Origin of the sequence: Cereibacter azotoformans, from assembly GCF_021391315.1 — a bacterium.
GTDB lineage: Bacteria > Pseudomonadota > Alphaproteobacteria > Rhodobacterales > Rhodobacteraceae > Cereibacter_A > Cereibacter_A azotoformans.
Window position 1 is genome coordinate 1 of sequence record NZ_CP090023.1, and the last position, 56912, is coordinate 56912.

Annotated in this window: 50 protein-coding genes (1 of these 50 running past the window's edge); 32 read left to right on the forward strand and 18 right to left on the reverse strand. The window is 71.4% G+C overall.

Annotation, left to right across the window (positions count from 1 at the left end; genetic code table 11):
* Together LV780_RS19400 and LV780_RS19405 are read left to right on the forward strand one after the other, a co-directional pair.
* Complete coding sequence (locus LV780_RS19400; protein ID WP_117345276.1) at positions 1-1455, forward strand: AAA family ATPase; 1455 nt, start codon at positions 1-3, stop codon at positions 1453-1455.
* A 228-nt stretch (positions 1456-1683) separates the two neighbouring features.
* Positions 1684-2742, forward strand: coding sequence for a ParB/RepB/Spo0J family partition protein (locus LV780_RS19405; RefSeq protein WP_117345277.1), 1059 nt, complete (start codon positions 1684-1686; stop codon positions 2740-2742).
* A gap of 238 nt (positions 2743-2980) precedes the next feature.
* On the opposite strand, the gene LV780_RS19410 is transcribed toward LV780_RS19405, so the two are convergent.
* From LV780_RS19410 to LV780_RS19470, 13 genes are all read right to left on the reverse strand, one after another.
* Complete coding sequence (locus LV780_RS19410) at positions 2981-3166, reverse strand: hypothetical protein (protein WP_117345124.1); 186 nt, start codon at positions 3164-3166, stop codon at positions 2981-2983.
* Positions 3167-3266: 100 nt separating this feature from the next.
* Entirely contained in the window at positions 3267-3413 is a 147-nt protein-coding gene (locus tag LV780_RS19415) for a hypothetical protein (protein WP_181969658.1), read from the reverse strand.
* Positions 3410-3958 carry an MATE family efflux transporter gene (locus tag LV780_RS19420; protein ID WP_117345125.1) on the reverse strand — a complete coding sequence of 183 codons (549 nt, stop codon included), beginning with the start codon at positions 3956-3958 and terminating at the stop codon, positions 3410-3412. Before LV780_RS19420 ends, LV780_RS19415 begins: the two co-directional genes overlap by 4 nt.
* Before the next feature lie 517 nt (positions 3959-4475).
* Positions 4476-5990, reverse strand: a complete 1515-nt coding sequence (locus tag LV780_RS19425) for a hypothetical protein (RefSeq protein WP_233864272.1) — start codon at positions 5988-5990, stop codon at positions 4476-4478.
* A 74-nt stretch (positions 5991-6064) separates the two neighbouring features.
* Positions 6065-6802 carry an SDR family oxidoreductase gene (locus tag LV780_RS19430; RefSeq protein WP_117345128.1) on the reverse strand — a complete coding sequence of 246 codons (738 nt, stop codon included), beginning with the start codon at positions 6800-6802 and terminating at the stop codon, positions 6065-6067.
* Positions 6799-8133 (reverse strand): FAD-binding oxidoreductase, encoded by a 1335-nt coding sequence (locus tag LV780_RS19435; protein ID WP_117345129.1) that lies wholly within the window; start codon positions 8131-8133, stop codon positions 6799-6801. Before LV780_RS19435 ends, LV780_RS19430 begins: the two co-directional genes overlap by 4 nt.
* Positions 8118-9281 carry a hypothetical protein gene (locus LV780_RS19440; RefSeq protein WP_117345130.1) on the reverse strand — a complete coding sequence of 388 codons (1164 nt, stop codon included), beginning with the start codon at positions 9279-9281 and terminating at the stop codon, positions 8118-8120. Before LV780_RS19440 ends, LV780_RS19435 begins: the two co-directional genes overlap by 16 nt.
* A complete protein-coding gene (locus tag LV780_RS19445; RefSeq protein ID WP_101341588.1) occupies positions 9259-9666 on the reverse strand; it encodes a GtrA family protein in 408 nt (135 codons plus the stop codon). The genes LV780_RS19440 and LV780_RS19445 overlap by 23 nt, the downstream gene beginning before the upstream one ends.
* Entirely contained in the window at positions 9663-11159 is a 1497-nt protein-coding gene (locus LV780_RS19450) for a UbiA family prenyltransferase (protein ID WP_117345131.1), read from the reverse strand. The genes LV780_RS19445 and LV780_RS19450 overlap by 4 nt, the downstream gene beginning before the upstream one ends.
* A gap of 242 nt (positions 11160-11401) precedes the next feature.
* Positions 11402-11800: a hypothetical protein gene (locus tag LV780_RS19455; RefSeq protein ID WP_011911105.1), complete on the reverse strand. Its 399-nt coding sequence runs from the start codon at positions 11798-11800 to the stop codon at positions 11402-11404.
* A gap of 149 nt (positions 11801-11949) precedes the next feature.
* Positions 11950-12351, reverse strand: a complete 402-nt coding sequence (locus LV780_RS19460) for a hypothetical protein (RefSeq protein ID WP_117345132.1) — start codon at positions 12349-12351, stop codon at positions 11950-11952.
* 183 nt (positions 12352-12534) lie between these two features.
* Positions 12535-13155: a class I SAM-dependent methyltransferase gene (locus LV780_RS19465; protein WP_011911103.1), complete on the reverse strand. Its 621-nt coding sequence runs from the start codon at positions 13153-13155 to the stop codon at positions 12535-12537.
* A gap of 123 nt (positions 13156-13278) precedes the next feature.
* A complete protein-coding gene (locus tag LV780_RS19470; protein WP_011911102.1) occupies positions 13279-14082 on the reverse strand; it encodes a hypothetical protein in 804 nt (267 codons plus the stop codon).
* A 280-nt stretch (positions 14083-14362) separates the two neighbouring features.
* Between LV780_RS19470 and LV780_RS19475 the strand changes: the two genes are divergently transcribed.
* The 9 genes from LV780_RS19475 (at position 14363) to LV780_RS19515 (ending at position 21591) form a co-directional block, all read left to right on the forward strand.
* Positions 14363-15304: a Stealth CR1 domain-containing protein gene (locus tag LV780_RS19475; RefSeq protein WP_117345133.1), complete on the forward strand. Its 942-nt coding sequence runs from the start codon at positions 14363-14365 to the stop codon at positions 15302-15304.
* Positions 15305-15672: 368 nt separating this feature from the next.
* The gene (locus tag LV780_RS19480) at positions 15673-15855 is read left to right on the forward strand and encodes a hypothetical protein (RefSeq protein WP_044249652.1); all 183 of its coding nucleotides are present in this window, start codon (positions 15673-15675) and stop codon (positions 15853-15855) included.
* Between the two features lie 8 nt (positions 15856-15863).
* A complete protein-coding gene (napE, locus tag LV780_RS19485) occupies positions 15864-16046 on the forward strand; it encodes a periplasmic nitrate reductase, NapE protein (RefSeq protein WP_011911099.1) in 183 nt (60 codons plus the stop codon).
* 7 nt (positions 16047-16053) lie between these two features.
* The gene (gene napF, locus LV780_RS19490) at positions 16054-16536 is read left to right on the forward strand and encodes a ferredoxin-type protein NapF (RefSeq protein WP_011911098.1); all 483 of its coding nucleotides are present in this window, start codon (positions 16054-16056) and stop codon (positions 16534-16536) included.
* Positions 16529-16795: a chaperone NapD gene (locus tag LV780_RS19495; protein WP_117345134.1), complete on the forward strand. Its 267-nt coding sequence runs from the start codon at positions 16529-16531 to the stop codon at positions 16793-16795. The genes napF and LV780_RS19495 overlap by 8 nt, the downstream gene beginning before the upstream one ends.
* On the forward strand, positions 16792-19287 hold the full coding sequence (gene napA, locus LV780_RS19500; RefSeq protein ID WP_117345135.1) for a periplasmic nitrate reductase subunit alpha: 2496 nt from the start codon (positions 16792-16794) through the stop codon (positions 19285-19287). Before LV780_RS19495 ends, napA begins: the two co-directional genes overlap by 4 nt.
* The gene (locus LV780_RS19505) at positions 19260-19769 is read left to right on the forward strand and encodes a nitrate reductase cytochrome c-type subunit (protein WP_407647928.1); all 510 of its coding nucleotides are present in this window, start codon (positions 19260-19262) and stop codon (positions 19767-19769) included. Before napA ends, LV780_RS19505 begins: the two co-directional genes overlap by 28 nt.
* A gap of 1 nt (position 19770) precedes the next feature.
* A complete protein-coding gene (locus tag LV780_RS19510) occupies positions 19771-20439 on the forward strand; it encodes a cytochrome c3 family protein (protein ID WP_117345136.1) in 669 nt (222 codons plus the stop codon).
* Between the two features lie 81 nt (positions 20440-20520).
* Positions 20521-21591, forward strand: coding sequence for an FUSC family protein (locus LV780_RS19515; protein WP_117345137.1), 1071 nt, complete (start codon positions 20521-20523; stop codon positions 21589-21591).
* 4 nt (positions 21592-21595) lie between these two features.
* On the opposite strand, the gene LV780_RS19520 is transcribed toward LV780_RS19515, so the two are convergent.
* The 3 genes from LV780_RS19520 to dut all read right to left on the reverse strand — a co-directional run bounded on the left by LV780_RS19520 (position 21596) and on the right by dut (position 25173).
* Positions 21596-23974, reverse strand: coding sequence for a mechanosensitive ion channel domain-containing protein (locus LV780_RS19520; protein WP_117345138.1), 2379 nt, complete (start codon positions 23972-23974; stop codon positions 21596-21598).
* A gap of 276 nt (positions 23975-24250) precedes the next feature.
* Positions 24251-24526 (reverse strand): hypothetical protein, encoded by a 276-nt coding sequence (locus tag LV780_RS19525; protein ID WP_117345139.1) that lies wholly within the window; start codon positions 24524-24526, stop codon positions 24251-24253.
* A 179-nt stretch (positions 24527-24705) separates the two neighbouring features.
* Entirely contained in the window at positions 24706-25173 is a 468-nt protein-coding gene (gene dut, locus LV780_RS19530; RefSeq protein ID WP_117345140.1) for a dUTP diphosphatase, read from the reverse strand.
* A 665-nt stretch (positions 25174-25838) separates the two neighbouring features.
* Here dut and LV780_RS19535 point away from each other — a divergent pair.
* From LV780_RS19535 to LV780_RS19625, 19 genes are all read left to right on the forward strand, one after another.
* Positions 25839-27398, forward strand: a complete 1560-nt coding sequence (locus tag LV780_RS19535; protein ID WP_117345141.1) for a hypothetical protein — start codon at positions 25839-25841, stop codon at positions 27396-27398.
* 55 nt (positions 27399-27453) lie between these two features.
* Positions 27454-28407: a hypothetical protein gene (locus LV780_RS19540; RefSeq protein WP_117345142.1), complete on the forward strand. Its 954-nt coding sequence runs from the start codon at positions 27454-27456 to the stop codon at positions 28405-28407.
* Positions 28404-29258 (forward strand): sugar phosphate isomerase/epimerase family protein, encoded by an 855-nt coding sequence (locus LV780_RS19545; protein WP_117345143.1) that lies wholly within the window; start codon positions 28404-28406, stop codon positions 29256-29258. The genes LV780_RS19540 and LV780_RS19545 overlap by 4 nt, the downstream gene beginning before the upstream one ends.
* Positions 29255-30277 (forward strand): hypothetical protein, encoded by a 1023-nt coding sequence (locus tag LV780_RS19550; RefSeq protein ID WP_117345144.1) that lies wholly within the window; start codon positions 29255-29257, stop codon positions 30275-30277. The genes LV780_RS19545 and LV780_RS19550 overlap by 4 nt, the downstream gene beginning before the upstream one ends.
* A complete protein-coding gene (locus LV780_RS19555) occupies positions 30274-31443 on the forward strand; it encodes an FAD-dependent oxidoreductase (RefSeq protein WP_117345145.1) in 1170 nt (389 codons plus the stop codon). Before LV780_RS19550 ends, LV780_RS19555 begins: the two co-directional genes overlap by 4 nt.
* Positions 31443-31907, forward strand: a complete 465-nt coding sequence (locus tag LV780_RS19560) for a GtrA family protein (RefSeq protein ID WP_117345146.1) — start codon at positions 31443-31445, stop codon at positions 31905-31907. Before LV780_RS19555 ends, LV780_RS19560 begins: the two co-directional genes overlap by 1 nt.
* A gap of 61 nt (positions 31908-31968) precedes the next feature.
* Positions 31969-34440 carry a glycosyltransferase family 2 protein gene (locus LV780_RS19565; RefSeq protein WP_233864274.1) on the forward strand — a complete coding sequence of 824 codons (2472 nt, stop codon included), beginning with the start codon at positions 31969-31971 and terminating at the stop codon, positions 34438-34440.
* A gap of 247 nt (positions 34441-34687) precedes the next feature.
* Positions 34688-36127: a peptidoglycan-binding domain-containing protein gene (locus LV780_RS19570; protein WP_117345147.1), complete on the forward strand. Its 1440-nt coding sequence runs from the start codon at positions 34688-34690 to the stop codon at positions 36125-36127.
* Positions 36128-36342: 215 nt separating this feature from the next.
* Positions 36343-37044, forward strand: a complete 702-nt coding sequence (locus tag LV780_RS19575; RefSeq protein ID WP_101341195.1) for a hypothetical protein — start codon at positions 36343-36345, stop codon at positions 37042-37044.
* A gap of 1 nt (position 37045) precedes the next feature.
* Positions 37046-38932 carry a S1 family peptidase gene (locus LV780_RS19580; protein WP_233864276.1) on the forward strand — a complete coding sequence of 629 codons (1887 nt, stop codon included), beginning with the start codon at positions 37046-37048 and terminating at the stop codon, positions 38930-38932.
* Between the two features lie 9 nt (positions 38933-38941).
* The gene (locus tag LV780_RS19585; RefSeq protein WP_117345150.1) at positions 38942-40204 is read left to right on the forward strand and encodes a hypothetical protein; all 1263 of its coding nucleotides are present in this window, start codon (positions 38942-38944) and stop codon (positions 40202-40204) included.
* Positions 40201-43269, forward strand: a complete 3069-nt coding sequence (locus LV780_RS19590) for a virulence factor SrfB (RefSeq protein ID WP_117345151.1) — start codon at positions 40201-40203, stop codon at positions 43267-43269. The genes LV780_RS19585 and LV780_RS19590 overlap by 4 nt, the downstream gene beginning before the upstream one ends.
* 13 nt (positions 43270-43282) lie before the next feature.
* Positions 43283-45955: a virulence factor SrfC family protein gene (locus LV780_RS19595; protein WP_117345152.1), complete on the forward strand. Its 2673-nt coding sequence runs from the start codon at positions 43283-43285 to the stop codon at positions 45953-45955.
* The gene (locus LV780_RS19600; protein WP_117345153.1) at positions 45952-47013 is read left to right on the forward strand and encodes a hypothetical protein; all 1062 of its coding nucleotides are present in this window, start codon (positions 45952-45954) and stop codon (positions 47011-47013) included. The genes LV780_RS19595 and LV780_RS19600 overlap by 4 nt, the downstream gene beginning before the upstream one ends.
* The gene (locus LV780_RS19605) at positions 47010-48914 is read left to right on the forward strand and encodes a vWA domain-containing protein (protein ID WP_117345154.1); all 1905 of its coding nucleotides are present in this window, start codon (positions 47010-47012) and stop codon (positions 48912-48914) included. Before LV780_RS19600 ends, LV780_RS19605 begins: the two co-directional genes overlap by 4 nt.
* 4 nt (positions 48915-48918) lie before the next feature.
* On the forward strand, positions 48919-49653 hold the full coding sequence (locus LV780_RS19610; RefSeq protein ID WP_101340342.1) for an ATP-binding cassette domain-containing protein: 735 nt from the start codon (positions 48919-48921) through the stop codon (positions 49651-49653).
* Complete coding sequence (locus tag LV780_RS19615; protein WP_117345155.1) at positions 49650-50849, forward strand: ABC transporter permease; 1200 nt, start codon at positions 49650-49652, stop codon at positions 50847-50849. The genes LV780_RS19610 and LV780_RS19615 overlap by 4 nt, the downstream gene beginning before the upstream one ends.
* Positions 50846-52486 (forward strand): formylglycine-generating enzyme family protein, encoded by a 1641-nt coding sequence (locus tag LV780_RS19620; protein WP_117345156.1) that lies wholly within the window; start codon positions 50846-50848, stop codon positions 52484-52486. Before LV780_RS19615 ends, LV780_RS19620 begins: the two co-directional genes overlap by 4 nt.
* Before the next feature lie 221 nt (positions 52487-52707).
* Positions 52708-53181 carry a GNAT family N-acetyltransferase gene (locus LV780_RS19625; RefSeq protein WP_117345157.1) on the forward strand — a complete coding sequence of 158 codons (474 nt, stop codon included), beginning with the start codon at positions 52708-52710 and terminating at the stop codon, positions 53179-53181.
* Between the two features lie 35 nt (positions 53182-53216).
* Here the strand turns inward: LV780_RS19625 and LV780_RS19630 are convergent, their stop codons facing one another.
* Positions 53217-54146 (reverse strand): hydrogen peroxide-inducible genes activator, encoded by a 930-nt coding sequence (locus tag LV780_RS19630; protein ID WP_233864278.1) that lies wholly within the window; start codon positions 54144-54146, stop codon positions 53217-53219.
* Positions 54147-54242: 96 nt separating this feature from the next.
* Between LV780_RS19630 and LV780_RS19635 the strand changes: the two genes are divergently transcribed.
* A complete protein-coding gene (locus LV780_RS19635) occupies positions 54243-55205 on the forward strand; it encodes a sodium-dependent bicarbonate transport family permease (RefSeq protein ID WP_117345158.1) in 963 nt (320 codons plus the stop codon).
* Here LV780_RS19635 and LV780_RS19640 read toward each other — a convergent pair.
* Positions 55184-56092, reverse strand: coding sequence for a LysR family transcriptional regulator (locus tag LV780_RS19640; RefSeq protein ID WP_117345159.1), 909 nt, complete (start codon positions 56090-56092; stop codon positions 55184-55186). The genes LV780_RS19635 and LV780_RS19640 overlap by 22 nt on opposite strands.
* Before the next feature lie 100 nt (positions 56093-56192).
* On the opposite strand from LV780_RS19640, the gene LV780_RS19645 reads away from it, so the two are divergent.
* Positions 56193-56912, forward strand: the 5' portion of a protein-coding gene (locus LV780_RS19645; protein ID WP_117345160.1) for a form I ribulose bisphosphate carboxylase large subunit. The gene runs 702 nt beyond the window's last position; only the first 720 of its 1422 coding nucleotides appear in the window; the start codon lies at positions 56193-56195; the stop codon falls past the right edge of the window.

Here is a 56912-nt window from a genome sequence, read left to right on the forward strand (position 1 = left end):
ATGGCCGAGGCCAAGGGACGGAAGACCGCCGCACGCGGCCGGGTGGAACTGCGCAAGGGGCCGCCCGCGCGCGAACCGCAGGTGCCGCTGCCGCCTTATTTCAACATAGCGCCCGACGCGGCGCTGGCCGAGCTCGAGGCGCCGCTGACCACCGCGGGCTTTGCCGAGATCGCCCGCTCCTGCGCCCAAGGGCGCGAGGATCTCGCGGCGCGCGGGCTCGACGAGGAGGGCCGCAAGAGCCTGCGGCTCTTCTCGACCTGGGAGATCACCCGCTACCTGATCCCCGTCGCCACCGCCCATTTCCGCCGGGTGCTGAAGGCCAATCCCGACCTGCCGCAGGGCATCTCGGAGACCGAGGGCGGGGCCAAGTGGTTCGCCCTCGACGAGGTGCTGCGGCTGCGCGCCCATTTCGCGGCGGAAGGGTCGAAGGCGAAGGAATACCGCCCCTACCGCCCCGCCGGATTGCCCGCCAAGATGGTGGCCGTCGCGAACTTCAAGGGCGGGGTCGGCAAGACCTCGACGGCCGCGCATCTGGCCATGTCGGCCGCGCTCGACGGCTACCGGGTGCTGGTGATCGACCTGGATTCCCAAGGCTCGATGACCTCGATCTTCGGTGGCCGGGTGGCCGACGAATGGGGCACCGTCTTCCCCCTCCTCGCCCGCCACTACGCCGGCCACCTACAGTCCGAGAACCGGCTGCGCGTCGCGCGCGGCGACCCGCCGGTGCCGCTCGACGAGACGCTGAACGAGGCGCTGAAGATCCGCGCGGGCGACCTCATCGCGAAGACCCACTGGCCCAACATCGACCTGATCGGCGCGCAGCTGAACCTCTACTGGGCCGAGTTCCAAATCCCGGTCTGGCGGATGCAGGGGCGCAGCTGGAAGCTCTGGGACGCGCTGACCGATGTGCTGGCCGAGGATGGCGTGCTCGACGGCTATGACGTGATCTTCATCGATACCCCCCCAGCGCTCGGCTACCTGACGATCAATGGGCTCGCGGCCGCCGACATCCTGCTGGTACCGCTCGGGGCCTCGTTTCTCGAGTTCGACTCGACGGGGCGCTTCTTCGACATGCTCCATTCGACCTTCCGCTCGATCGAGGAGGGCGAGAACATCGCCGCGCGCGCGCTGGGGCGCGAGGAGTTGTCCTTCGAATGGGATGCGGTGCGGGCGGTTCTGACGCGCTACGACGGGGCGCAGCAGGGCGAGATGGCGGCCTTGATGCAGGCCTACATGGGCCGCACCATGGCGCCCGAGCGCCAGGATTTCACCGCGCTGATCGGCCAGGCGGGCGAGCAGGTGAACGGCATCTACGAGGCCGATTACCGCGACTTCAACCGCGACACCTACATCCGCGGCCGCGAGACCTTCGACGCCACCTACGCCGCCTTCAAGCGGCTGCTGGTCGGCATCTGGCGGCGCGAGGAACTGGCGGCGGCCGAGGCGGCGGAGTGAGCCCCCTGCCCTGCCCGTTTCACGCAGGAAACTAGGGATGAATGTTTCGCGCGCGAAACAAATGACGCCCGCTCCCTGCGGTAAGCAGGGGATGATGATCTTGCGCGAGAAACGGACGACAGGCCTTTCGCGCGCGGAACAAATGGCGGCGACGAGCGGCGACAGGGCCAGCGATTTGTTTCGCGCGCGAAACAAATCCGCCGCCCGAGGGACAGGAGAGACCGGCCCATGGCCAAGCGCAAGCGACTGACAGTGCCGCCCCTCGGCGGTTCCGCCCCCACGGCGGCCCCCGAGACCAAGTCGATGATCGGCCCCGGCCTCGCGCCCGCGCCGATCAGCCGGGTCACCGGCGAGGCGGCGGCGACCGCCGCGCTGCGCGAGGTGGCCGAGGAACTGACCTCGGCCCGCAGCGAGGGCCGGCTGATGCTGCGGCTGGAGCTGGACCGGATCGAGGAGGGCTGGCTGGTCCGCGACCGGCTGGGTATCGAGACCGAAGAGCTGGCAAGTCTGATGACCAGCCTCGCGACCCATGGCCAGCGCAGCCCGATCGAGGTGGCCGACATGGGCGAGGGCCGCTTTGGCCTGATCTCGGGCTGGCGCCGGGTTACCGCGCTGCGCCGCCTGCTGGCCGAGACGGGCGAGGAGCGCTTTGCCACCGTCCTCGCCATCCTGCGCCGCCCCGACACGGCGGCCGCGGCCTATGTGGCGATGGTCGAGGAGAACGAGATCCGCCTCGGGCTCTCCTATTTCGAGCGGGCGCGGATTGCGGCCAAGGCGGTCGATGCCGGGGTCTTCGCGACCGAGAAGCTGGCGCTCCAGCAGCTCTATGCCTCGGCAAGCCGGGCCAAGCGGTCCAAGATCGGCTCGTTCCTCGGGATCTACCATGTGCTGGACGGCGCGCTGCGCTTTCCCTCGGCCTTGCCCGAGCGGCTGGGGCTGGCGCTGGCGCGGCGGCTTGAGGAGGAGGCGGGCTTTGCCGCGCGGCTCGTGGCGGCGCTGGCCGCGGGCGCACCGGATACGGCCGAGGCCGAACTGCAGCTGATCGCCGATCAGGTGGCGGCGGAGCCGGCGACCGAGACGCCCGCGGCCGAGGCGGGGCAGGGCGCGGACAGGCCTGTGCCGGACGCGGCCCGGGCCCCGCGGCCGAGGTCGGCCGCTCCGGCGTCCGAGGTGCGGCCGGGGCTTTTCCTGAAGGGCGCCGCGCGTGGAGAACTGGTGCTTTATGGTCCGGCGGTGGACGAGGCCTTCTGCGAACGGCTGCGCGACTGGCTGACCGCCCAGGCTTGAGCCGCCCGGACCGGCGACCCGAGGACGGCCGCGGTGCGCGCCGCGAGACCCGGACGGGTATGGATCCTCGGGGTGCCGCTCCGGTGCTGGTGGGGGCTCGCCTGCCGAGGGCCACGCCAGAAGCAGGCCCGAGCCGATCTCGCGCCCCATGCCCGCCAGATCGCTGCGGAAGCGCATCGGCCGGCCCTGTGTAACCAGTCCATCAGGTAGGCGCGCGCGGGTCGGGCAGTCCCGCGAATTACGCATAATAGGCGCCGCGGCAACGGTTGTAGGCCGCCATCAGCCGGGGCAGTTCGGCCATGATCGTGCCGGACAGTGCGGCGCGGGCGGGTCGAAGAAGGCGGCTCGGCCGCTCCAGCGCCGTGCGCCGGACCGAGAGGTTGGCGCCGTGGAAGATGCCGGTTCGACGAGGGCCTGCGGGCACGACCGCCAGCGCCTCGCGCTCGTCAATGGTGACATGCGCGTGAGAGGGATCGTGCGGCAGGATGCGCCCGCCCCCTCCTCGGGATGGTCGGCAAAGGCCGTTAGCGCCCCTCGAGCCTCGCGCCAGACGAAGTCGCGCGCTGCGCCGAGGCCGATCCGATCGTGACGCAGCATCCGCAGTTGCCGCCAAGAGTGCCGAAGGCGCGGATCGCCGTGGGCGTCATGTCGCTCGGGGCATTGCCGATCACCAGCACCTTCCAAGGCCACCGCTTCGGATCGCGGCCAGTGCTGCGAGCATGAGCCGGTGGTCACGGTTGCGGGCGCAGATGACGATCGAGAGGGCGGGCGCCAGCACCGACTGGCCGATCAGCTCGATCAGCCGCCAGGCGACGCGGTAGGTGCCCACCGCCTCGGCCCCGTGCCAGCGGGCGAGGAACAGGTCCTGCACCCGGACGAGCAGCATCCACAGAAGCTGCGTTGTCACCATGCTGGCGCTGAAGCGGAGGATGCCCCTGAGCCGGACCAGCGGAAGCCAGAGCCCGGCCGCCAGCGCAGGCTCTTCCAGGTGAGCGAGACCGTCACCGCCGAGGAAACGGCCGACTGCACCACCAGCGCTCAGATGCCCCAGCCGGCCTAGGCCGCGGCGATGGCGGCGCTGCCCGAGCAAGGCTCGCGGCATGGACTGCAGCGCGAGGCTCTTCTGGCGGAAGTCGCACGCGAGGCGGGCGGCGTGGATCGTGCCGAGCGCCGAGAAGGGTAGGAGGACCGCCAGCCAGCGGACGACGGCCGTCACCTCCTCCTGGCCCACGAGCTGCGCATAAAGGGGGGGGCCGCGAAGGCCGCGGCCCCGGCCAGCGCCGACAGCCCGATCGTCGCCCAGAAGGCCGTGTCGGCCAGCGTCTCGTCAAGCTCCTGCTCGCGGATCACCGCATCGGGCAGGCCCGCGCTCGCCAGGATCCGGGTCCCCTCGCCAAGACGAAGATGCCGAACTCGGCCGGTCCGAGCAGCCGGGCCAGCAGGATGAAGAGGAGGAAGGTGGCCAGATTGGCCAGGCCGACCGCAGGACCGACCAGAGCATGGCTAGGGCCGTCTTGCGTTTCAGCCCGTCCGGCACCGACAGGCCCGTCTCAGCCACGCGCGGACTCCGGGCCGGAAAGGGCGGGGAGGGGGGCCCGAAGGGGCGAACGGCAATCGGATATTGAAAACACAGGCTCCGGCAATGGATCGGCGCGACCATGCCTCATCCGCGGGCGCCTGTATAGGTTGGGCAAGGGCCCCCGGCCGCGGCCGGGGGGGCGCCGGGGGTGGGGTCAGTCGCCCATCCTCTGCAGGACATGGCGGACCGCGGCATCATAGCGCGACGAGCGCGCGCGCGCCTCCGCCAAGGGGCCGCCGGCCTCGCCTGCGGCCAGTTCGGACCTGAGTTGGCGATGCATCCAGACCTCGGTCAGCGCCGCATTGGCGGCAAAGATCGCGGTATTGAGCGCGCAGACGCCCAGGAAGACCGCGCGCAGCGCCGCCGGCACCCGCCCGGACAGGGCCAGGAACAGCAGCAGGAGCGCCGGCGCCAGCATGGGCACCAGCCGCGCCCACCAGGGCTCGGGGAACAGGACGACGGCCGCCGTGCAGATCGCGGCCACGACGAGGAGATCCTTCTGCAGCCGCGAGAGGGGCCCCGGCCGGTAGATCGCCAGGAAGACCGCGGCCAGCACGAGGGTGCCGCTGAAGAACGGGCCGAAGCCGCCGGTGCGGGGGTCGGTATCGGCGCTGTCCAGCTCCTGCCAGGTGAAGGTGAAGGGGATCTTCAGCTGTGCCGGCAGGTCGCAGCAGGAGATCGGGCCGGTGACGCCGAACACCAGATGGGCGAGGTCCGACAGATGAGAGCCGTTCTCGATGTTCTTCGGCATCAGGTTGCCGAGGATCATGCCGGAATCCGGCAGCAGCGTCCCGTATTCGAAGACATGGGTCGCGTAGGGGCGGATGTTCACGAAGAGCACCAGCGCCGCCGCCACGAGGCCCGTCACCAGCGTCGCGCGCGCTTGGCGCCGCTCGGACCGGGCCAGCTCGCAGGCCAGCGCCCCGCAGAAGAAGACGGTCAGGAAGAAGAGCGAGGAACTCTTGACCGAGCCCAGAAGCACCGCCAGCGCCACGATGGCCAGGGTCGTGATCCGGGGGCCGAAGAGATGGTGCGGCCGGCGGATCAGCAGCAGCGCCAGCATCAGGAAGAGCGTGCAGACCAGCCCGTCCACCATCCCGCTCAGGAACTGGCCCACCATGACCGGCGAACAGGCGATCAGCGCCGCCTGGATCGGGATCTCGCGCGGCAGTGGCCGCCCGGCCTGCAGCCGGTCCTCGGACAGCAGCGTGAGCGCCAGCAGGAAGAGGCTCGTGACCGCCAGCCCGTTCAGGATGACGCCGGGGTTGATCGGCTCGAAGGCTGCCAGCGCATAGGCCATGAGGCGCCAGCTGCCGGAGGGATAGATGTTCGACCAGAGCGAGCTGCCCTGGTCGAAGATCACGTTGCGCCCCTCGCGGATCTCGAGCGCGGCGGGAAGGTGGTAGCGCATCCCGTCGTGCGAGACATCGACCGAGACGAGGGCGATCAGGCCGAAGAGCAGCAGCCCGCCCGCCAGGGCCGCCAGCGCCACCGCACCGAAGCGGTGCAGGAGGAGCGGCAGGGCCGCGAGGCCCAGGCCAGCGGCGGCAAGAAGCTGCGCGCCGTAGGGGATCCGCAGCAGGTCGCTCGAGGTGCCGAGGACCAGCAGGGCGGCCGCAAGGATCATGAGGGCCAGATGCGCCCCGGTGATCCGGGCCAGCCCGGTCATCAGCGCCTCGGGCGAGCGGAGGGGCCGGCCTGTCGCCGCCGGTGTGGACGGCCGGGATCGGGCAGGAGTGTCCGTCACAGTTTCAGCCTCTTGAACAGCGCCTCGGGCAGGGCGCGGATGATGGCCATGATGAGGCGCCAGACCGGGCGGACATAGATCACGTCCTGGCGGCGCCCGATCGCGCGGGCGACGGCTTCGGCGACCTCCTCGGGCCGGGCGGTCAGCCGGGCGGGCAGGTTCATGCCCTCGGTCATCCGGGTCGCCACGAAGCCCGGAAGGACGGTGATCACCTGCACGCCCTTGCGGGCGAGCCGGTTGCGCAGGCCCGACAGGAAGGCGGTGTAGCCCGCCTTGGCCGCGCCGTAGATGTAGTTCGTGGCGCGTCCCCGGTCGCCGGCGACCGAGGAGATGCCCACCAGCGTGCCCCGCCCCTGCGCCTCCATCCGGTTGGCCAGTTCGGCGAAGACCATGGCGGGGCCCTCGAAATTCGTCCGCAGGACCGCCAGCGCCGCCGCCGGATCGCGTTCCGAGGCCGCCTGCGCGCCCAGAAGGCCCACGGCCGAGACGGCGATGCCCGGAAGGGCGGGCAGCCCGTCGAGGAAGGCGGGGATGGCGGCGATGTCGCAGGCGTCGAACTCGTGCAGCGTGACCGCCACGGCGTGGCGCAGCTCGAGATCGCGGCGGTCCGCCTCCAGCCGGGCCGCGTCCCGCGCCGCCAGTTGCAGCGGATGGCCGTCGGCGGCCAGGCGGCGGGCGATGGCCCGGGCGATGTCCGAGCCCGCGCCGAGGATGAGAACCGGGTCTTTCGTCACAGATCGAGCCTTTCGGATTGCGCGCTGCGGAAGGCGGCGGCCAGCCCCGCCCCTGCCCGCATCGCGGTGAAGTGCGCCACCCGGGGGTCCGAGGCGGCCAGTGTCGCGGCGCCCATCCGGGCGTCCTTGGCCAGATAGAAGCGGCCGCCGTGATCGAGCACGATCCGGTCGAGCCGCTCCATCAGCGCGAGGCTGCGGCGGCCGACGGGAAAGTCGAGCGCCAGCGTGTAGCCCTCCATCGGGAAGGAGAAGCGGCTCTCCTGCGCGCCGAGCCGCTTGAGCACCGACAGGAACGAGCCCGCGCCCGCCGCGCCGATCGCCTCGATCAGCCGGCGCAGGCCGCGCGCGCTCTCGGCCAGGGGCAGCACGCATTGATATTGCGCGAATCCCCGCGGCCCGTAGATCCGGTTCCAGCCGAGGATCGCGTCGAGCGGGTAGAAGTAGCTCTCCCAGTCCACGAGGCGCGTGCCCTGCGCGCGCAGCCCGTTGCGCCAGTAGAGCGCGTTGAAGGCGCCGACCGTCCAGCCGTTCAGAAGTCCCGGCGGCGCGTCGAAGGGCACGGTGCGGCTGCGGCGCGCCGGGCCCCAGGGATGGGGCCGCTCGCGCGGGGTGAGCTCGGCGCCCGTGGCATGTTCGCCGATCAGCACCAGCGAGCGGCCGAGCGCCGCCCCCTGGCTCAGGCAGTCGATCCAGGCGACGGAATAGGTCGCGGGCCTGGCCTCTTCCATGAGGGCGATGGCCGCGTCGAGATCGGCCGCCGGCCGCGTCTCCTGCCGGATCCAGCCGGTCTCCACCGGCCGCAGCCGGATGGCCGCGCGCAGGATGATCCCGGTCAGCCCCATCCCGCCCAGCGTCCAGCCGAAGAGATCGGCGTTCTCGCCGCGCGAGCAACGGCGGACGGTGCCGTCAGGGCCCATCAGGTCGAGCCAGTCCACGAAGGCGCCGAAGCTGCCGTCGCGGTGGTGGTTCTTGCCATGGACATCGGCGGCGATCGCCCCGCCGAGCGTGACGAAGCGGGTGCCCGGCGTGACCGAGGGAAACCAGCCGCGCGGCAGGAAGGCCGCGATCACCTCGGCCAGCGTCACTCCCGCCTCGGCCACCAGCTGTCCCGTGGCCGGGTCGAAGGCGATCATCCGGTCGAGATGGCGGGTGGCGGAGGTCACCGGGCGGCCCACCGCGGCGTCGCCGTAAGCCCGCCCGTTGCCCCGCGCGATCAGCCCCTCGCCGGCCGCCAGAAGCCGGGCAAAGCCCTCGTCCCCCCGCGGCGCCACGAGCCGCGTCGGCTGCCGGGGAAAGCGCCCCCAGCCGGACAGCGTCACGGGCGCGGGCATGGGATCACCTCCAACGAGGCGCCGGCCGGCAGGGTCGGGGCGAAACGGGCCAGCGCCCCGGCCATCGCAGGTGCCTCGGCCGGGTCGATCAGGTAGAACGAGACCTCGTCGGAGCCGGCGGTGACGAGGCTCGTCCGAAGGACCGCCATGCGGCACCAGGAGGGGGGAACCCGCCCCTTGAACCAGCGGTCGTAGATCATCGCGTAGACGGCGCCCTTCCGGTCCGCAAGCTCTGCGATGAGTTCGGGGGTGAGGCCGCCGGCGCTGCGCGTGGCGCGCCGCACCTCCTCCGAGCCGAGCCCCCAGAGATCCAGCACATGGCCGTCGTTCCGGTAGGCGACCCAGCCGAGAGCGTTCACCGCCACCGTCCGGGGAAAGAATTCGGTCGTGAACCGGTGCATCTGGTATTGCTGTTCGAAAATGTTGCGGGACGCGGCGGGCGTGTCCTTCGCCGGCGTAAGGAAGGGAACCGCCACCACGCCCAGAACCGCAAGGGACACCGTGGGCCCGGCCCAGACGGGCCGAAGCGTGGACAGGGCCCGCCCGCCGGCCGCCGTCAGCGCAACGAGCGCAAGGGCCACGGCATAGGGCTCATAGCGGCCGAGCCAACCGAACTTCCCGAAAATGAGGTGCGCCCCGGTGGCGGCAGTCGCCACCGCCGCCACCGGTCGACCGGGCCGGGACACCGCCGGAGAGACGGCCAGAAGGCCCGTCAGCAGGGCGGCGCCCAACCCGGCGGGAAGGCGCAGACCTTCGGGCAGGGCCTCGAGCAGATGATCCCAGATCAGCCGCGCGACGAGCCAGACGGCCGCCCCCTGCGCGGTCAGCGACAGGCCGAGCGCCCCCGCCGCTCCGGCCCCGAGGGCGACGAACGGCGCCAGAAGAAGCGTGTAGAGGATCGAGGAGGAGGGCGAGGACGTCTGGGGGAAGTTCACCCCATAGCCACCCTGCAGCAGGGTCTCGGCCACGGCCAGATGGAGGTAGGGATCATCGAGCGTGAAGATCAGATGTCCGTCGGCCGCCTGCCACGCCTTCCACACCACGAAGGCGCTGAGGAAGAGGAAGATCGCAAGGCAGAGGGTGGCGAACGTCCTTCCGGTGAGGGCTCCGCGTTCGCGGGAAAGTTCATTCGAGCTGACGGAAAACATACTGCTTGTCCAAGTTGTACTTGACCACATAACCGACGGCGAGACCCAGCACCGCGCCCGTCTCGCGCGCGGCATGGGTTCCGCCGATCCACCAGAAAAGCGTCTCGGTGCCCCAGAAGAGCGCCGTCGTCGCCACACCCATCAGCGTGTAGAGTGAGAACTTGCGCCCATGCGCGCCGAGGCCCGCCGCGCGATCGAAGAAGATCCACTGCTTGTCGAGCAGATATTTCACCACCAGCCCGACCAGCGTGCCCATCGCCAGCGCCGGCAGGAAGAGGCGCGCCTCGCCGCCGCCCAGCAGCACCAGTCGCTGGGTGCCCAGATTGGCCAGCGTCGCCAGCACCGCAAAGAAGCCGTAGCGCAGGACGAGAGTGCCGAGGCTCACACGAGCCTCCCCGACGCCACCAGCGCGAAGCTGAGGATCACCAACCCACAGATCCGGCTCACCCGGTCGCGTGCGGCGAAGATCACCGGATCGTCGTGCATCTCGCCGCGGTGGGTGATGAGCGCCGTGCGCGACAGCCAGTAGAGCAGCACCGCGCAGATGCCCCAGAGCGCGGCCGGATGGGGATAGAGCTCGACCACCTCCGCGGCGTTGACATAGAGCGCCATGACCAGCACCGATACATAGCCCGCCGCCACCGACATGGCGCCCACCAGCGGCAGATCCTCGACCCGGTAGCCGCGCCCGCGCGCGATCTCCTGCCCGCGGCGCAGCGTGTCGATGAGTTCCGCCTGCCGCTTCACCGCCGCCAGCGACAGGAAGAAGAACATCGAGAAGGCCAGAAGCCAGACCGAGAGCTCGATCCCCGTCGCCGCCCCTCCGGCGATGATGCGGATCGTGTAAAGGCCCGCCAGCACGCAGATATCGATGATCGCGCGGCGCTTGAGCACGAAGGAATAGGCGAAGGTGACCACGAGATAGCCCAGCATCACCGCGGCGAAGGTCGGCCCCAGCGCCAGCGCCGCCAGCGCCCCCGCCGCGATCAGCCCAAGGCCGAGCGCGCCCCCCCGCGCAATGGGCACCGCGCCCGAGGCGAAGGGCCGGCGGCGTTTCCTCGGATGCGCGCGGTCGGCGTCGAGATCGATCAGGTCGTTGATCACATAGACGCTCGAGGCGATCAGCGAGAAGCCGAGGAAGGCCAGGAGGCTCGCCGCCACCGTTCCCGCCGAGAGGTCATGGGCGGCCAGCATCGGCATGAAGACCAGCAGGTTCTTCAGCCACTGGTGCGGGCGGAGCGCCCGGAGATAGGGGCCGGGGGTCCGGGGCCGGGTCACGAGATGGGCGGTCTCGACCCCGAGGGCCTCGGCCCTGCGGCGCAGGTCGGCCGGCGCATTCACCGTGATCGCGCGCGCCGCATGGCGCCAGACCTCGAGATCGGCCGCGCTGTCGCCCATGTAGGCATAGCAGCCCGCCCCGAAGCGCGCGTTCAGGAAGGCGGCCTTGACCGGCCCCTTGAGGTTTTGCGCCCCGTCCGAGCCATGGGTCTCGTCGAACAGGCCCAGATGGGCGGCGATCGCCTCGGCCAGCGCCTGATCCGAGGCCGTCACCAGCACCACCCGTCCCCCGCCGTCCCGCCAGGCCGCGATCTCGGCGATCACGCCCGGGTCGTAGGGCAGCAGGGTCACGTCCACCGCGGCCGCGGCGGCCAGCACCCGCTTCAGCGCGGCCTTGCCGCGCAGCAGCGCCAGCCCGGCCCGGACGGGGATCGTCCAGTCGCGCCCGACCGCCGACCAGAAGGTCTCGTGCAGCATGTCGGAGGCGAGGAGGGTTCCGTCGAGATCGACGACGAGAACCGGAGAGATCGCGGCCGCCACGGGCAGCGGGGCGGGATCGGGAAAGCTCCGCGAATGAGCGGACAGGGTATCGGACTCCATGCCGATTTCCTCGTAAAGAACATCATTGAATAAATCCGGCGGGGTCGCCGTGCAGAAAAAGCAGAGTATCCGCATAACATCGCAGGATCGTGACCGCGGATCAATCCCGATCGGGATTCCGGCCGGCCATGGGGGCGGCTTGTCCGTTTGCCGGGCGGTGCCGGGCCTCCTGCCCGGAAAAGCGGCGCGCGTCCGACGGGTGCGGCCGTGGCGGGGCGCCTCCGGGGCCGCCGGGCGCCGGATCAGGCCAGCATCGGGTAGGTCAGGCCGAACAGCAGAAGCAGCGCCGGGGGCAGCATGATCATGCCCCGCCCCGGCTGGTTCGCGCCGCAGCGGATGACCAGAAGCGCAAGGCTGCCGCTGAAGAGCAACGCGATCCCGAGGATGCCGTGCGCCGCCCCCGTGGGGGTCTGGCCGAGGCCCGCCGCCGCCAGACCCAGCACGAAGACGAGATAGGCCAGGAGGATCAGGGTGAGCTTCCGGCCGTCGCGCATGTCCCGTGTCCGGGTCGCGTCGTGATAGGCGCGCAGCGGATCGCCCGGAGGCAGGGCCGCGATGAAGTCGCGCCGCCTGAGCCCGATGGCAAGAAGCACGACCGCGACGAGGCAGGCGGAGGGTGCGGACAGAAGATGGATGGGCATGGGCTCCTCCGAAGGTCCTGCGGGTTCATGCGGATGGCGGTCCCCGGAGCTGCGGCCGGTGGGGATGAGGCGGGGCCGTCCGGGCCCGGCGGAGCCCCCAGCATTCCAGAGACGGCGGCATCCTGATTTGATCCAGATCAAAGGAACCTTTATCTCCGGTGCGCCCCACCTCCGGCGGGCGCGCGGGGCGGCCCTCCCGTCCTTCGTCCCGTCCGATGTGAAGGCTCGCCCTGCGTGAGGGCGGCGGCGGCCAACGAGAAGAGCCCGTAGGCGGCCAGCGACCGTCGGGCCGGGGTCGGCCCGCCCATCCGTGCCGCGGCCAGGCAGAAGGCCGCCCCCTGCGCCGCGTCGAGCATCCGGTGCTCGTCGAAGCTGATCAGCCCCGGCGCCTCGGGCCGGTAGCGGGTGGCCAGGCTGTAGGCGGCCACGCCCGCCCCGGCAAGGAACAGCGGTTCGGAGAGAGGGCGCGGCCAGCCGAGAAGGCGCGGCCCGGCCATCAGCGCCACGGCCGAGAGGCCGTCGAGCGCGGCATGAAGCGCGAGCGGGATCACCGGCCCGTCCTCCCGGAACGGGCACGGGCCGCCGGCGGGGCAGCGCGGAAAGGCTGCATCAGGTCCATCCCTCCTCCTTTCGGTGCGAGCGCGCGCAACCGCCGGGGCAAGGGTCTTGTTCCGGCTCCTCCCGGAAGGCCGGGCGTGAAGGCGTGAGCGGCCTGCGGATCCGGCCGCCCGGGCTCAGGCCGGCTTGCGGGCGATGATGCAGGGGGCGTGGCGGCTCCGGCCGAAGGTGCGCTCGTCCTCGATCTCGAAGCCGGCCGCGCGGATGGCCTCGCGGAGCGCGCGGGCCGTGAGCGCGCGGGCCGGCGGGAACAGGCCGAAGAGCCGCAGGAGCGGGATCAGCAGCCGCAGGCGCCGGCTCATGTCGCCAAAGCACCAGGTCTTGCTGATGAAGAGCCCACCCGGCTCGAGACGGGCATGGATCCGGGCGAGCGTCGCCTCGAGATCGGGCACCAGATGCAGGAGGTGAAAGGCGCAGACCACGTCGAAGGGACCCCCCTCGACGGCCTCTCCGGCCTCGGCCCGGGCGAAGCGGACGCTGGCCGGCGCCGGTTTCGCGCCGGCGATGCGGATCATCTCGGGCGAGGCGTCGGTCGCCCGCCAGAGGGCCACGCCGCCGCCGAGCCGCAGCGCGGTGCTGCCGGTGCCGCAGCCGATCTCTAGCACCCGGTCCGAGCGGGCAAGATGGGCGGCGACATGGGCGAGCGTGTCCTCGTAGGCCTCCGGCTCGCGGACGGGCCGCGCCGCATAGCGGTCGGCCACCCGGTTCCAGAACGCAAGGCCCGGCGTGTCGGTCATGTCCCGTCCCTCCTCCCGGATGCGGCCCTCGCGCTCATGGGCCGGACGGGGGCCGCTGTCTGTGACCTTGTCACGCCGGGGCCGCAGCCGTCGGGGCCGGGAGACGTCCGGATGCGGGATCGCCTATTCCGTCCAGTGGTCGGCCACCCAGGAGGTGGGCTTCATGTAATGCCGCAGGTAGCGCCAGCGCGATCCGTCCTCGTGCCGCGTGGCCAGCCCCTTCAGATGCTGGCCCAGCGTCCAGCCCTCGCGGTGCACCCAGCCGCCCTGGATCGCATGTTCGGGATGCACCCCGCCGGGGAAGATCACGATCTTCGTGCCCTGCGGCAGGCGCGGCGGCAGGGCCAGGTTGAGCGGGAAGGGCAACATGCACTGGTAGCGGAAATGCCTCACCCAGGCCTTCGGGAACAGGTCCACCCCGCCCGGCGCATTGCGCGTCACGAAGCGCTGCTCGAAGCGGTATTCGTCGGCCACCCCCTGCGGATCGGCGAGGAACCTCTCCTGCAGCGGGGCCAGCGCGCCCACCGGAAAGCGGAAGACCGAGGTCTGGCCCAGCCGCTCGAAGGGCTTAGCGGGGTTGCGCGCCAGGATCACCCGGTCGGGGTCGCCATAGGTGAAGAAGTCGTCGAGCGAGCCGGTGATCACCAGATCGAGGTCGAGAAACAGCACCGGCCCCGTGAGCGAGCCGAGCGTCGGGCTCCAGAGGCGCGCCTTGGGCCACTTGCCCTTGGTGTTCTTCGGCATGACGAAATCGAGCGGCGGCAGCGGCTGGCAGTCCACCTCCGGCCGGATGCCGGTGTCATTGTCGGTGAAGCAGGTGAAGGTGAAGGGCGGCGTGATGTTGCGCGCCACCATGGCGTAGAGCCGGTTGATGAAGCGGGGGCCGTATTTCGTGCCCCAGTTGATGCAGATGACCTGCTTGAGCATCCTGCCGTCCTTGCCGTTGACATCCTGCCGGCCCGTCGCCTGCCGGCCCCGCCCGACCGATCCACGCCCGGTCCTGCCGAGAAGTCGCATCCGCTCCGCGAAGTCAAGTGCAGCCGGCGGATGCCAGCCCCTCCGGGCCGGCCGCGCCGCCCGCCGCCGATGACGCGGCCGACTGCGGCCGGTGTCGGGGCCCTGCGGGCCGCCCCGCCCATCCCGCGCTTGCGGCCCGTCCCCCCGGTTTGTATCCAGTCGGCGACCGGATGATCCCGAGGAGCCCGCCATGATCGATGCCGTGATCACCTGGGTTGACGGCTCCGACCCCACCCATCGCGCCAAGCGCCTGCGCCATCAGGCGGCGGCCGGCATCCATCCCGAGGCCGCCGCCGCCACCCGCTTCGCCAGCGACGGCGAGATCCGCTTCTGCGTCCTGTCGATCCTGCGCTTCTGCCCGTTCGTCCGGCGCATCCATGTCGTCACCGACAACCAGCATCCCGCCGTGCTCGATCCCCTTCTGGCCGATCCCGCGCCCCGGGACCGCATCCGGGTGGTCGATCACCGCGCCATCTATGGCGAGCATGCCGACCTGCTGCCGGTGTTCTCCTCGCTCTCGATCGAGAGCATGATCCATCGGGTGCCCGACCTCGCGCCGCGGTTCATCTATCTCAACGACGACATCTTCATCGGCCGCCCGCTGGAGGAGAGCCATTTCTTCGAGGGCGAGCGCGCGGTGCTGCGCGGCCGGATGCGGCGCTTTCCGAACCCAGTCTGGGCGCGGCTGAAACGCTGGATCGGGCGCGACCGCCCCGGCTATGTCGCCGCGCAACGGGCGGCGGCGCGGCTGGCGGGCGCGACCTCGCACTATCTCGTGGTCGGCCATCAGCCGCATCCGCTGCATCGGGACATGCTGGCGCGCTTCCATGCCGGGGATCCCGAGGCCCTGCGGCGGCAGGCGGGCCACCGTTTCCGCTCGGCCGCGCAGTTCTCGCCGATCGGCCTGTCCAACCATCTCGAGATCGCGGCCGGGGCGCGGGTGCTGCCGGCGGTCGATGTCGGCTACATCCGCCCCGGACGCCCGACCGGCGCGGCCCTCGAAACGATCATGGAGCAGCTGAACGCCGGGGCCTTCTCCTCGTTCTGCGTGCAGAGCCTCGACGCCATGCAGGAGAGAGACCGGGCCGTGGTGCTGGCCGGTCTGGAACGCCGCTACGCCCGGCCCCTGTAGCGCCGGCGCCCCCTTCAATCGCCTGTCCGATGCGCGGCTTCGCGGGCGCACCAACCGCCGGACGTCCGGAGGCTGCGCCGGCGAACCGTCCTGTTCAGCTCCGGGCAGGCCCCAGGATCGGCCAGAGGACTCCGGCCGGCCGCGTCAGGGGCGCGGCCGACCCCTGCCTCGGGCTCGGGAACAGTTGGCCGGGGCGGGTGTTCAGGGGCCAAGCAAGGTCACGTGGCGGGCCTCTGCCGAAGAGGCGGGCAATCGGTCGATCGGATGATCTCTCTCCGGTTGTTGCCAAAAGGGCAATCACGGAGTAACCTTTTCTCATGAGGAACCCAGGATCATCCAAGGAACCCCATGGCCGCGCGCCGCTAGTCGTGAGCTTCCTGCTCGGCGCCCTGGTGGGGATCCCGATCGGCATGATCTGGAGCTGGCTGGATTACGGCAGCTTCGAGCTTGGCTACATGAGCAACCATGTCCTTGGCGCGGCCCTGATGGCGGGCCTGATCGCGCTTGGCATCACGCTCCTGCGGCGCTGGCTCCGGCGCAACCCGATGTGAGGCGAGAGATGGCCGAGGACCCCCCCCGCACCACCGAGATGACCCGCACCGGCAGGAGAGGCGAGCTGTTCGTCTTCTTCGTGCTGGCCGCGGTGATCTGGCCGTTCCTGTCCATCGCCTTTGTCGGCGGCTACGGCTTTCTGATCTGGATGTGGCAGATCGTCTTCGGCCCGCCCGGCCCCCCGGTCTGAGGCGGTCATGGCCCTCAACCGCCGCAGCTTCCTTTCCGTCGAACTGACGGAGCATCCGGCGCCGATCCGGCCGCCCTGGTCGCGCGAGGCCGACATGGCGCGCTGCACCGGCTGCGCGGCCTGCGTCGAGGCCTGCCCCGAGGCGATCCTGCTGATGGAGCGGGGCCTGCCGCAGGTGGCGTTCGGCCGCGGCGAATGCAGCTTCTGCGGCGCCTGTGCCGAGGCCTGCCCCGAGCCGGTCTTCGACCTGACCCGCCCGGCCTTCACGCAGGTTGCCGCCGTGAGGGCGGGCTGCCTCACCCTCGGCGGCGTGGCCTGCATGGCCTGCGCCGACATCTGCCCCGAGGCCGCGATCCGGCTCCGGCCGCGGATCGGCGGGCCGGCGGTGCCGGAACTGGCCGCCAGCCGCTGCACGGGCTGCGGGGCCTGCGTGGCGATCTGCCCGGCGGATGCGGTCGGGATGCAGGAAAGGGAGGCGGCCGATGCCTGAGGCTCAAGGGCACATCTCGAGCGCGATCCTGCGCGTGCGGCCGGGCGACGAGGCCCCTGTCGCCGCCCGCGTTGCGGGCGTTGCGGGCTGCGAGGTGGCCATCGCGCAGCAGGGCCGGCTCGTCGTGCTGATCGAGACCGCCAGCCGCGGCGCCACCGGGGCCGCGCTGACCCAACTGACGCTGCTCGACGGCGTCCATTCCGCCTGCATGGTCTACGAGCAGGTGGAGTCCCTCAACTCTCTGGGAGAGACGGCATGACCCTGACACGGCGCGATCTGATCAAGGCGCAGGCGGCCGCCACGGCCGCGGCGGCGGCCGGCCTGCCGGCGGCGGCGCTGGCCCAGCCGGTCACCGGCGGCGCCGAGGCGCTGCGCATCCGCTGGTCGAAGGCGCCCTGCCGCTTCTGCGGCACCGGCTGCGGGGTCATGGTGGGCACCCGCGACGGGCAGGTGGTGGCCACCCACGGCGACACGCAGGCCGAGGTGAACCGCGGGCTCAACTGCGTGAAGGGCTATTTCCTGTCCAAGATCATGTATGGCGAGGACCGGCTGACCACGCCGCTCCTGCGGATGCGCGACGGCGTCTATCACAAGGACGGCGAGTTCACCCCCGTCAGCTGGGACGAGGCCTTCGACGTGATGGCCACGCAGGCCAAGCGCGTGCTGAAGGAGAAGGGCCCGCGGGCGGTGGGCATGTTCGGCTCGGGCCAGTGGACGATCTGGGAGGGCTATGCGGCCTCCAAGCTCATGCGTGCGGGCTTCCGGTCGAACAACCTCGATCCCAACGCGCGCCACTGCATGGCCTCGGCCGCGACCGCCTTCATGCGCACCTTCGGCATGGACGAGCCGATGGGCTGCTACGACGATTTCGAACATGCGGATGCCTTCGTGCTCTGGGGCTCGAACATGGCCGAGATGCATCCGATCCTCTGGAGCCGGCTCAGCGACCGCCGGCTCAGCCATGACCATGTCCGCGTGGCGGTGCTTTCGACCTTCACCCACCGCAGCATGGATCTGGCCGACACGCCGATCGTCTTCCGCCCCGGCACCGATCTCGCGATCCTGAACTACATCGCGCATCACATCATTTCGACGGGCCGGGTGAACCGCGACTTCGTGGACCGGCACACGAATTTCGCGCTGGGGGCCACCGACATCGGCTATGGCCTGCGCCCCGAGCACCAGCTTCAACTGGCCGCCAAGGGGGCGGCCGATGCGGGCGCCATGACGCCCGCCGATTTCGATGCCTTCGCGGCCTTCGTGTCCGAATATACGCTCGAAAGGGCTGCCGAGATTTCCCGGGTGGAGCCGGCGCTCCTCGAGGAACTGGCCGAGCTTTACGCCGATCCCGACCGCAAGGTCATGTCGCTCTGGACCATGGGCTTCAACCAGCATGTCCGCGGCGTCTGGGCCAACCACATGGTCTACAACCTGCATCTGCTGACCGGAAAGATCGCGGAGCCCGGCAATTCGCCCTTCTCGCTGACCGGCCAGCCCTCGGCCTGCGGCACGGCGCGCGAGGTGGGCACCTTCGCCCATCGCCTGCCCGCCGACATGGTGGTGACGAACCCCGAGCACCGCCATCACGCCGAAGATATCTGGAAACTGCCCGAGGGGCTTCTGCCCGACTGGGTGGGCGCCCATGCCGTCGAGCAGGACCGCAAGCTGAAGGACGGCGAGATCAACTTCTACTGGGTGCAGGTCAACAACAACATGCAGGCCGCGCCCAATGTCGATCAGGAGACCTGGCCCGGCTACCGCAACCCCGAGAATTTCATCGTGGTCTCGGACGCCTATCCCACCGTGACGGGGCGGGCGGCCGATCTGGTGCTGCCGGCGGCGATGTGGGTCGAAAAGGAGGGCGCCTACGGCAACGCCGAGCGGCGCACCCATTTCTGGCACCAGCTGGTCGAGGCGCCGGGCGAGGCGCGCTCGGATCTGTGGCAGTTGATGGAATTCTCGAAACGCTTCACCACCGACGAGGTCTGGCCCGAAGAGATCCTGACCGCCGCCCCCGACTATCGCGGCAAGACCCTCTTCGAGGTGCTGTTCGCGAATGGCACGGTGGACCGCTTCCCCGCCTCGGAGGTGGACCCGGACTACGCCAACCACGAGGCGGCGCTGTTCGGCTTCTATCCGCAGAAGGGCCTCTTTGAGGAATATGCCGAGTTCGGCCGCGGCCACGGCCACGATCTGGCGTCCTTCGACAGCTATCACGAGAACCGCGGCCTACGCTGGCCGGTGGTGGACGGGCAGGAGACGCTCTGGCGCTACCGCGAGGGGCATGACCCTTATGTGAAACCCGGCGAAGGGGTCAGCTTCTACGGCAAGCCCGACGGGCGGGCGGTGATCTTGGCCGTGCCCTACGAGCCGCCGGCCGAAAGCCCGGACGAGGATTACGGCTTCTGGTTGGTGACGGGGCGGGTGCTGGAACATTGGCACTCGGGCTCGATGACGCTGCGGGTGCCGGAACTCTACAAGGCCTTCCCGGGCGCGGTCTGCTACATGCACCCCGAGGATGCGCGCGTGCGCGGCCTCAATCGCGGGTCCGAGGTACGGGTGATCTCGCGCCGGGGCGAGATCCGCACCCGGCTCGAGACCCGCGGCCGCAACCGGATGCCGCGCGGCGTGGTCTTCGTGCCCTGGTTCGACGCCAGCCAGCTGATCAACAAGGTGACGCTCGACGCCAACGATCCCATCTCCAGACAGACGGATTTCAAGAAATGCGCCGTGAAGATCGAAGCCGTCTGACCGTTGGCGCCCTCATCGCCCTTGCGCTTCTCGTGCCCGCGGCATGGGCGCAGGAGACGCAGCCCATGATGGCGCCGCCGCCGCAGCTGCAGGACGCGCCGCGCCTGACCGGCGCCGAGCGGCCGATGGGCGAGGTGGAGGCCCCACCCCTGCCCGAGACCATCATCGACGACCGCCGCGTGGGGCGGAACTACCCTGAGCAGCCGCCGGTGATCCCGCATTCGATCGAGGGCTACCAGCTCTCGGTCAATGCCAACCGCTGCCTCGAATGCCACCGGCGGCAATATTCCGGCCTTGTCGCCGCGCCGATGATCTCGATCACCCATTTCCAGGACCGCGAGGGCCAGATGCTGGCCGATGTCTCGCCGCGCCGCTACTTCTGCACCGCCTGCCATGTGCCGCAGACCAACGCCCAGCCGCTGGTGACGAACCGGTTCCGTGACATGCTGACGATGATGCCGGCCAGCGGCGGGGCCCGGTGACATGCGGCTTCCGGGATTCATCCGCCGCTTCTGGGCGATCGCCACCTCGCCCTCGAGCTTTCTCAGCGTGGGGTTCCTGACGCTCGGCGGCTTTGTCGGCGGCGTGCTGTTCTGGGGCGGGTTCAACACCGCGCTCGAGGCCACCAACACCGAGACCTTCTGCACCTCCTGCCACGAGATGCAGGCCAATGTCTTCGAGGAGCTGACCCGCACGGTGCATTACACCAACCGCTCGGGCGTGCGCGCGGGCTGCCCGGACTGCCACGTCCCGCACGAATGGACCGACAAGATCGCGCGCAAGATGCAGGCCTCGAAGGAGGTCTGGGGGCATCTCTTCGGCACGATCGACACGCGGCGCAAGTTCCTCGACCAGCGGCTCCGGCTGGCCGAGCACGAATGGGCGCGGCTGAAGGCCAATGACTCGCTCGAATGCCGCAACTGCCATTCCGAGGTGGCGATGGACTTCGCCCGCCAGACCGACCGGGCGGGGATGATCCACACGCAATATCTGATCCAGACCGAGGGCTACACCTGCATCGACTGCCACAAGGGCATCGCGCATGAACTGCCCGACATGCGCGGCATCGATCCGGGCTGGCTGCCGCCGGCCGAACTGCGCGCGGCCCTGGCGCCCGACCTCGAGGGCCTGCGGCAGCATCTGGCGGAGTAGGGCCCCCGCGATTTCGGGCGCGGCGCGGGATCATGCGCCCGCCGGGGGCGTTTGCCCCGGGTCCAGCTGCGGGATCCGTCCATGCCGCCCTTCTCCGTCCCCCTGCTCGGCGGCAATGGCCGCCAGGTCCTGCGCGTGTCGCTTCAGACCGTGGGGGCGGTCGCCGCGACCTGGGCCGCCCTGTCCTTCGGCCAGTCGCCGCACCTGTCCTGGGCGATGATCGCCGCGCTCCTGACCATCGACAACAGCGCCGACGCCTCGCTGCGCACCGCGCTCGGCCGGGTGGTGGGGGTGGGGATCGGCACCACCGTGGGCTTTGCCGCCGCCGGCCTTCCGGGCCAGAGCGTGCTGCTTCCCCTGCTGGTGGCGGCGGTGGTGACCAATGCCATCGTCGCGCTGAGGCCGCAGCTCAGCTACGCCGCGATCCTGGCCGCGGTCGTGGCGGCCGACCCCCATCCCGAGGCGATCGACATGCTGGAGCAGGCCGCTGCGATCCTCGTGGGCACCCTGATGGGGGCCGCGGCGAGCTTCCTGGTCTGGCCCGTGTTCGGCCGCCAGCGCGCTCGCGCGGCGCTGCGCGATGCGGTGGAGGACTGCGCCCGGCTCTTCGAGCTGATCGAGCGCGGCGTCACCGAGCCCGGCACCGACGAGCGTCAGGCGCTGCACGCGCGCTTCCTGAGCGATCTGGAGACGGTGCATTCCCGCATTGCCGAAACCCGCTTTGCCCCGCGCCTGCCGGGCGGATCGGGGCTGCACGAGGTCGCCTCGGCGGTCGAGAGCCTGTGGCACGCGCTGGTCATCCTCGACCGGGTGGTCAGGCGCGAGGTGAGCGAGCCCGGCCGGGAGCGCCTCGGGCGGCTGCGCCCCGCGCTCGAGCGGATGCGCGCCGAGGTCGGCCCCTATCTTCAGGGCGTGCGCGAGGCGATGGATGTGGGCCGGCCGCAGCCCACCGACGACCGGGCCCTGATCCGGCGGATCGAGGAGGCGCGGCGCGAGACGGATGCGCTGCTCGACGAGGCCCGGGGGCCGGAGGGCCGGTGGCTCCATGCGCTCGGCTTTGCGCTGGACGAGATCGGCCGGTCGCTGCTGCAGCTGGGCGACACCGTGGACCCCCGGGCGGGCCGCGGCAGGGCGGGCCGCGACGGGGCCTGAGGGCCTATCCCTCGGGCCGCGCCATGCGCAGCGACTGGGTCCGTCCGTCCTTGCCCTCGCCGAAATAGATCGTCTGGTGCGGGAAGGGGATCTCAATGTTCCGCTCGTCGAAGATGCGCTTGAGGATCTCGTTGTAGGCGCGGCCCACGCCCCATTGCTTGCCCGGCAGGGTCTTGATGCGGGCGCGCAGCACGATGGCGCTGTCGCCGAAGGAGTCGAGCCCCAGCCATTCGAGATCGGCCAGGATGACGGCCGCATGTTCGGGGCGCCGGCGCAGCTCCTTGAAGGCGTCGAACATCGCCGCCCGGACCTCGTCCACATTCTCGCGGTAGGCCACGCCCATGTCGCAGAGGAAGAACGAGAAATCGCGCATGAAGTTCGACACCATGTCCACCGACGAGAAGGGGATGATGTGGAAGACTCCGTTCAGGTCGCGCAGGCTGACCGAGCGCACCGTCAGCCGCTCGACCACGCCCGAGATGCCCGCGACCGAGACCACGTCGCCCACGTTGATGGCGTTCTCGAACTGGATGAAGATGCCGGTGATGATGTCCTGCACCAGCTTCTGCGCGCCAAAGCCGACCGCGAGACCCAGCACCCCGGCCGAGGCCAGCAGCGGGCCGATGTTCAGCCCGATCTCAGACAGGCAGAACATCAGCGTCACCACGATCAGGGCGATCGTGACCGCATTGCGCAGCAGCGACAGCAGCGTCTGCTCGCGCGAGGTCGCGACATGGCCGAAGGCGGGGTTCAGCCGGTAGTCGATCCAGGAGGTGAGGGCGATCCAGATCGCGAAGGAGGCGGTGAGGATGGCCGAGACCGCCACGACGGTGGCGAACAGGCTGCGGCCGAAGGGACTCTGCAGCCAGAGGCGCACATCGATGAGCCCGGTCGTGTGGAGCGTGAACAGCAGCACCCCCGCCAGGATGAACAGGCGCAGCACCAGCAGCACCTGCGGCACGAACCGGTTCAGCCGCCCCTCGAGCAGCGGTAGCCTCTCGCGCGTCGGGCCGGGCAGCCGCACCCCCCGGGCGATGGCCCGCGCCAGCGCGCCCGACAGCATGAAACCGATGATCAGCACGCCCGCGATGCGCAGCGAGGCGAAGGTCGGCCCCATCGCATCGGTCCCCGAACTGACCAGCGACAGCAAGAGCAGCACCGCCAGATAGGCCAGCGCGAACCAGTGCCAGGACTGGGCCAGCGCCACCAGCGCGGGCGAGCGGCGCGTCACATGGGCCGTCTCCTCCCAGAGGGGCGGCGGCTCGGGGGCGACAGGTTCCGCTTCGGGCGGCGCAGGCGGCTCGGCGCTGCCCGTGGCGATGTCGGCGGCAAGGTCGGGGTCGATCTCCTGCACGGCCGGGGCCGCCGGCACCGCCGGCTCGGGCTCCGGGCGGCTCGGGGCCACCGGCTGCGTCTCGTGCAGCAGCCAGTCGGCGACGGGCCTGCGGTGGCGCACCACGAGGAAGGCCAGGAACAGCACCCCCAGGATCGAGATCAGCGCCGAGACCCCGCGCCCGGCGGCCACCGAGGCGCTGTCATCGACGATGGGCACGATCAGCAGCTGGCCATAGCCCAGAAGCGCGATGCTGAAGCTCATCGCCGCCGAGAGCGTGTGCGCGGCCCGGTCGCCGAGCGCCACGATCCGCAGGTTGCGCGTCGCGGGCGACAGCACGAAGCGCATCGCCGTGCGCGCCAGTTCCACCCCCAGGAAGGCGTTCAGATAGAGCGTCTGGCGCAGGCCGATCTGGCCCGCGTTGCCCAGCACCGCGATGGCCACCACATAGCCGATGGCCCAGGCGCCGATCACGATCAGAATGTCGATGGCCAGCGCGCCCAGATAGAGCAGCACGCGCCCCGTGACGCTCGCCCGCCGGGCCCGCTCGCCCATCCGCCGGTAGGTGGGAATGGCCAGCCGGCGCAGGATCAGGAAGATGGTGGCGGTGGACAGGATCAGCAGCAAGAGTTCGGTGACCGCCCCTCCGAGTAGGCCGAGATCGAGGCCCGCCAGATCGTCGAACAGGTCCGGCGCGGCCCTCAGGGCGGTCCAGAAGTCCTGCACGCTCCGGGCGGCGTTCTCGGCGATGCCCTGGGTGAAGAGCGCGGCCGACCGCCCCAGCGACAGGATCTCGGCCGAGGGCGGGGCGACGGGATCCTCCGCCGCCGCGGTGGCCGCGGCCCGCTCGAGTTCCCCAATCAGCGCGGCGCGGGCGGCATCGTCGCGCAGCAGTTCGAGCAGGGCGGCGGCGGGCGCGGATGGCTCGGCCTCGGAGGCCGCCGGACCGTTCAGCCCCGGGATCTGGGCCAGGGCGGGCGCGAGGCCGGCAAGCAGGAGTGTCAGGGCAAGAAGCAGCGGGGCGGCGAGACAGGTCGATCTTCTGGACATGGCTCTTTCAATGAGTGCGCCGCGCGTCGCTGCCAACCCCTCGGGGGCAGAAAGATGCGGATATCCGGCGCGGAACCTGCAGGAACCGCCCCCTTGCCCGATGCAGCGGGGCCGGGAGGCGGAAGCCCCGGGTCTGAACGGGCCGCTGGATCGGGCCTTGCTCCCCATGGACGGCCCCCATGGACCGGTGGGGCAGGGCCGGGCCGGGCAGTTGCGCCCGCCGCCTGCAGGCAGCCCCGCCGCAAGGCAGGCCGCAGGGCCCGGCCTGCGTTACTCTCAGAGGCCGAAAATGTCGCTCGCCACCAAGGTCGCGCTCCCAGACTGGGTGAAGAGCGCGATCTCGCCATAGGTCGAGCCCGCACTGTCCTGATCGAAATAAAGCGTCCGGGTGTCGGCGCGGAAGATGAAGGTCTCGTTGTAGGGTTTGGAATAGCCCTCCGATGCGCTGGCGATGGTGATGAAGCTCGCGGTGTTCAGCTGGTCGGTGCTGTAGTTGAAATTGTCCGACAGATAGCCGCCGAAGGTCGATTGGACGATGCCGATCCTGTCCACGCCTTTGCATCCAGGTTCAAATGCGGTTTCCAAATTCATGATTTTAGGAGGTCTTGAATTCAGGCTCCGCAGCCTCGTCAATGGGCAACCCTTTCCGGCTGGCCGGCGCCCGGATGGAGCGTCCGACGCCGTTGCGGCGGCCGCTTCGCCAGGCCGGCTCTGGCCGCCGCGCGGGAGGGTCAGACGCCGGTCGAGCCGAAACCGCCGGTGCCGCGGACGGTCGGCGAGAGCTGCGCGACCTCGATCACCTCCGGCGTCTCGATCCTCTCGATGACCAGCTGGGCGATGCGCATGCCGTGCTCGATGGCGAAGGGCTCCTGCCCGAGGTTGACGAGGACCACCCCGACCTCGTCGGTGTAATCCCGGTCCACGATGCCGGCGAGCGTGTCGATGCCGTGCCGGAGGGCAAGGCCCGAACGGGGGCCGATGCGCCCGTAGGTGCCTTCGGGGACGGTGAAGGCAAGGCCGGTCGGGATGAGGGCCCGCGCGCCGGGCCGCAGGGTGATGGTGCCGCTCTCGGTGAACCTGCCGCGCGGAGCGCCGGCTTCGTCCCTGAGGCAGGCCGCGAGATCGTAACCGGCCGCCTCGTCGGAGCCGCGGACCGGCAGACATGCGGTTGTGCTCAGCCTCTGGACTTGCAGTGCCACGATCGTTTCCCTTCTTCAGCGCCTTCGGGAGAATGTCCCGCCCGACATCGAAAGCGCAACGGGCGCGGTTGCAGGTTTCACGCTCATGTTGCCGTCCTGCGGACCCGCCTGCGCGCGCCCCCTGAAGGACCGTCCCCGAGAGGGGATCGCGCGATCCCGCAGGTCGGCCCGGCAACCGCATGGCGCCGTCCGGTGTCGCCGCGCGCCCGATGCGGCGGGGGCGACAGGTCGAGGGGATGCCAGGGCTCCTTTCAGATTTCTCAAGAAGTTGCCCGCGCGCGCAAGGGCGATGGCCCTCCGGCGCATTGTCCTGGAGGGCACGGCCGCAAACAAGACCCCCAAAAAGCATTAACCATTCATCAAATTAATGGTGGAGTGTAATTATTATTACCATTGACGAATCCACTGTCCGGGCGGAGGATCTGCCTATTATGTCTGCCCCGACATGAATGTAGATGTCGGATATTATTTATTTTGGTTTTCGCCATGTTCGAGTGTCGCGCTGCGTCCGGTTTTCCCGTCGGATTGATAAACTGTTCTCATTCCATGACATTTCCCGGGTGTCGGATGGACCCTGCCGTGTCGTCCTGTCCCACAAGCGATCCTGCGCGGGTCCGGCAGCGAAGGCTGTCCGGCCGGTCCGGGTCCGAGCCGGCGGGGCGGTCGTGACACGGGTCGCCCGTCCCGGCCTCGCCCTGCTGGCGGTCGGCCTTGCCTTCGCCCTTTCCCTGCTGCTGCGCGCCGATTTCTTCCTGGAACACGGGGGGGCCCAGGGGCTCGAGGCGACCTATCACACGCTCTGGACCATCGAGGCGCTGGAGACATCCCCGCCGTCGGCGCATCACTTCCTGCCGACGGTGACGCTCGACCCGGCGCCCGGCAATCCGGTCCGCTGGGGATCGACCGTCCCCACCTCGGGCGGAAGCTACATCTACACCTCCTTCCCGCCGCTCGGCTTCCTGGCCCCGATGTATGGGCTGGAGTCGCTCTCGCTGAAGGTGACCTTTTTCAATCTGGCACTGTTCAATGCCCTCGTCGGGCTGGGGGCGGCCCTTGGTATCGGCGGGTTCATGCGGGCCGTCGCCCTGCGGGAGATCCGCAATCCGGCGGAACGCGAGAGGGCGGGCTGGCTGATCTTCGCCGCAATGGCGATCTCCTATCTGTGCCTGCGCGAATCCCTCGTCAGCCACGGCGCCGTCTATTGGCCGCATTCGCTGTCGCAATTGTGCCTTGTATTCGGATCATGGGCCGCATTCCGCCTGCTTTGCGGGCAGCGCGACCCTGTCAGCCTCGGCGGGCTGCTGGTGGCCTGCGCCCTTTATCCGCTTCTCGAATGGACGGGATATGTCTTCAACGTGGGCGTCGCGCTGGCGTTTGCGATCGATGGCCTGGTCCTGCGCCGGAAGGCGCTGCGGCCCGCCCTGGGCCTGCCCTTCGCGCTGGCCGGCGTGACCCTTCTCGCCGGAGGGGGAACCCTCCTGCACTACGTCCTCGCGATCGGCGCGCCGGAGATGATGCGGGCGCTCGCCCATCGCGCCGTTGATCGCAGCCTCCGACCCGACGCGGTCGCCCTGCCGCTCGGCTATCTCGTCTCCTTCGCGGGCCTTCTGCTGACCGGGCTTGCCGCCGCCCTGACGATCCGGCGGAACGCGCTGCTCCGGGGGCGGCCCGAACTGCTCCTGCTGTTCCTGCTGGTGACCTTCCCCATGGTCGAGAACCTCATCATGATGCAGCACGCCACGCAATTCTCCTTCGACCGGCTGAAGCTGGCGCTTCCGCTGCTGCTTGCGATGACGGTGGCGGCGGCCGCGCATGGCCGGACGTGCGTCCGGGCGCTGGTGGCGGGGGCGGGCTTCGTGGTCGTGACCAACGTCGCGACCTTCGAGCTGGACGCCGGCCGCTACGACGCCTGGGGCACCGCCGTCGCGCGCAACGGCGAGGTGATCGGGCGCTTCCGCCGCGATCCGCTGGCCGGCTGCAGCCTGATGGGCGCCTCGGGCGCGGTGCGCGGCTACCTGAACATGGCCTTCCACAGGGACATCTTCGAATTCGTCAGCGCCGACGGGCTGGCCGGCGAGGCGGAGCGGCGGGACAGCTGCGCCCTGGCCTACGTCACGATCGATCCGGTCTTCCCGGACCTGCCCCGCATCGCCTCGATCGAGATCCTCGACCGGGCGGGGCATCCGCTCCGCCGCTACGAGCCCGAGCCGGAGGTCCGGCCATGAGCCGCCCCTCCACCTTTCCCTCCGACAGGCGCCGCGCGCCGCAGGGTGAAGACACATGGATGTGCTGATCGGATACACCGGCTTCGTCGGAAGCCACCTGCGGCGCCAGCACGATTTCGGCGCCCTCTTCAACAGCGCCAACATCGGCGAGGCGGCGGGCGGGCGGTTCGGCACCCTCGTCTGCGCGGCGGCCCCCGGTTCGATGTTCACCGCCAACCGCTGTCCCGAGCGCGACGAGGCCGCGATCCGGGGCCTGATGGACCGGCTCGCCCCGATCCGGGCTGGACTTTGCGTGCTGGTCTCGTCGATCGCGGTGCTGGCCGAGTTCGACGGGCAGGACGACGAGCGCACCGACCGTTTCCAGACGGGGCTCGCCTATGGCCGCCACCGGCGGATGCTCGAGGAGTTCTGCGCCGAGAGGTTCGACCGCTGCCTGATCGTGCGGCTGCCGGCGCTGTTCGGACGCGGGCTGCGCAAGAACTTCCTGTTCGACCTCCTGAACCCGATGCCGACCATGCTGCCGCGGGCCCGGCTGGACGAGCTGGCCGGGCGGCTGCCGGCGGGGCTGCGGCCGGGGCTCGCCCGCTTCTACCGGCCGGACCCGGAGACGGATCTTCTGGTCATCGACCGCGCGGCCCTGGCGGCCAGTGGCCAGCGGGCCGCCCATGACGAGGCGGTGACGGCGCTCGGCTTCTCGGCCGTGCAGTTCACCCATCCCGCGACGCGCTTCCAGTATTACGACATGGACCGGCTCTGGTCCGATATCGGCCTCGGCCTCGGGGCCGGGCTCGAGACGATCCACCTCGCCCCCGAGCCGCTCGAGGCGGGGCGCATCCACGCGGCCCTGACCGGGCGCGAGATGCCGGCCGGCCCGGCGCGGATCCACCGCGAGGACATGCGCACCCGCCACGCCGCGCTCTGGGGCCGCGCGGGGCCCTACATCGCCACGGCCGACGAGGTGCTTGCGGGGCTGCAGGCCTTCTTCGCCGGGGAAAGGGCCCTGGCATGAAGCTCGCTGTCTCGAACATCGCCTGGCCCCCGGCCGAGAGGCTCCGCATCTACCGGCTCCTGGCCGCCCACGGCATCCGCGGGCTCGAGATCGCGCCCGGCCTGTTCCTTCCGGGCAGCGCCCGCCCCTTCGCGCCCTCCGAGGCCGAACTGACGGCGGCGCTGGCCGAGACGCAAGCGGCGGGGCTGGAGCTGGTCTCGATGCAGTCGCTGCTCTTCGGGGTGGAGGGGGCGGCCCTCTTCGGCGAGGCCGGGGAACGCGCGCGGTTCCGCGAGGGGCTGCGGGCGGCGATCACGCTGGCGGGGCGGCTCGGGATCCCGAACCTCGTCTTCGGCTCGCCGCGCCAGCGGGTGATCCCCACGGACATGGATCCGGCCGAGGCCGAGGCGGTGGCGCTGGCCACCTTTGCCGAACTGGGCGAGGCGGCCCGAGAGGCGGGGACGCGGCTGGGGATCGAGTTCAATCCCGCGGCCTACGGCACGAATTTCCTGACCACGCTGGAAGAGGCCGACGCCTTCGTGACGCGGCTCGGCCATCCGGCGGTGACGCTGATCCTGGATCTCGGGGCCATGCACATGAACGGGGCCTTCGACGGAATCGCCGGGGCGGTGGCGGCGGTGAGGGCGCCCATCAGCCATGTCCATGTCAGCGAGCCGGACCTCGCCCCTGCGCCGGCCAGCGCCGGGGCCGCCGCCACCGCCTTGGCGGCCCTCGCCCGCAAGGGCTATGCCGGCTGGCATTCCATCGAGATGAAGCCGCCGCCGGATCCCGGTCCGGCGGTTCTGGAGGCAGCGATCGGCCGGCTCCTGCGGGCGGCCGGCATGGCGGAAGGAAAGGCAGGTGCGGCATGATCCCTATCCGGCGTGAGGATATCTTCGTCTCGGTCTGCATCGCCGACTTTCCGGCCAGCGAGGCGGCGGCGGCGGACCTGCAGCGGCTGTGCGCCGCGATCTCGGCGCGCTTCCGCTACTGGGAGGTGCTGCTGACCGTCCCGGCCGACCGGGCCGAGGCCTGCGAGGCGCTGATGGCGTGCGTGGCCAACATCCGGCTGCTGAAGGTGCGCCACGGCACGCCCTTCTACCGCCAGCGCGTGGCGGCGGCGGCCGAGGCGATCGGGGATGTGGTGGTGGTGGCCGCCATCGAGGAACGGTCCGAGCTGGACATGCCGGCGATGATCGAGACGGCCGCGGCCACCGGCGCCATCGTGATCGGGCAGCGCCGCTCGCGCAGCCCGCTGAACCCGCTGCTCGAGGCGCTGGGGCACAGCGCGGGCTTTCGCACCAGCACCCGCAACATGCTGACGGCGGCCTATCCGCGCACGCTGCTGAACCGGCTGCTGGCCCACCCAGACCCACAGCTCGCGCTGCGCTTCCCCCCGGCGGACCCGGCGCTGCCGGTGCTGTGGCAGAAGGCGGCGGGGCTGTTGCGGCCCTGCCCGCTCTGCGGGCTCGGGCGCAAGCTGGGGCTGGTGCAGAAGCTGCTGGTCAGCACGGCGCCGCGCGTTCTGGCGCTGGTGGGGCTGCTGTCGCTGGCCGTGGCCCTCGCCTCGCTCGCGCTTGCGCTTTATGCGCTGGTGGTCTGGCTCACCTTGAACGACGTGCAGCCGGGCTGGTTCACCCTGACGCTCGCCCTCAGCCTGACGGCCACCTTCCTGTCGGTGGCGATCTTCGGCCTCTCGCTCGGCCTGCAGAAGATGATCGAGGGCCAGTCGGGCGGCCTTGGCGAGGACATCCTCGACGAGCGCAGCTCGGTGGACCTCTTCGGGCAGGTGATGACCGAACTCAACGTCGAGGTGGCCGACGGGGCGGGGGGGAAGGCGGCCCTCGCGCTGCCGGGCCTGCCGCGCCTGCCGGAGCGGAAGACCGCATGAGCCGCACCCCCGACATCGACTGCCTGGTGATCGGCGGCGGCTTCTACGGCTGCTGCCTGGCGCTCTTCCTGCGCTCGGTCACCGATCGGATCGTGCTGGTCGAGGCGGGCGACCGGCTGATGGACCGCGCCTCGCGGGTCAACCAGGCGCGGGTCCACACCGGCTTCCACTATCCGCGCTCGGCCCTGACGGCGGCCAAGTCGATGGTGCTGCACCGCCGCTTCGCCGAGGATTTTCCCGAGGCGGTGCGGTCCGACTTCCAGATGCTCTATGCGATCGCGCGGCGCCGCTCGAAGGTCAGCGCCAAGCGGTTCCACCGGATGTTCGCCGACATGGGCGCGCCCATCGCCCCCGCCACCCGGTCGCAGGCGGCCCTGTTCGATCCGGCCACCATCGAGGCGGCCTTCGCCTGCACCGAGATGGCCTTCGACCATTCCGTGCTGGCCCGGCGCCTGGGGGGGCAGCTCGACGCGCTGGGGCTGGACGTACGGCTCTCCACCGCCGCCGTGCAGCTCGAGGAGCAGGCCGAGGGCGTGGTCGTGCGGCTCTCCTCGGGGGCGGAGCTGTTCGCCCGGCATGTCTTCAACGTGACCTACGCCCAGATCAACAGCCTCCTGCGTCCGGCCGGCCTGCCCGAGGCCAGCCTCAAGCACGAGCTGACGGAGATCGCCCTCGTGCGGCCCCCGGCCCAGCTCGAGCGGTTCGGGATCACGGTGATGGACGGGCCCTTCTTCTCGGTGATGCCCTATCCCTCCGAGGGGCTGCATTCGCTGACCCATGTCCGCTACACGCCGCAGATGAGCTGGACCGACGGGACGAGCGGCCGCTCGGCCTACGAGACCTTCGCCGCCGCCGAGCCGCAGAGCCGGCACCGCCACATGATCCTCGACGGGCAGCGCTACCTGCCCTGCCTGGCCGAAAGCACCTGGGTGAAGTCGATCTTCGACGTGAAGACGGTGCTGGTGAAGAACGAGCAGGACGACGGCCGGCCGATCCTCTACCAGCAGCAGCCGGCGGGTTCGCGGGTGATCTCGATCCTCGGCGGCAAGATCGACAACATCTACGACCTCTTCGACCTCGTGCGGCTGACCCGGCCGGACTGGGCCGGCGCGACCGAGGCCTTTGTCGGCCCGCCCGCGCCCCGCGGCACGCGGGGGGTGGCGTGATGGCGGCGCGGCTTCCGGCCGAGCTGATCCGCTTCGGCCTCGTCGCGGTGCTGGGGCTCGGGGCCGATCTCGCGGTGGCCTGGTGGCTGGCGGTCCTGGCGGGGCTGAGCCTGCCGCTGGCGGCCACCTGCGGCTTCGCCACCGGGGCGGCGCTGAACTACGTCCTGCACCACAGCTGGACCTTTCGGGCCGCGGGGCCGCGGGCGCCCGAGCAGCGGCGGGTGGCGTCCCATGCGGCGCGCCTGCTGCGGTACGGGCTGGGGCTCGGCCTCACGCTTCTGGCGCGGGTGGCGACGGTCGCGCTGGCCAGCCGGTTCCTCTTTGCCGCCGAGGGGCAGGAACTGCCGGCCCTTCTGGCGGGCACCCTTGTCTCCTTCATCGTCAACTATCTGACCAGCAAGCATTTCGTCTTTCAGACCCGAGGGACGCCGCCCCCCTGTGGCCCCCTTCCCGACATCCGGTGACCGCATCCGCGCGATGCGCGCCGATCCGGTCGGCGGGTCCGCACTTTCCGAGGAAACCCACATGAACCAGGTGAGCCGCATGAAGGACGCCGATCCCGCAAGGCCGGGGCCGGAAACCGGGCAGGAGCTGTGGCCGGGGGCCGAGCTTCCGGCCTTCGACAGCGCCATCTTCGCCCCCCGGGCCACGCGCTACCTGCTGGTGATCCCGGTCATCAACGAGGGCGAGCGGATCCAGGGCCAGCTGCGGCAGCTTCACGCCCTGCGGATCCCGCTCGACGTGGCGATCGCCGACGGCGGCTCGACCGACGGCTCGCTCGAGGCGGGCTTCCTGCAGGAATGCGGGGTGCGGGCGCTGCTGACCAGGCGCGGTCCGGGCCGGCTCAGCGCGCAGCTGCGCATGGCCTATGCCTGGGGCCTGGCCGAGGGCTATGACGGCATCCTGACGGTGGATGGCAACGGCAAGGACGGGCTCGAGGCGCTGCCCCGCTTCCTCGAGGCGCTCGAGGCGGGCTTCGACTATGTCCAAGGCTCGCGCTACCGCAAGGGCGGCGCGGCGATCAACACGCCGCTCGACCGCAAGATCGGCGGGCGGCTGCTGCATGCGCCGCTGCTGTCGCTGGCCTCGGGCAACCGGCTGACGGACACGACCAACGGGTTCCGCGCCTATTCGCGGCGCTACCTGGCCGATCCGCGCGTGGCCCCGTTCCGCGACTGTTTCCGCGACTACAGCCTGCTGTTCTACCTGTCCGCGCGCGCGGGCCAGCTCGGGTACCGCGTGACCGAGGTGCCGGTGCGCCGCGCCTATCCGGCCTCGGGCCCCACGCCCACCAAGATGGGCAGCACCGGCGCCAAGATGGCGCTGATGGGCGAGCTGTTCCGCAGCGCGCTCGGCGGCTACCACCCGCCGGCCGCGCGCGGGCTGGCCGGGATCGGCGCGCCGGAGGCCGGGGGCGATGCCGGGCCGGTGCCGCGGTTCTGGCCCTGGATCCTGCCGCTCGTCTTCCTGCTGATCCTCGCCTCGCGGCTGGCGGGCATCCTCGATGCGCCCGACATCTGGCACGACGAGGGGATGCTGATGGCGAACCTGCCCCTGCCCTCCTTCGCGGCGGCCTTCCAGCACCTGCCCTACTTCGCCCAGGCCGCGCCTCCGGGCTACCTGATCCTCGCAAGCGGCGTGATGGCGCTGGCGGGCGAGCATGCCGTCATCGGGCTGCGGCTGCTCAGCCTGGCGGGCAGCCTCGGGGCGGCGGCGGTGCTGGCGCTGGCGCTGCGGCGGGCGGGCGGGGCGATGGTGGCGCCGGTGGCGCTGGCGCTCATGTTCCTCTCGCCCTTCGGCGTGCGCTACGGGATCGAGATCAAGCAATATGCCTTCGAGACCCTGGCCACCTGCCTGATGCTGGCCGCCACCCTGCGGGCGGTGCGGCGCCCGGACGGGGCGGGCCTTGCGCTGCTGGCGGGGGCGGGGCTCGGCCTGCTGCTCTTTTCCTTTGCCGCGCCGGTCCTCTTCGCGGCCCTCGCGGCGGCGGCGGCCCTGCAGCTTCTCGTCGAGGGCCGGCTGCGCACCGAGGGGGCCCGCCGCCTCGGCCTCCTCTTCGCGGGCCTGATGGCGGCGGCGGGCGCCTGGCACCTGGGCGTGACGAAGCCGGTGACGGTGGCGCAGTTCCGTTACTTCGCGTTCGTCTATGACCTGGGCTACCTGCGGCTGCCCTTCATCGACGATGGCGAGGGCATCACGGTCTCGTCCTTCGCGCGGATCATGCTGGGGATGTTCGACCCGTTCTACCGCTTTGCCAGCGAATATCACGCCGCGCGTCCGGTGGCCGTGGTCACGGTCCTTCTGCTTGCGATCGGGATCCTGATGCTGCTGCGCCGGGGGGTGCTGCTGCCGGCCTTCGGCCTGGCGCTGCTGATCGGCCTGCCGGTGCTGAGCCACGCCGGCTTCTACCCGGTGCTCTACAGCCGGCATTTCATCCTGATGCAGCCCATTCTCGCCATCCTGCTGGCCACGGGCCTGCTGTCCGTCCTTGCCTGGGTCGCGGGGGCGGCGGGGATGGCCCGTCCGGCCGGGACGATGCGGCTGGTGGCGGGGTTCGTGGTCCTGCAGGGGGGCGTCGCGATGCTGGCGGGCGTCCATCAGGAAAAGCAGCAGCTGAGCGAGGCCGTCGCGGTGATCGCCGCCCACGCGGCCGAGCCCGAGCCGCTGATCTATGTCGCCCCGACGGCGCAGCCGAACATGCTTTATGTCGCGCCCGGTTTCGGGACGCAGATCGGCTATGGCCCCGGCGCCTTTGATCACGATTTCCACAGGCGATCCAAGATCTCGGAGATTGCCATCGACTATCCCCGCGAGATCGCGGCGCACCGCGAGATCTGGCTGCTCGAGACGCTCGTGTACGATCCTGACCTCGGGCGCGTGGCGGCGTCCCTCAAGCCCCTGGCCGCGGCCTTCGGGCCCTGCACCGAGATGTACCGCTCCGGCTCGTCCCGCGATCTCGGCTATACGCTGGCCTATCGCTGCCGCGCCCCGGACTGAGGCGCAGGGCGCGGTGTCCGCATCACGGCGGCAGCCCGCGGCCCCGATGCCCGAATCAGGCAGGCCCGCGGGCGGTGCAATGACGGGGCGCACTGGCTGCGAAGACCGGAATTGTTCGGATACGCGGGAACAAATCCTGAAAAGGAGGGGGCTGCGGATTTTCCGTTCCCGGAGACGCGGGAACCTGAGGTACCATCCCGGACCACTCCCCGAATATTTTATCTTTCCATAGTAAGGACCCGCTGCCATGAAATTCCGGCTTTCCGTCGCCGCTGCCGTTGCCGGCAGCCTCGCCCTTCCGCTGCCCCAGGCCGCAAGGGCGGATTCCGACTTCGGCAAGGCGATTGTCGGGGGCATGATCCTGTGCGGCCTCACCAACTGCCTCGGCGGCCGGCAGACGCAGGCGGCGCCCCGCAGCGGCGGCGGCGGAGGGGGCGGTGGAGGCAGCCGGACGCAGGCTCCGGCGGCGGATCCGACCGTGCGCACCGACCAGAATGCGCTGAACTATTTCGGCTTCCCCGCGGGCTCGGCCGACGGACGGATGGGCCGGCGCACCCGCGAGGCGATCAGCGGCTATCAGAACTACATGGGCTATCCCGCCACGGGGCAACTCAGCCAGTATGAGCGCGATTCCCTCTGGAACGCCTACAACCGCGCCCAGGCCGGGGGCGGGGCGGCCTATGGCCATGTCGTGGCCGCCGAGGGCAACCGGGGGCTGATCAAGGCCTTCGCCGCCGAGGCCCGGGGCGAGCAGTACCGCCCGCCGGGCTACGCCAATCCCGCCCTGCCGAACCCGCAGGGATATCCCAACCCGCAGGGCTATGGTGCGCCCGGCATGCCGAACCAGCAGGCCTACGGCACCGGCCAGCCGCCCTACGGCGCGAATGTTCCGCCCCCCCCGCCCCTGCCGCCCGTGCCGCCGCAGGCCACGGGCGACCTTCCGGTGGTGAGCGGGGCCCCGAGTGCCCTGCCCTCGCTGCCGCGGCTGCCGGTGCCCGCCGCCGCGGGCATCAGCGCCTCGATGGCCGACCATTGCCGCTCGGCCGAGCTGCTCAGCGACGCCAACGGGGGCATGGCGGTGCCCGGCCGCATCCCCGATCCGGTGCAGGCCCTCGACGAGCAGTTCTGCGCGGCGCGCGGCGATGCGATGTCGCGCTCGCAGCAGATCCTGGCGCAGATGGCGGGCGTCGGCGATGCCGAGATCCAGGGCCAGTGCGAGGGGCTGATCCGCACCATGGCCAGTCAGACCGGCGCCCTCGAGGGCGAGGCCGCCGCCAGCCTGGCGCCGAAGGCCGCGGCCTTCGCCGGAACGCTCGGCGCCGCGCCGCAGGACATGACCAACATCGGCGAGATCTGCCTCGGCACCGGCTACAAGACCGACAATGCCGACATGGCGGTCGCCTCGGCCATGCTGATGGTGGCGGCCGGCCACCAGCCTCATGCCGAGATCCTCGGCCATCATCTGCGCAAGGGGTTCGGCCCCGGCCAGAACCAGACCCGTGCCGCCGAATGGTACGACATGGGGCTTGGCGCGCTCGAGCAGGGGCATCCCCCCGCCTTCCTGCCCGCCCAGAGCGCCCAGCGGGTGAGCGTGATGCGCGAGGCGCTCGCCGCGATGGGCGGCGGGGCGGCGCAGCCGGTCAACGCCTCGATGCAGTTGCCCAGCTTCCCGGCGCAGGGCAACTGAGCCCGGCCCGGCCGGAGGCCGACCGCGGTCCCGATCCCCCGGCAGGCCCCTTCGCCCGGCCTGCCGGTGCGGCACGGCTGCGCCGGGGGATCGGGAGGGGGTCGCGAAATCCTCCTGCATCTCCGGGGGACTGAAGGATTGACCGCCGCAGGACATGCCCCTTACGCTTGGCCTGACATTTTCTTTCCGCTTTCCTTTTCCGACGAGATCTTGAAATGCCGCGCCTCCTCGTGCTCGTCCTTGCGCTTTGCCTGATCGGTGGTGCGGCTTTCGCGGGCCTTCTGGCCCTGCAATCCTGCGGGGCCCGGCTGCCCCTCCTGCCGGGCTGGCTCGCGGCCAGCTGCCCCGACCCCGCCGCGCGCGACGCGGCCGCCCGGCTCGAGGCGCTGCGCCGCGACCAGGACCTGCTGCGCGCCGAGATCCGTGTGGCCGAGCAGGCCCTGTCCCGCCTGCGCTGCGAGGCGGTCCACGAGACGCCCGAGCCCCCGCCCCCCGCGCGGGCGGAGCCCCCCGCCCCGGCCATCGATGCGGAGGCCTGGCGGGCGCGCGACGTGGGGATGCTCGACGGGTGCTGGTCGCTCGATTCCGACTACCGGGTGCAGGACATGGAGACCGGCGCCGTCACCGACTACACCGAGTGGAACATGTGCTTTGACGGCGCGGGCCAGGGGCGCGCCACGATGCGGGCGACGAGCGGCTCGACCTGCGAAGGGCCGATCGGGGGGCGGTTCGACGGCAGCGGGCGGCTGGTTCTCGAGGAATCCGGCAATCTCGGCTGCAGCGACCAGACGGCCATCTTCCGCAGGATCATCACCTGCAGCCTGCTGCCCGACGGGGCGGCGGACTGTTCGTCCCACCAGCCCGAAGCGGGGCGCACCGTTCCGGTGCGGCTGCGCCGCAGCCCAGGAGCGCCGTGACATGGCCGACCATTTCCTCACCAAGTCGCAGATCGACCTGTCGCAGTGCCTGCCCTGGGGCGGCGGTCTGGCGCTCGAGGCCCATGGCGCGCTGCGGGCGGCGCTGGCGGCGCGGATCTCGCAGCGGGCGGCCGATCTCTTCGCCGAGCCGCTGATCAACCGCGGCAACGACGCGGCCCCCGCCAGCATCTCCTGGTATTCGGCCCATGCGGGCGAGGGGCGCCCGCTGTCCGAGCTTGACGAGACCGAGCAGGCGCGGGTGGCGGCGCAGCTGTCGGATCTGCTCCGCCCGGTGCGCGAGCTTCTGGCCGACAGCGAGGACGGCACGCTGATCGGGGCTGCGCTGCATCTGGCGGGCAGCGCGCGCGGCGATGTCTGGGTGGTCGATGGCCAGCCGGTGCTGATCAACTGGGGCATGTTGCCGGCGGGGGCGGAGCGTTCCCAGGCCAGCCGCAGCGCCCATTACAACCGCACGCTCGGCCGCTTCCTGCCGCTTTCCAAGGCGCCGCCGCTGACCGAGGACGAGCGCCGGCAACGCGCCGATGCGGCGGGCCTGGCGGCCGCGGGGGCCGCGGTCGGGGCGGGGGCTGGGATCGGGGCCGCCGCTGCGGGCGGGGACGCGCCCCCGCCCGAGCCGCCCGCCCCCGTCCCTCCGCCGGACGAGGCGCCGCCGCCGCGCCGGCTGCGCGCCTGGGAATGGGCCCCGCTGCTCGTGCTGCTGCTGCTGGTGGGGGGGGCGGTGATCTGGCTGCTGATCCCCGGCAACCGGCTGTTCCCGCCCCGGATGGCCGCGGTCGTCGAGGATGCGCGCGCCGCCGAGATCGCCGCCGAGATCAATGCCGCGCTCGAGGCGCGGCGCGCGGCGCTGCAGGCCGCGCTCGACGGGGCGCAGTGCCGGGCCGACGGGACGCTGATCATGCCCGGCGGCCGGACGATCGAGGGGCTGCTGCCGCCCGTGCCGGGCAGCCCCGCCGATCGGCCCGGCCAGCGCGCCGAGGCCGATCCGACCCCGGTCCTGCCGCCCGATCCCGCGCGGGTGCAGGTGCCCGACCTCGATCCCGGGGATCCCGGCAGCACCGCCGTCGCGGACGCCTCGCTGCTCGAGGTGATCGAGAGCCGCACGGTGATGGTCGTGGCGCGCGGCCCCGACGGGGTCGCCACCGGCTCGGGCTTCTTCGTGGCGCCGGATCTGGTGATGACCAACTTCCATGTGGTCAGCGGCGCCGCGTCCGACAGCATCTTCGTCACCAACCGCAGCCTCGGCACGCTGCGCCCCACGCAGCTTTTGCGCGCCGACGGGCCCTTCGAGCCGACGGGCTCGGATTTCGCGCTGCTGCGCGTGCCCGGCGTCTCGGCGCGCCACTTCACGCTGCTTCGGCCGGCGGGCTCGCTGAAGCTGCAGAGCGTGATCGCGGCCGGCTATCCCGGCGACGTGCTGGCGACCGACACGGCCTTCGCCGCCCTGACCTCGGGCGACATCTCGGCGGTGCCGGACCTGACGGTCACCGACGGCACGGTGAACACCGAGCAGGCGGTCTCGGCGGCGATCCGGGCGGTGGTCCATTCCGCGCCGATCTCGCAGGGCAACTCGGGCGGGCCGCTGGTGGACATGTGCGGGCGGGTCGTGGGGATGAACACCTTCGTGCGGCAGGGCGCGCTGCGGAACCTGAACTTCGCCCTCTCCGCGCCCGACGTGATCGGGTTCCTGCGCGCGGCGGGGGCGAGCCCTTCGATCACCGGGACGGACTGCCGTCCCGAGGTGCTGCGCCCCGGCGTGCCGGCCGAGCAGGTCACGCCGGTCGAGGCGGGGCCGGAGCCGGGCGCCATCCCCGGCGGGGACGCGCCACGGTTGCCGGATTTCGGCGCCCTGCCGCCCCGAGCGGACTAGGCGGGCGCCATGTTCGAAGCCTTCCTCGTCACCACCTCTTCCGCCGGTCTCAGCGCGCTGGGGATGCGCGAGCAGCGCTCCTACGAGCTGGTGTCGGACACGCTGAGGGAGGCGCTGGGGCCCGACCATGCCGCGCTCCTGGCCGAGCCGGTGCCGACCGACCAGGGCGACCGCTACGACTGGTATGCGCCGGTGCCGGGGCGGGCCGCGCGGCTGCTCGACCTCGATGACGCGGCGCAGGCGGCGGCGCGGGCGCGGCTTGCGGCGCTGTCGGTCGATGTCGAGGCGTTGGCCGAGCGGCTGGGGGCAAGCGGCCGGCCCGAGGATCTGCGCCTGTCCGAGGCGCTCTCGAACGCGATGCGCGTGCCCGACGAGGGGTTCATCCATGTGCTGCAGCGCGAGGGGGCGCCGCCGCAGCCCGTGCTGGTGAACTGGGCCTGGACGCGGGACGAGCGCGGCAGCGTCCGGGGCCGGCTGACGGGCGGGGCCGCGGCCGCGGCGGCGGCGCCCGCCACCGCCGCGGGGGCCGGGGCGGGCGCCGGGGCGGCCGTCTCTGCGGCGGCGGCCACGGCGGCGGCGGGGCCGGACGGGACGCCCGCCGCGCTCTTCTGGCTGGTCCGGCTGGGCTGGCTGCTGCTGGCGCTCATGCTGGCCCTCCTGATCTGGCTCCTGCTGCCCGCCTGCGCGCTGCGCGGCCTTCCGGGCTTCTGCCCGCTCCCGCCGGCCGAGGTCTCGGCCGCCGCCGCCCGCAAGGCCGTGCTCGAGGATCAGATCGCGCGGATCGAACAGTCGATCGGCATCGCCGAAAATGCCTGCCAGCCGCTCACCCCGGCCTCCGCGCCGGCCGCCGCCCCCGCCCCCGTCGATCCGGCGTTGCAGAACCGGCTGGACCGGGCCGGGGCGCAGCGCGGGCGGCTCTCCTTCTCGCTGGCCTGGGACAGCCGGGCCGATCTCGACCTCTCGGTGGAGTGTCCCTCGGGGCCGAAGATCTGGTTCGGCGGGCGGGAGGCCTGCGGCGGCAGGCTCGACGTGGACAGCAACATGGATGCGCGGCAGGCGGTGCGCGACCCGATCGAGAATGTCTTCTACGGCGCGCCCTCCCCCGGCAGCTACCGGATCACCGTCCGGCTCTATGCCCGCAACGGCGAGGCCGCGCGCCAGCCCTTCCGGCTGATGATCCGGGACGGCGACGAGGTCAGGATGGAGGAAGGCGCCGTGCAGGGCACCGGAGACGCCTGGTCGATGACCTACAGCTTTGCAGGAACGCAATGATCGCCGACAGGAAAGAACGCCTCCGCCTTCTGGTCAATTGGCACGACGAGATCACGCTGGTGCCCTTCTCGGGCATCCAGATCCTCGATTTCGGCTTCCGCATGGATGCGCTGACGCTGCGCCCGCTGCGCTTCATCGAGCGCACGGTCAGCGCCGGGCCCGACCGGAGCGAGCGGATGCTGATCCCGCTCAGCGGCCGCGAGGAGCATGACGCGCCGATCGAATCCGACGCCCGTCCCGACGACGACGAATATTCCATCCGCCCCACCGCCGCGCTCGAGCCCTTCCTGGCCAAGTGGGTGCCGGTGCCGGTGCTGCGCATCAAGAGCGAGCGCGGGCCGGGGGGCGAGGAGCGGTTCGATCCGGGCCCCTCGAGCTGGGCGCGGATGCGCACGGTGGAGCTGGCCGAGCCCGATCCCGAGACCGGCTTCACCCACCGGGTGCAGCTGGCCCTCGACACCACGCTCGTCGCCCAGGACCAGAGCCGCCACTATGTCGCCCCCGAGCGCGCCGACGCCGAGAAGCCGCGCGACTTCCGCTTCGTCTCGGATCCGGCGGTGATGGACTGGTTCCTGCGCCGGCTCGAGGAGGGCGACGACGGCACGATGATCGACCTGCAGCTCTGGGCCTCGGACTGGCTGAAGGAGCTGTTCCTCGCCTTCAAGCGCGCCGAGCGGCCGGGCCGCACCGTCACCGAGGACAGCCTGCCGCACCAGTTCGAGCACTGGGCGCGCTACCTGGCCTATCTGCAGACCATCGACCACGCCGTCCGGGTGCCGCGGATGCGCTTCGTCAACACCGTCTCCGAGCGCGACGCGGTGACGCCGGTCGATGTGGATCTGGTGCTCGACGTGGGCAATTCGCGCACCTGCGGCATCCTGATCGAGCGCTTTCCCGGCGAGGGGCGGGTGGATCTGGTGCGCTCCTTCCCGCTCGAGATCCGCGACCTCTCGCGCCCCGAGCTGCATTATTCCGGCCTGTTCGAGAGCCGCGTGGAATTTGCCGAGCTGAAGTTCGGCGAGGATCATTTCGCCAGCCGCTCGGGCCGGCGCAACGCCTTCGTCTGGCCGGGTTTCGTCCGGGTGGGCCCCGAGGCGCTGCGGCTGATCCAGGGCGAGGAGGGCACCGAGACCTCCTCGGGCCTCTCCTCGCCCAAGCGCTACATCTGGGACGACGAGGCGCGCCAGCAGGACTGGCGCTTCCACAACCACCACGACCCCAACAACCTGCCCAAGTCGGTGCGCGCGGCCATGCGCCAGCTGAACGAGGCGGGCGACGTGCTCGAACAGGTGCGCTACGAGGAGAGCCGGCGCCTGCGCCCGCGCGGCCGGACCGCGCCGGCGCGCGCCATCCGGCCGCGCTTCTCGCGCTCGGCGCTCTTCGGCTTCATGCTGGCCGAGATCATCAGCCATGCGCTGGTGCAGGTGAACGACCCGGCCTCGCGGTCGCGGCGGGCGCAGTCGGACCTGCCGCGGCGGCTGAACCGGATCATCCTGACCCTGCCCACCGCCACCTCGGTGCAGGAGCAGGCCATCATCCGCTCGCGCGCCGAGGGGGCGCTCCGTCTGGTCTGGAGCACGCTGGGCGTGGCCGACACCGAGACGAGCATCTCGCGAAGGCCCGAGCTGATCGTGGAATGGGACGAGGCGAGCTGCACGCAGCTCGTCTATCTCTACAGCGAGCTGACGCAGAAGTTCGACGGCAACATCAACGCCTTCCTCCAGCTCAAGGGCCATCCGCGGCGGCGGGCGGGCGCGGCCGAACCCGCGCCGAGCCTGCGGCTGGCCTGCATCGACATCGGCGGCGGCACCACCGACCTGATGATCTGCACCTACTGGGGCGAGGCCAACCGGGTGCTGCATCCCGAGCAGACCTTCCGCGAGGGCTTTCGCGTGGCGGGCGACGATCTGGTGCAGCGGGTGATCTCGGCCATCATCCTGCCGCGGCTGCAGGCCTCGATCGAGGCGGCGGGCGGGCGCTATGTCGGCGAGAAGGTGCGCGAGCTCTTTGCCGGCGACATCGGCGGGCAGGACCAGCAGGTGGTGCAGAAGCGCCGCCAGTTCGCGCTGCGGGTGCTGATGCCGCTTTCGGTGGCGATCCTCGCCCATTGCGAGACCGCCGACGAATTCGACCGCTTCGACCTCGAGGTGGGGTCGGCGCTGCGGCCGGCGGTCTCGCAGGAGATCCTCGGCTATCTCGAGGGGGCGGCGCGCGATCTGGGCGCCGCGGGCTGGAGCCTGGCCGACGTGGTGCTGACGGTTTCGCGCGAGGATGTGGACGCCATCGCCCGCGAGGTGTTCCAGAAGGTTCTGGGCAACATGGCCGAGGTGATCGACCATCTGGGCGTGGATGTGGTGCTGCTGACGGGCCGCCCCTCGCGGCTGCCCGCGGTGCGCGCCATCGTCGAGGAGATGCTGGTGGTCCCGCCCCACCGGCTGGTCTCGATGCACCGCTACAAGACCGGCCGCTGGTATCCGTTCCGCGACCCGATCACCCAGAGGATCGGCGACCCCAAGAGCACGGTGGCGGTGGGGGGGATGCTCATCGCCCTGTCGGAAAGCCGGATCCCGAACTTCAAGGTCTCGACCGGGGCCTTCCGCATGCGCTCGACCGCGCGCTTCGTCGGCGAGATGGACAGCAACGGCCAGATCCGGGACGAGCGGATCATGTTCTCGGATCTCGATCTCGATCTCGACGCGGCCCGGCCCGGCACGCAGCAGACCGCGCTGGTGCGGATGTTCGCCCCGATCCACATCGGCTCGCGCCAGCTTCCGCTCGAACGCTGGACGACGACGCCGCTGTTCCGGCTCGACTATGCCAACGCGGCCGCGCAGCGGCGGCCCTCGCCCATTCTCGTGACCTTCGAGAAGGCCGAGTTCGACGACGGCGAGGCCGAAACCTCGGAGGACCGGCTGCGGCGCGAGGCACAGCGCGAGTTCCTGAGGATCACCGAGGTGGAGGACGGCGCCGGGGACGGCATGAAGACCTCCGACCTGTGCCTCAAGCTGCACACGCTGGGGTTGGATGACGAATACTGGATCGACACCGGGGTCTTCCAGTACTGAGGAGCGCAGGACGATGACGACGCAGGAACAGCTGGGAGTCCGGTGCGACAGGGTGGCGCAAGGCGCCCGCGACGCGCTGGCCTGGGTGACGGACGAGGCGAATGCCGAGACGGTCGGGCCCGACCGCAAGCCGCTCGTGCAGGCCCTGCGACGCGGCGCGCGGCGGGCGCAGCGGCTGGCGCGCTCGGCCCGCACGCGGATGAGCATCAGCGTCTTCGGCCCCTCGCAGGCCGGCAAGTCCTTCCTCGTCTCGGTGCTGGCCCGGCCCCGCGACGGGCGGCTCGCGGCCGATTTCGGCGGGCCCGGCGGGCAGCTCGACTACATCAGCGAGATCAACCCGGCCGGCGACGGCGAGAGCACCGGCCTCGTCACCCGCTTCACCATGTCGAAGGCGCCGACCCCCGAGGGCTATCCGATCCAGCTCGTGCTGCTGAGCGAGGCCGACATCGCCCGCACCATCATCAACAGCTTCTACAAGGACGGCGACCAGTCCGAACTGCCGCCCGAGCCCGCGGCGCTCGGCGCCCATGTGGCGGCCTTCGAAGGCCGGGCGGGCCCGGCCGAGGTGCCGGGGCTGAGCTACGAGGAGATGTTCGAGATCGCCGAATATGTCGAGAACACCTTCGGCAGGTCGGCCTATGCCGCGGCCCTCAAGGGCTTTTACGAGGAGGCCGCCGCGATCGCGCCGCGCCTTCCGATCGCCGAGCGCGGCGCCTTCCTGTCGATCCTCTGGGGCGGCTACCAGCCGCTGACCGACCTCTATATGCAGCTTGCCCGCGCCCTGGCCGAGATCGACCATGCCGAGATCGTCCATGCCCCGCTTTCGGCCCTCGTGCCGCGCGACCGCTCGATCATCGACGTCAAGACGCTGCACGGCCTCTTTGCCGGGGAGGAGGACCGGCTCGCGCTGCGCACCCCCGGCGGCAAGGTGGCCCATCTGAGCCGCGCCGTGGTCTGCGCGCTGGCGGCCGAGCTGGTGTTCCCGATGCTCGAGGAGCCCTCGCCGCTCTTTGCCCAGACCGACCTGCTCGACTTTCCTGGCGCCCGGAACCGCTTCGAGCAGCCCCTGTCCAGGACGCTGCAGACGCCGGCCGAGACCGTCACGCAGATGCTGCTGCGGGGCAAGGTGGCCTATCTCTTCGACCGCTACGTGGCCAACCAGGAGATCACCTCGATGCTGCTCTGCGTGCCGGACAGCAACATGGAGACGCTGGACCTGCCGCCGCTGGTCGAGAACTGGGTGGCGCTGACCCATGGCGCCACGCCCCGTCAGCGGGCGCAGACCGGCTGCATCCTGTTCTTCGTGATGACCAAGTTCGACAAGCACCTGGGCGAGAGCGCCTCGGGCGGCTCTCCCTCCGAGCGGTTCGAGCGGCGGATGAAGGCCTCGCTGCTGGAGGCCTTCGGCAAGCTGAAAAGCTCGTGGGTGCACGAATGGACGCCGGGGGTGCCGTTCCGCAACTGCTTCTGGCTGCGCAACCCGAACTATTTCGTCGAGGGGCTGCTCGACTATGACGCGCGCAACGCCGAGCTGCGCATCCGGCCCGAGAAGGCGGAGAGGGTGGCCGAGCTGAAGGAGGGCTGCCTCGCCACGCCCGCGGTGCAGGCCCATTTCAAGGAGCCCGAGCGCGCCTGGGACGCGGCGCTGACCCTCAACGACGGCGGCGTGGGCTATCTGATCGAGGAGCTGACCCGGGTCTGCACCGCCGAGAGCAAGGTGGCCCAGATCGGGGCGCAGATCGAGAAGCTCGCCGAGGATCTGGCCGGCCAGCTGCGCCCGCATCATGTCTCGGACGACATCGGCCAGCGGATCGAGGAGAAGCGCGCCGCCGCGGCCGAGATCATCGACGGGCTCGAGATCGCGCTGCAACGCCATCGGTTCGGCGCGGTTCTGGCTGCGCTGATGGTCGATCAGGACCAGGTGCAGGACCGCATCAGCCGCGTGCCAAGCTCGATCCGGATCAGCAGCGCGGTCTCCTCGGCGGCAAGCGTGGCCGCCCAGCCGCGCGCCGCCGCCGGCCCGCTGCGCCCGCCGCCGCGCCCCGGCCGGCCGAACGGCGCCCCCTCGCGGCCCGAGCCCGCCCCCGAGGCGCAGGCCAGCCCCCTCGGCAACATCCGCACCATGACCCCCGAGGCCTTCCAGGCGGAATCCTCGATCGAGGTCTGGGTCGAGGGGCTGAAGCGGTTCCGCGACGATCTCGACACGATCGGCCATTTCGGCCTGACCCAGACGAGCGTGACCAACCTGAACGCCGAACTCACCCATGCGCTGCGCCGCTGCGGCGTGGTCGAGCGGATCAAGGACCAGCTGCGCGCGATGAACTTCGGCCATACGGTGGACAAGCAGGCCGAACCCGCCTCGATCGTCTGCGCCGAGCGGATCAACGGCTTTGTCACCACGCTCGGTTTTTCGGACCGGCCCGAGGAGACGCGGCCGCGGATCGATCTGGGCGAGGGGCACGCGCGGGCGGTCTTCACCATCCGCCCGAGGGGCGAGGACGCCGACGGGCTGCCGCCCCTGCCGCGGGCGGCGGCCGAGGATCTGTGGACCGACTGGGTCTTCGCGCTCGATGCGATGGTGGTCGAGAATGCGCAGGACGGCGGCTCGGGCGCGGTCAACGTGGCGCAGAACATGCGGCTGGGCGGCATCCTCGCCGCCATGACAGGGGAAGGCGGTCACCCATGAGCCTGACGATCCGGCCCGATCCGCGGCGGCCCAGCGGCGGCTATGCCCAGCTCGACCTGCCCGAGGCCGAGGTGACGGGCGACAGCGTTCTCGTCGCCGTCTTCGACGCCTTCTCCGAGCGGTTCCTCGGCCGCCAGGGCTGGCATGCCACGCGCGGCGACTTCGGCCCCTATCCGGTGGAGCGGGGCGAGGGGCGCGCGCGGATCGTGGTCGGCCCCGAGATCGTGAACCAGATCGAGGAATATGCCGCCCTGCGCCTGCATGTCGGGCCGCGGAGCTACGAGGTGAGCTGGCCCGACGAGGTGGTGCCGCTGCCGGGGGCGGCGGTGCTCGGGGGGCTGCAGGTCGCCCGCGCCGAGGCCGCGCCGGAGGCCGCACATCTCGTGGGCCGCCGCCCCGGGCCCGAGGCCGCCCCCGCGCCCGGGGCGGCGGCCGTGTCCGTGCCGGTCGCCGAGCCTGCACCGGCCGAGCCTGCCCCCCCGGCCGAGCCTGCCCCGCAGCCGGGCCCGTCCCGGCGCGGGGCGATCCTGGCCGGGCTCCTGGTGGTGCTGGCGCTTGCGGCGGGGCTCGGCTGGTTCCTGACCTCGGGCGAGGGAGAGCCCACGACGGTCGTGGCGGCCCCCACCCCGGCCCCTGCTCCGGCCCCCGCCCCGGTGGGGGCGCCCGATCCCGCCGCCGATCCCTGCACCGCCGAGGCGCTGAGGGCGCTGGACGGGGCCCCCTTCTCCGAGGCGCTGGCGCGCTTCGAGGGCTGCCAGGGCGCGGTCCGGCCCGAGACGGCGCTGGCGCTGATGGAGAATGCCGCCGACCGCGGAGACCCCGACGCGCTGCTCCTCTTCGGCGAGCTTTACGACAGCGGCGCCGAGGACGGCCTGCTGGAGCGGGGCGTGGGCCTGACGCTGGGCGACATGCCCTCCAGCGCCGCGGAATATTACGCGCGCGCGCAGGATGCGGGGGCCGCGGCGGCGGCCGGGCGGCTTGCGCAGCTCTGCCGCCGCCTCGCCCTTGCCGCGGACACGCTCTCGATGGCCGCGCATTCGGAGTATTGCCCGCAATGACCCTCCGCCTTGTCTTCCTGCTTCTCGCGCTCGCCCTGCCGTCGGGCGCGGTGGCGCAGCCCGCGCGCCCCCTCACGATGGAGGGGATGCAGACGGTCTATCAGCGCGTTCTGACCCGTCCCGGCGCCCCGCTGCAGGATGCGCCCCGCGGGGCCGAGATCCGGCGCTATCCGGCCTTCCAGCCGCTTTATGTCTTTGCCCGGCAGGAGGGCTGGCTGCAGGTCGGCCCCTCGGCGCACGCGGCCCCCGCGGGCTGGGTCGAGAGCGCGCGCGTGGTCGAGTGGAAGCAGAACATCGTTGCCGCCTTCACCAATCCCGCCGACCGCCGCCGCAGCCTGATCTTCGAGAGCCCTGAGAAGCTGCGCTGGATGATGGAGCACGAGGCGCTGCAGGATCTCCAGCCGCAGCTGATCGAGAAGGCCGACACCGGCCTGCTGGCGCCCGCCGACGGGGTGGTCTCGATCGAACCGGCGAATTTCGTCAACATCCGCGACGATCTCTACCTGATGCCGATCCTCGACTTTTCCGAGGAGCTGCATCCGCTGAACTACGAGCCCAACCTGCTGATGAAGGTGGCCTCGGTCCCGCTCGAGGACGAGCTGCCCGCCGCCACCCGCGAGGGGCCTGCGGGCGAGTTCGACGCCGGCGTGGTCTTCGTGCTCGACACGACGAAATCCATGGGCCCCTTCATCGAGCGGACGCAGCGCGCGCTGTCGCGCGTCGTGAACGACCTGAACGGGACCGAGACCGGCGCGCGCATCAACTTCGGCGTGGTGGGCTTCCGCGACAACACCGCGGCGGTGCCCGGGCTGGAATACCGCACGAAGCTGCTGACGCCCCTTGCCCGGAGGTTTGCGCAGGCGCCGGTGCTCCAGTCGATTTCCGAGGCGACGAACGTGGCCGAGGCCAGCTCTCCGGGCTTCAACGAGGACAGCCTGGCGGGGGTCGAGGATGCGGTGGACAGCATCGACTGGGATCAGGACGGGCGCGATCCGTTCGACGGGCGCTACATCATCCTCGTGACCGATGCCGGGCCCAAGGATCCGCGCGATCCCAACGTGCGCTCGCAGATCGGCCCGGCCGAGATCCAGCGCGACGCCGAGGGGCGGGGCATCGTGATCATGACGCTGCATCTGAAGACCGCCTCGGGGGCGGGCAACCACGAATATGCCGCCGAACAGTACCGCAAGCTCTCGCGCTTCGGGCAGCGCCAGTTCTACTTCCCCATCGAGGGCGGCTCGGAGGACGAGTTCGAGGCCACGGTGACGACGCTCGTGACCGCGCTGACCGACCATGTGCGCGCCGCGCGCGGCGAGGCCTCGGTGCTGAGCCCGGACGAGGCGGGCGAGGATCTGGTGGAGCTGGGCCGGGCCATGCGGCTGGCCTGGCTGGGCCAGCGCGAGGGCACGCAGGCGCCCGACGTGATCGAGGGCTGGGTGACCGAGAAGGCCGCCGAACGGCCCCAGGCCCGCGCCATCGAGCCGCGGCTGCTGATCACCAAGAACGAGATGGCCACGATGGCCGAGCTGCTCGACAACCTGCTGCGGCTGGCCGAGAGCACGCGGGGCGACGCGGATGCCGACAGCTTCTTCGCGCAGGTGCAGCAGGTGCTGGCGGGGATGGCGCAGAACCCGGACATGGTGGTGGATGCCTCGGCCGGGACGCTGGGTGGCGCGCTCGAATATCTCGAGCGGCTGCCCTACCGCAGCCAGCTTCTGCAGATGGACCGCGAGACCTGGGCGCAGAGCGCGATGCTGCGCCGCCCGGTGATTGACGGCATGCGCCAGAAGCTCACGCAATATCGCAAGTGGCTCTATGACAGCTCGGTCTGGACCGCGCTTTACGAGGGCGCCCCGGATGGCGAGACGGTCTTTGCCATGCCCTTCGACGTGCTTCCCTGATCCGATGCCGGTGCTGCTGACCCGCAATCTGGGCGTGACCCTGGCCGACGGCGAGCGGCGCTTCACGCTGCGGGTGCCGGAACTGGCGCTCGAGCCGGGCGAGGCGGCGGGGCTGACCGGGGCGAGCGGCACGGGCAAGACCATGCTGCTCGAACTGCTGGGCCTCCTGCGCCGGCCCGAGGCGGGCGGCTGCCTCCTGGTCGGCACGGACGCCGAGGCCCGCGATCTCGTGCCGCTCTGGTCGGCGCGGGGCGGCCGGAGCCGGCTGGCGGCGGCGCGCGGCCGCCTCTTCGGCTTTGTCCCCCAGAGCGGCGGGCTGATGCCCTTCCTCACGGTGGCGCAGAATGTGGCGCTCGGCCAGCGGATCAGCGGGCGCGAGGATGCGGCGCGGGCGGCGGCGCTGATCGCGCGGCTGGGGCTGGGCCCGGTGGCGGGGCTGCGGCCCGACCGCCTGTCGATCGGCCAGCGCCAGCGGGTCTCGATCGCCCGCGCCCTGGCCCACGGCCCGAGGATCGTCATCGCCGACGAGCCGACCGCCGCGCTCGACCCCGAGGCCGCGGCCGAGGCGATGGCGCTGCTGATCGGGACCGCGGCGGCGACGGGGGCGGCGGTGCTGGTCTCGTCGCACGATCACGACCTGCTCGACCGCTTTGCCCTGACGCGGCACCGGCTGGTCCCCGAGGCGCGGGACGGCCATGTGGTCTCGACGCTGCGGACCGGGGCGGAGGCCGCGGCATGAGGCTGATCCTCGGCCTTGCGCTGCGCGACCTGTGGCGGGACTGGGCGCGGCTGGTCTGCAACATCGCCGTGATGGCGGGCGTCCTCGTGCCGCTCCTCGTGCTGTTCGGGGTGCGCAACGGCGTCTATGAGGCGCTGCTGGGCCAGCTCCTGCGCAATCCGGCGGCGCTGCAGATCGACACGCGCGGCAATTCCGCCTTCACTCCGGCGGATGCCGAGGAGGTCCGCGGCTGGCCCGAGACCGCCTTCGTCACGCTGAAGACCCGGAGCCTCTTCGACTATGTCAACGTCCGGCCCGCGGGACAGCCCGCGGTGCGTGAGGCGGTTGCGGTGCCGACGGGGGCGGGCGATCCGATGCTGGCGCCGCTGCCGGGCCTCGGGGCGGACGAGATCGCGGTCTCGGTGCCGCTGGCCGCGCAGCTCGGCCTCGGGCCGGGGGACGCGGTCGAGCTGGTGACCCAGGCGCCCGAGAGGCCGCGCCAGCTGGTCCTGGCCCGCCGGATCGGGATGATCCTGCCCGAGGCGCGCGCCGCGGGGCGGGCGGTGCTGGCCGATCTCGGGACGCTCGACCTGATCGAGGCCTTCTACGACGAATATGCCCTGCCCGAGCACGGGATCGCGACGGGCCGCCCGCTCGCGGGGCGGGTCGCCGATTACGAGGGGATGCGCGCCTATGCCGCCTCGCTCGAGGCGCTGGCGCCGCTGCAGGCGCGGATGGAGGCGCGGTTCGGCGTGGCGACCGAGGCGCAGACGGCCCGGGTGACGGGGGTGCTGGGCCTCGGGCGGAACCTCGGCCTTGCGCTTGCCCTGACGGCGGCGGTCGCGGGGACGGGGCTGGCGGCGGCGCTCGTCTTCGGCTTCTGGGCCGAGGTGGCGCGCAAGCGGCACATGCTGGCGGGCCTTGGCCTGATCGGCCTGCCGCCGGCGGCGCTGGGGCTCATTCCGATGGTGCAGGCGCTGGTGACGGCCCTCCTGGGCCTCGCGGTCTCGTTCGCGCTCTTCGCGGTGGCGGGGGCGGTGGCCGAGCGCCTCTTCGCCAGCGGCCTGACCGAGGAGGGCGGCCTCGTGCGGCTGGCGCCCGGGCAGGGGCTCGCCATCGCGGCCGGGGTGGTGATCCTCGTGACGGCCTCGGCGCTGGCGGCCGCGCGGGCGGCGCTGCGGACCGACCCGGCCGTCGTGCTGCGCGAGGCGCCATGAGGATCCCCGGCCCCGATCCGGGCGCCCCGGCCGTCCTCCGGGGCGGCGCCTTCCGCCCCGGAGGACGGCCGGGTTGGGCGGCGCGGCTCTCCGCCCTTGCGGGCCCCCTGCTCGCGGCGGCGCTGGCCTTCGCCGGCCCCGCCCCCGCCACGGACTGGCCGGTGGAGCAGTATGATCCCGGCGCGGCCGAGCGTCCGGCCGACCTGATCCTGCCCATGCCCTGCGGCGGGGCGATGGCCTTCCAGAAGGTGGTCGTGCCGGTCGAGGCCGCCGATCCGCTCGACGACCGCCGCCTGCGCCTCGGCCAGTCGCAGCCCGAGACCGGCTATTCCGACTATCTGCGCACCGAGCATCTGCGCGGCCCCTTCGCCTCGGACGAGGCCACCTTCTACTACATCGGCCGCTACGAGGTGACGCGCGCGCAGCAGCGGGCGCTGGCCTTCGACTGCGCCCCGCCCGGCCGGATGGACCGGACCGCCGCGGCGGGGTTGTCGTGGTTCGATGCGGTGGCGCTGTCGCAGCGCTACAGCGAATGGCTGCTGGCCGAGGCCCCGGACGCGCTGCCCCCCGAGGCGGAGGGGCTGGCCTTCCTGCGCCTGCCGACCGAGACCGAGTGGGAATATGCCGCCCGCGGCGGGGCCGCGACCGACGCCACGCAGTTCGCCTCGCGGCGCTATTTCTCCGAAGGTCAGATCGCCGATCATGCGATGGCGCAGGGCTCGGCGCGGGGCGAGGTGCTGCCCGTCGGGCTGCGCAGGCCGAACCCGCTGGGGCTCCATGACATCTACGGCAATGCCGAGGAGCTGATGCTCGAACCCTTCCGGCTGAATGCGGTCGGGCGCCCGCACGGGCAGGCGGGGGGGCTCGTCACCCGGGGCGGCTCGGTGCTCTCGGCCCCCGAAGAGCTCTATTCCGCGCAGCGGCGGGAATATCCGCTCTACCGCGCCGCCGACGGCAAGGCGCTGGCCGGGGCCACCTTCGGGCTGCGCCTCGTGCTGACGCGCGATGTCACCTCGTCGGACGCCCGCCTGCGCGCGATCCGCAGCCGCTGGCTCGACCTGGCCGAGGCGCCGGCGGGGGAGGCCTCGGATCCGCTAGTCACGCTCTCGGCGCTGATCGAGGAAGAGGCCGACCCGCGCCGGCAGTCGGCCCTGACCGACCTCCAGCTCGAATTCCGCCTGGCGCGCGATGCGGCGGCGGCGGCCTTCCGGGAATCGGCGAAATCCACGCTGCTGAGCGGCGCGGTCTTCATTGCGGCCCTGGCCGACGGCGCGCGCGAGATCGACCGCCAGACCGGCAATGTCCGCGCCATGGTGGACCAGATCCGGGTGAGCGACGGGGCGCAGCGCGAGGCGCTCATCGCGGGGGCCGAGCGGGTGAACCGGCAGCTGAGGATGCTGCGCGACCTGCAGCACACCTATCTTCTGTCCTACCGCAGCGCGCTCGAGACCCTCTCGTCGGAGATCGAGGGCGAGGTGGTGGAGGCGGCCTTCGGCCTGCTCCAGCAGGAGCTTGCGGCCTCGGGCCAGACCGGGATCCTGTCGGGGCTCTCGGCGCTGAACGAGGATCTCGCCCGCTTTGCCGCCCGGCCGGACATGGTCGAGGCCGAGCTGCTGGCCCTGGCGCTGGAACGCTAGGGGCGCGCCTATCCCCCTGCCCGCCCCTCCCGCCGGTGCCGGGCGGCCCCCGGCCGTTCGTGGGGCGGGCGTTGCGTCCCCTTTGCCCGCAAGGGACATGTCTCCGGCCGTGCCTTTCTGCCGGGCGCCAGCCGCGGGGGTGCAGATCCCCGGCCCTCCCTTGGCCCGCCGCGGATTCCGTGCCATCGGAAAGGCCCCTGCCCCCTCCTCCGAGGCCGCCCATGCCAACCGACGCCGATCTCGACATCCGCCGCGACAATCCGACCGACCCCGCCTTCGCGCCGCTCTTCGAGCGTCACCTCACGCTCATGTGGGCCACCTCGCCGCCCGAGAGCGTCCATGCGCTCGATCCCGCCGACCTCGCGGTGCCCGGTGTCCGCTTCTACGGGATGCGCCGCGCCGGCCTTCTGGTCGGCATGGGCGCCTTCAAGGCGATCGACGCGACCCACGCCGAGATCAAGTCCATGCATGTCCTGGCCGAGACGCGGGGCCAGGGACTGGCCGCGCGCCTGCTCGCGCATCTGCTGGCCGAGGCGCGCGCGGCGGGCTTCGCGCGCATGAGCCTCGAAACCGGGGTGGAGCCGGCCTTCGCTCCGGCGCGGACGCTCTATGCCCGCGCGGGCTTTGCGCCCTGCGGCCCGTTCGAGGGCTATCGGGAGGATCCGAACAGCCTCTTCATGACCCGCAGCCTCTGACCCCGCCAAGGGCGCGGAGGGCCCGTCGGTCGGGATCAGGCGGGACCGGACCGCGCGGCCTCGCCCGCCAGGCCAAGCGCCGCGACCGCCTGATGCAGGGCGGCCTGGACCAGATCCGGCCCCGCCTCATCCCCGCCGATCGGCCGGATCAGGGCGATGTCGCGGCTGGCGCCCTCGGCGCGCAGAAGCCGCAGGGCGACATCGCGGCGCAGCGCGGCCTGCTCGCGGGCGTAAAGCTCCGGCAGGATCGCGATCCCCGCCCCCGAGGCCGCCATCAGGCGCACGGAATCGAGGCTCGTCCCTTCGTAATCGTCCGAGACGATGCCGCCGCAGCTTGAGGCCAGCGCATGGACGATCCGCGACAGCCGGTGCCCGCGGTCGAGCGTCAGGAACATCCGCCCCCGCAGATCGGCGGCCGCCACCGGCCCCTCCGACGCCGCCAGCGGATCGTCCCGCGCCACCGCGATCCACAGCCGCTCGCCGAAGAGATGGATCTGGCGCGTGTTGGGATGATCCTCGGGCGTCGAGACGATCAGGTCGAAGCGGCCCGCGCGCAGGCCCTGTTCCAGACCTTGTGTGTTCTCCTCGCGCACGGCCACCCGCAGGTCGGGGTGCTGGCGGTGGATCGAGGCGATCGCCCCCGGCAGCAGGTAGGGCCCGATCGAGGGCAGCACCCCCAGCCGCAGCCGCCCGCCGAAGGGCAGGCCATGGGTGACGCTGGCGCGCAGATCCTCGACCTCGCGCAGGATCTTCTGGGCGCGGCGGATCACCTCGGCGCCTGCCGCGGTGGGCTGCACGCCCGAGCGTCCGCGCTGGAAGAGCCGCGTTCCCAGATCGGCCTCGACCTCGGCGATCTGCGCCGAGAGGCTCGGCTGGCTGACGGCCAGGGCCTCGGCCGCCAGACCGAAGCGGCCGAGCCGGGCCACGGCCACGATATATTCCAGCTGGCGCAGCGTGGGGCGCATGTCCATAGCCTTGAACTATGGGAAGAGTAGAAACGATGTATTGGGCTTATGCAAGCGGGTGGTGCATCGGGCGGCGACCCTTGCAAGGAGCCCCTCGTGCCATCCGCCCTCGACATCCTGACCGGCAATCTTCTGGTGCCGACGATCCTGTTCTTCGTGCTGGGCCTGATCGCGGCCCTTGCCCGCAGCGACCTGTCGATCCCGGCGGGGGCGACGAAGTTCATGTCGATCTATCTGCTGCTGGCGATCGGCTTCAAGGGCGGGGTCAGCCTCGCCGCCCATGGCGTCAGCGCCGACCTGTTCCTTGCGCTGCTGGCGGGGGTGGCGCTGTCGCTGGCGATCCCCTTCGTGGCCTTCGCGCTGCTCCGCGCGATGACGCGGCTCGACCGGCTGAATGCGGCGGCGGTGGCGGGGCACTACGGCTCGATCTCGATCGTGACCTTCGTGACGGCGACCAGCCTGCTCGATGTGGCCGGCATCGCCCATGACGGCTACATGGTGGCCGTCGCCGCCGCGATGGAGGCCCCGGCGATCGTCTCGGCGCTGTGGCTGGCCCATCGCGGCGGCGGGGCCACGGCGCGGCCGATCCGGCTGGGGCGCGAGTTGCTGGCCAACGGCTCGATCGTGCTGCTGGTGGGCGCCTTTGCCATCGGCGCCCTGACCGGGGGCCGGGGAATGGAGATGATCGCCCCCTTCATCGTGACGCCCTTCACCGGCATCCTGTGCCTGTTCCTGCTCGACATGGGCGTGACGGCGGGGCGCAGCCTGACCGGCAACCGGCACCTGCTGACGCCGGGCCTGCTGGCGGCGGGCGTGCTGATCCCGCTGGCCGGGGCCGCGCTGGCGCTGGGGCTGGGGATGCTGATCGGCCTGTCGGGGGGCAGCCTCTTCCTGCTGACGGTGCTGGCGGCCTCGGCCTCCTACATCGCGGTGCCGGCGGCGATGCGCATGGCCCTGCCCGAGGCCGAGCCAGGGATCTACCTGACCATGTCGCTGGGCGTGACCTTTCCCTTCAACCTGACGCTGGGGCTGCCGCTTTACCTGTGGCTCGCGATCTGAGAGGGGGCGCCTTGCGTCAGATGGGCCAGGAAGGCCGCGGCCGCCACCGAGAGGTGCTTGCCGCGGGGATAGGCCACGTTCCACACCCGCATCAGCGGAAAGCCCTGCACGTCCAGCGCCACCAGCCGGCGCGTCGCCGCCTCGACCGCCATCGTGTCCTGCGACAGGATCGCAAGCCCCAGCCCCGCCGCCACCGCCTCCTTGATCGCCTCGTTCGAGCCCAGCTCCATCCGCACCCGCGGCCGGACGCCGCAGTCGGCGAAGAACCGTTCCGCGGCGGCGCGGGTGCCCGATCCCGGCTCGCGCAGGATGAAGGGCGCCTCGGCCAGCTCCGCGAAGGGCACGTCCCGCGCCCCGGCCAGCGGATGATCGGCCGGCGCGAGCAGCAGGATCGGGTTCTGCGCCACGGGGGTCGCCACCACGTCGAGCCCCTCGGGCGGCTGGCCGAGGATGCACAGATCGTCCTCGTTCGCGGCCAGCCGCGCGATCACCGTCTGTCGGTTGGTGACGGTCAGCGCCACCTCGATGCCGGGGTTCAGCGTGCAGAACTCGCCCAGGAGCCGCGGCAGAAAATACTGCACGGTCGAGACGATGGCGATCTTCAGCCGCCCGCGCCGCAAGCCCTGAAGGTCGGCCAGCTGCATCTCGAGCCGCTCGATCCCCTCCAGCGTCTCGCGCGCCGTGGCCTCCACCGCGCGGCCCGCCTCGGTCAGGTGCAGCCGCTTGCCGATCCGCTCGATCAGCGCGGTCCCCAGCGCCTCCTCAAGCTGCTTCACCTGCGCGAAGACGGCGGGCTGGGTCAGGTGCAGCTCTTCGGCCGCGCGGGTGTAGCTGGCGTGGCGCGCGACCGAGGCGAAGACCTGCAACTGGCGCAAGGTGCAGCGCATGAATAACCTTTCACCTGTTCTGAAACTAAAAACTATTCAGTTTGGTTTAGTCTTGCAAGGCGCCATACCGTCCCCGACCACGGGACAACGAGGGACCATCATGGCCGCCAAGACCTATGACGCCGGAGTGAAGGACTATCGCTCCATCTACTGGGAGCCGCAGTATCAGGTGAAGGACAGCGACATCCTCGCCGTCTTCAAGGTGGTGCCGCAGCCCGGCGTGAGCCGCGAGGAAGCCGCCGCCGCCGTCGCCGCCGAAAGCTCCACCGCCACCTGGACGACGGTCTGGACCGACCTTCTGACCGATCTCGACTATTACAAGGGCCGCGCCTACGCGATCGAGGACGTGCCGGGCAGCGACGAGGCCTTCTACGCCTTCATCGCCTATCCGATGGACCTGTTCGAGGAAGGCTCGGTCGTCAACGTCTTCACCTCGCTCGTCGGCAACGTCTTCGGCTTCAAGGCGGTGCGCGCCCTGCGGCTGGAGGATGTGCGCTTCCCGCTGTGGTTCGTGATGACCTGCCCCGGCGCGCCGCACGGGATGAAGGTCGAACGCGACCTGCTGGACAAGTATGGCCGCCCGCTTCTGGGCTGCACGATCAAGCCGAAGCTGGGCCTGTCGGCCAAGAACTACGGCCGCGCGGTCTATGAATGCCTGCGCGGCGGGCTCGACTTCACCAAGGACGACGAGAACGTCAACTCGCAGCCCTTCCTGCGCTGGCGCGACCGCTTCCTGTTCTGCCAGGAGGCGATCGAGAAGGCCGAGGCCGAGACCGGCGAGCGCAAGGGCCACTACATGAACGTGACCGCCGGCACAATG

What these genes read in the sequence shown, in the direction of transcription:
- LV780_RS19515 (WP_117345137.1), top strand. Translation starts at nt 20,521, where the DNA reads ATGCCGCCCTTCTCCGTCCCCCTGCTCGGCGGCAATGGCCGCCAGGTC.
- LV780_RS19600 (WP_117345153.1), top strand. Translation starts at nt 45,952, where the DNA reads ATGAGCCTGACGATCCGGCCCGATCCGCGGCGGCCCAGCGGCGGCTAT.
- napF (WP_011911098.1), top strand. Translation starts at nt 16,054, where the DNA reads ATGGCCCTCAACCGCCGCAGCTTCCTTTCCGTCGAACTGACGGAGCAT.
- LV780_RS19470 (WP_011911102.1), bottom strand. Translation starts at nt 14,082, where the DNA reads ATGCTCAAGCAGGTCATCTGCATCAACTGGGGCACGAAATACGGCCCC.
- LV780_RS19405 (WP_117345277.1), top strand. Translation starts at nt 1,684, where the DNA reads ATGGCCAAGCGCAAGCGACTGACAGTGCCGCCCCTCGGCGGTTCCGCC.
- LV780_RS19565 (WP_233864274.1), top strand. Translation starts at nt 31,969, where the DNA reads ATGAACCAGGTGAGCCGCATGAAGGACGCCGATCCCGCAAGGCCGGGG.
- LV780_RS19510 (WP_117345136.1), top strand. Translation starts at nt 19,771, where the DNA reads ATGCGGCTTCCGGGATTCATCCGCCGCTTCTGGGCGATCGCCACCTCG.
- LV780_RS19435 (WP_117345129.1), bottom strand. Translation starts at nt 8,133, where the DNA reads ATGCCCGCGCCCGTGACGCTGTCCGGCTGGGGGCGCTTTCCCCGGCAG.
- LV780_RS19630 (WP_233864278.1), bottom strand. Translation starts at nt 54,146, where the DNA reads ATGCGCCCCACGCTGCGCCAGCTGGAATATATCGTGGCCGTGGCCCGG.
- LV780_RS19610 (WP_101340342.1), top strand. Translation starts at nt 48,919, where the DNA reads ATGCCGGTGCTGCTGACCCGCAATCTGGGCGTGACCCTGGCCGACGGC.
- LV780_RS19615 (WP_117345155.1), top strand. Translation starts at nt 49,650, where the DNA reads ATGAGGCTGATCCTCGGCCTTGCGCTGCGCGACCTGTGGCGGGACTGG.
- LV780_RS19450 (WP_117345131.1), bottom strand. Translation starts at nt 11,159, where the DNA reads ATGGAGTCCGATACCCTGTCCGCTCATTCGCGGAGCTTTCCCGATCCC.
- LV780_RS19560 (WP_117345146.1), top strand. Translation starts at nt 31,443, where the DNA reads ATGGCGGCGCGGCTTCCGGCCGAGCTGATCCGCTTCGGCCTCGTCGCG.
- LV780_RS19625 (WP_117345157.1), top strand. Translation starts at nt 52,708, where the DNA reads ATGCCAACCGACGCCGATCTCGACATCCGCCGCGACAATCCGACCGAC.
- LV780_RS19540 (WP_117345142.1), top strand. Translation starts at nt 27,454, where the DNA reads ATGGATGTGCTGATCGGATACACCGGCTTCGTCGGAAGCCACCTGCGG.
- LV780_RS19605 (WP_117345154.1), top strand. Translation starts at nt 47,010, where the DNA reads ATGACCCTCCGCCTTGTCTTCCTGCTTCTCGCGCTCGCCCTGCCGTCG.
- LV780_RS19425 (WP_233864272.1), bottom strand. Translation starts at nt 5,990, where the DNA reads ATGACCGGGCTGGCCCGGATCACCGGGGCGCATCTGGCCCTCATGATC.
- LV780_RS19545 (WP_117345143.1), top strand. Translation starts at nt 28,404, where the DNA reads ATGAAGCTCGCTGTCTCGAACATCGCCTGGCCCCCGGCCGAGAGGCTC.
- LV780_RS19640 (WP_117345159.1), bottom strand. Translation starts at nt 56,092, where the DNA reads ATGCGCTGCACCTTGCGCCAGTTGCAGGTCTTCGCCTCGGTCGCGCGC.
- LV780_RS19505 (WP_407647928.1), top strand. Translation starts at nt 19,260, where the DNA reads ATGCGCCGTGAAGATCGAAGCCGTCTGACCGTTGGCGCCCTCATCGCC.
- napA (WP_117345135.1), top strand. Translation starts at nt 16,792, where the DNA reads ATGACCCTGACACGGCGCGATCTGATCAAGGCGCAGGCGGCCGCCACG.
- LV780_RS19585 (WP_117345150.1), top strand. Translation starts at nt 38,942, where the DNA reads ATGTTCGAAGCCTTCCTCGTCACCACCTCTTCCGCCGGTCTCAGCGCG.
- LV780_RS19455 (WP_011911105.1), bottom strand. Translation starts at nt 11,800, where the DNA reads ATGCCCATCCATCTTCTGTCCGCACCCTCCGCCTGCCTCGTCGCGGTC.
- LV780_RS19475 (WP_117345133.1), top strand. Translation starts at nt 14,363, where the DNA reads ATGATCGATGCCGTGATCACCTGGGTTGACGGCTCCGACCCCACCCAT.
- napE (WP_011911099.1), top strand. Translation starts at nt 15,864, where the DNA reads ATGGCCGAGGACCCCCCCCGCACCACCGAGATGACCCGCACCGGCAGG.
- LV780_RS19520 (WP_117345138.1), bottom strand. Translation starts at nt 23,974, where the DNA reads ATGTCCAGAAGATCGACCTGTCTCGCCGCCCCGCTGCTTCTTGCCCTG.
- LV780_RS19440 (WP_117345130.1), bottom strand. Translation starts at nt 9,281, where the DNA reads ATGTTTTCCGTCAGCTCGAATGAACTTTCCCGCGAACGCGGAGCCCTC.
- LV780_RS19465 (WP_011911103.1), bottom strand. Translation starts at nt 13,155, where the DNA reads ATGACCGACACGCCGGGCCTTGCGTTCTGGAACCGGGTGGCCGACCGC.
- LV780_RS19575 (WP_101341195.1), top strand. Translation starts at nt 36,343, where the DNA reads ATGCCGCGCCTCCTCGTGCTCGTCCTTGCGCTTTGCCTGATCGGTGGT.
- LV780_RS19495 (WP_117345134.1), top strand. Translation starts at nt 16,529, where the DNA reads ATGCCTGAGGCTCAAGGGCACATCTCGAGCGCGATCCTGCGCGTGCGG.
- LV780_RS19400 (WP_117345276.1), top strand. Translation starts at nt 1, where the DNA reads ATGGCCGAGGCCAAGGGACGGAAGACCGCCGCACGCGGCCGGGTGGAA.
- LV780_RS19595 (WP_117345152.1), top strand. Translation starts at nt 43,283, where the DNA reads ATGACGACGCAGGAACAGCTGGGAGTCCGGTGCGACAGGGTGGCGCAA.
- LV780_RS19570 (WP_117345147.1), top strand. Translation starts at nt 34,688, where the DNA reads ATGAAATTCCGGCTTTCCGTCGCCGCTGCCGTTGCCGGCAGCCTCGCC.
- LV780_RS19590 (WP_117345151.1), top strand. Translation starts at nt 40,201, where the DNA reads ATGATCGCCGACAGGAAAGAACGCCTCCGCCTTCTGGTCAATTGGCAC.
- LV780_RS19620 (WP_117345156.1), top strand. Translation starts at nt 50,846, where the DNA reads ATGAGGATCCCCGGCCCCGATCCGGGCGCCCCGGCCGTCCTCCGGGGC.
- LV780_RS19550 (WP_117345144.1), top strand. Translation starts at nt 29,255, where the DNA reads ATGATCCCTATCCGGCGTGAGGATATCTTCGTCTCGGTCTGCATCGCC.
- LV780_RS19555 (WP_117345145.1), top strand. Translation starts at nt 30,274, where the DNA reads ATGAGCCGCACCCCCGACATCGACTGCCTGGTGATCGGCGGCGGCTTC.
- LV780_RS19580 (WP_233864276.1), top strand. Translation starts at nt 37,046, where the DNA reads ATGGCCGACCATTTCCTCACCAAGTCGCAGATCGACCTGTCGCAGTGC.